The sequence below is a fragment of the Thioalkalivibrio sp. ALJT genome (assembly GCF_000381825.1).
Lineage (GTDB): Bacteria > Pseudomonadota > Gammaproteobacteria > Ectothiorhodospirales > Ectothiorhodospiraceae > Thioalkalivibrio.
Map to the genome: position 1 here is coordinate 1 of NZ_KB907126.1, position 55,439 is coordinate 55,439.

The following is a 55,439-nucleotide window of genomic DNA, read 5'->3' on the forward strand; positions in this document are numbered from 1 at the left end:
GCTCAAAACGCCTTCGCCATTTGGAAACCGTTTGCACCGACACCTGGTGCCGGGCCGCGATGTCTCGCCCGGAAAGGCCCTCGGAACTGTCCAGAATCAGCTCCGCGCGTTGCTTTTCGGCCGCTGGCGTTTTGCGGCGCCGCACCCACTGCTGCAACTCGGCACGCTCAGCATCCGACAGGTCCAGCTTGATCGGTTTGCGACCACGTTGAGCCATAACGCCCCCTCTCAAATGGAGATCAACCCATGGCCTATATTGTATAACGAACTAATGTTAAAGCACACTAGGGAGACGCTGATTTAATCGCACGTCCGCGTTGGTGCCCCCTGTTTTCCGAGGCAAGGCACGTCGTGCAGCGGGTAGTGGTTCTACCCGCAAGCGGCGCAACGCAGGATCGGGCCATATGTATTCAGAATCGGGGGGGGCACCAACCCCACAAGCTATTGAAAGCAGAGGCTCAGCCGCTTTTGCATGTGCACGGCGTTGCGGCTCCCTTGTGCAGAATGACTGCACCGCAGTCACCGCGCCTTGTTCGCACGCAAAAGCGACTCGAGCGCGGACGTGCGATTAAAGCAGCGTCTCCCTAGCGCACCGAGTCGAAAACACGGATCACCTCCCGCATCACTGCGGGAATGTGCGGCAGGGCGGACTCGATCATCACATGGGGGATCCCGTGCAGGGGTTCCGCCACGCTGCCCGCAATGGCTGCCAGCGTGTCTGCATCCCCGCCCATGGACACGGCATTGCGCAAGGCATCCTCAAAATCCTCGGATTCCAATGCGCAAACGATGGCCGGTGGAACCGTCCCGGGCGCGGTCTCGTTGTACTCGTGAACCGAACGGAACCCATCCACGCTCGGGCTGAGATCGTAGCCGTACGCAGATTCCAGTGCCGCCCGAATCCCGGCCGCATCCACGCCTTGCCGAGCAAGCCACACGCCATGCGCCGTCGCCAGCGCACCCTTGAGCCCTTCGGGATGATCGTGACTGACCTCGGTGACCTTCCGGGCCCACTCAAGGCACTCATCAAGCGAATGTGTCAGCCATGCGACAGGCGACACCCGCATCGCGCCTCCGTTGCCGAAACTTCCATAGGGGGCCTGAACGGTTGGCGCCGCGAGCCAGCCAAAGAACTTCTTGCCATATCCACCCAGGTGAGGGGCCGGCCGAACCTTCCGGGCCCACTCCCGCATCGTTTCGGCCGGATCCTTGTCGTGCAACAGGGCGTCGGCTACCGCGACCGTCATGATGCTGTCGTCGGTAACCCCGTTGCGGTCATTGAACAGCGGGAAGTCCTTCGTGGTGATGCGCCGAAACTCCCAGGGAGCCCCCACCATGTCACCAATAATAGCTCCGAGCATTCGGCCATCTCCTGTCACAAGCCTGGTGCAGCGGGGATATCGACTGAGCGGGGCGGGCGAACTCAACCGTGCTGGTCACGCCACAACGCCTCGGGACCGATCACCGACTCCTCGCCGGATCCGCGCCAGCGTCTGATCGGCCTGGTCGATGCCCTCAAGGTGGCGTTCGGCACCAGCCTCGGCGCGGGCTGGCCCTGCCGCTCATCGACAGACAACCCCGCACCTCGGTCACGGCCATGAGATGCGCGTTCGCGTTCGCATCCGCCTTGGGCAGGCGGCCCGTCACCCTGGTGCGTTTCATGTTCCACGGCGACGCCCTCAGGTCATGCGGCGTGTTCAGGGGCAGTGTACGCAAGGAGGCACGCTGTTTGCGCGCGCAAACAGCGTGCCTCCCGGCAGACGCCGGGCATCCAATGGGCACTGCGCAACGCCCCGTCAGGGCGCAACGAGTGCCATGCGCCTTTGCAGCTCGACGGCGTTTTCGGATGCAATTCTGCGAAACGCGGCACTGATGCGGGTGTCATCCGCCACGGTTTGCCAGTACCCGATCGCGGCGTGACAAGTGGTGACCCACACGCCATGCTCACGAGGCAATGGCAGGGCAGGCTCAAACGTTACCCGCGGCAGCTCACCACCCGGGAACGGCGCGTACGCCATCGGGAGCATGTCGTAGATCGGGCACAGGACAAGCCGGCCGCCCTCCGGTCGAAAGGCGAGGTTGCCCAGGTGCATGTCGCTATTGGCGATCAGTCGGCCGAACCAGGTGATGTGACGGATGGCTGCAACGACCTCCGGCGCCAGCAGACGCTTGTCGGCGAGCCCCTTGGCGAGGGTGTCCCATGCCGAAGGCGCGTGGCCGAGCAAGGCCGCGTTCACGGTCTCCAGCGTCACCACCGGGCTGCGGCCGAACAGTCCGTGGCGATCGAAGCGCTCGATCTCCAGAAACGTGCGGCCCTGTTGCCGGAGGATCCGGCTGGGCGGACTCTGCACACCGGGCAGTCCCGCGACCGCCTCCAGTGCCAGATGCTCCGCGACCAGCAGATCGGACCAGCGCTGCACGGTCGCGGACTCGTCCGCACCCGAAAACTTCACGATGACGTGGGGACTACGACTGTCCTGCAGATCCCGAAGGGCGGTGAACTTCGGGAACTCACCCGCGGCACTGGAGCCCGCAAGACCCAGCGAGATGGCCTCCTCCGCCGCCTTCACATACATCCCTTCGATTTCATCCGCCCCGAGAATCGGAGGGGGATCCAGGCGGGCCTTCTGCCAGCCCTTGAATGCGGCATCACCAACGACCAGGTTGCCCGGGAGATCGGACCCCACACGACTCAGAACCCAGAGGATATCGTCGTCACTCCAGGCATCCGGATTGGGTGACACCGCGAGGGTGTCTTGCAAGCGATGCGCCAGCTGGCGCCCGAGGTAGCCCTGGGGGCGCATATCGTACAAAGGGTATGGCAGACCGGCCCACCATCCTTCGGGATTCTCGTCGTCATCCTCCAAAGGCCAATCCGAGCCACCGAAGTCGGCATGGCAGCCCTGCGGCTGGATGGGCGACAGCTCCGTGAGCTCGTGCGGCTGGCCGGCTTCATCAATCACACGGATGGGGATGGGCGCGAAGTCGCCTCGCAGCGCTCTGCGCAGAGCGTAGCGAGTGCGCCGGGCCTGCCCGGCCGCAAGCACGGGCTCGGACGTCTCCTGCAGCAGTCGGTGAAGGGTGGGGACCGACAGCTCGAGCTCGCGGGCAAGATCGGCTGCACGTGCCGGGGCGAGTCTGGCAAGCGCCAAGCCAAGCCGCTGATGCGCTGCCTCTCGCTTGCTCCTCATCCGAACCTGCCTATTGAAATGATTATTGAGAAGATACTACCTGATTAAGGATCTGATATATAACCCTTCGATTTCTCTCCCAAGCATTTAGTGAAACGATCCTATGGACGAACCGGGTTCTATCCCTTTTCGGTGGCCCGGCCCACAAAGGCCTCGAACGCCCTTCGACACTCCGCGGGCTCCTCACGCAATCCCATTGCTACAACCACCGACTGTACGTCACCCGTCGCCATCACCCTGAATCGAACAGCCGTCGGCCCCACCACACTGGCTGAGGAAGCTTAGGGAGACGCTGATTCAATCGCAGCTCCGCGTTGGCGCCCCCCAGTTTTTTGAAGACAAACGTTCCGAGACAAGGCGCGTCGTGCAGCGGGTAGTGGTTCTACCCGCCCGTTTCTGATGGATTCGGGGCGCAACGCAGGCTCGGGCCAAATTCATTCAGAATCGGGGGGGCACCAACCCGACAAGCCATTGAAAGCCGGAGCTCGGCCGCCCGTTGTTGATCAAAAACGGGCGCGCGCACAGCGTTGCGGTTCACCTGTAGCAGAGTGACTGCACGGCCGTCACCGCGCATCAAACGCACGCAAAAGCGACTCGAGCGCGGACGCGCGATTCACTCAGCGTCTCCTTAGCCTCGATATCCGGCGCATGCAGCTTCCGGGCGATACGTGTCGACCATCGGCCGACAACCCGGCAGGGCCGGCAGCGCAATCCCCATCGGAGCAACCTCGCGGCGAGGCGCCTTCTTCCCCCCGGACTGACGCTCAATTAGACTGTTTCCAGCATTGCCAGGCCCCACCCCTGAGCCCGGGTTACAAGGATACCTGCCGGTGTCAGATCACAACGCACCCTCAGCAGAAGACCGCCGCTTCTGGCTTCAGGCCATCATCGACAGCAGCAATGTCGGCACCTGGGAGTGGAACGTGCAGACTGGCGAGGTCCGCCTGAACGAACGCTGGGCGGGCATGCTGGGCTATTGCCTGGAGGATCTGCAGCCGGTCTCGATCGACACCTGGCGGGCGCTCGCGCACCCGGAGGATCTGCTCCGCTGCGAGGCCGCGCTTGAGGCGCACTTCCAGGGCGATACGGAGTTCTACCACTGCGATGCGCGCATGCGACACCGCGACGGCTCATGGATCTGGATTCGCGGAAACGGCCGTGTCGTCACGCGCACTCAAGATGGCCTGGCGGAATGGATCGCGGGGTCGCACAACGAGATCACCGACATCCGCAAAACCCGGGCGGATCTTGCGAACGCACTGGTTGAATCGCAGGCGCTCGCGCGGCAACTGGATCTGGTACAGAGCATTGGCCGGCTCGGGTACTGGAGAGGGAGCCTGGTCACCGGCGAGCTGTACTGGTCGGATGTAATCTACGAAATCTTCGGCGTCGACAAGGCCACCTTCACGCCCAGCGTGGAGGCCTTCAAGGCCGCGGTCCACCCGGATGATCTGCCGGCCGTCGAGGCCAGCGAACGCCGCGCCAGCGAGACCGGCCTGCACGATGTGGTGCACCGGATCATCCGACCGGGCGGCGAGATCCGCTGGGTACACGAACTGGCCGACATGCATCCGCGGGGCGATCAGCGCACCTTGCTCGGGACCGTCCGCGATATCACCGAGCAAAAGGAGCTGGAGCTTCGCCTGCGCCGCCTCTCCAACACCGATGCGCTCACCGGCCTGTACAGCCGCCGCTACTTCATGGAGCAACTGGAAAAGGCCTTTGCGGAGTTCCATGCAGCCGGAACGCCGACCAGCGTGGTCATGCTGGACTTTGACCACTTCAAGTCCATCAACGACCGCTACGGCCACGCCGCCGGCGACCTGGTGCTCCAGCTCGGGACGCGCTGCATCACCGAACACATCCGGACCAGTGACGTCCCGGCGCGTCTGGGCGGGGAGGAGTTCGCCGTACTCCTGCCCGAAGCCGATCAGGTCGTCGCCGCCCGCCTGGCCCTGGACATCACCACCGCCATTGCCGACCTCGATCTGAGCGCAACCGGGGCTCGCCTGAGCACCAGCATCACCTGCGGTGTCGCCACGCTCCGGCCGGATGACGACAGCATTAACGATATTATGAAACGCGCGGATCGCGCCCTTTACCGAGGCAAGGCCGCCGGCCGCAACCAGGTCATCAGCGCCGCCTGAGGCCGGCGCAACCATGCACCGGCCCGGGCACTCACTCCGGGCCGCTCACCCCACGCCGGGCAGCGGCTCTTGCCTGCACACAGGTCGGGGTCTAGCGTCTTGCCTTCATCGAGTGATTTCGGATTCTCCTATGCGTCAGTTCTCCCCCGTCGAGCTTCGCGACTACCTGCAGCAAACCGATACCCCGCCGTTACTGCTGGACGTACGCGAGCCATGGGAGTTCCAGCGCTGCCATATCGAAGGTTCACGACTCTTGCCGATGGGCCAGATCCCGAGCGCGACCGGCGAACTCGATCCGGGCATCGAGACCGTCGTGATCTGCCACCATGGCGTGCGCAGTCGGCAGGTTGCCTGGTTCCTGGAGCGCACCGGATTCACCAACGTGATCAACCTGACCGGCGGCATCGATGCCTGGGCGCGAGACGTAGACCCCGCCATGCCCACCTACTGACGAACACCCGTGCCCCGTACCGACCGTCCCCGGCTCTCGATCATCGTGCCGGCCTGGAACGAGGCTCGCCTGCTGCCGCGAACGCTGGACAACCTGCACGCGGTCGCCCAGGCCACCGCCATCGGGTACGAACTGATCGTCGTCGACAATGCCTCGACCGATGCCACCGCGCGCATCGCCGGCGAACATGACGCCCGCGTGGTGACGGAGATGGAACGCCAGATCAGCCGTGCCCGCAATACCGGCGCCCGCGCAGCCAGCGGCGAATGGCTGCTGTTCGTGGATGCCGACACCTGGCCCGACCGCGAGCTGCTGCAGGCGACTGTCGCGGCCCTGGCCGGTGGCGAGGTCTGCGGCGGAGGCACTATGGTCGCGTTCGACAATCTGCGTCACCCGGTCTATCGCGCCGGCGCACGGTCCTGGAACGCCCTGGCCCGGGCTCTCCGGCTCGGGGCTGGCTGTTACCTGTTCTGCACCCGCCGGGCCTTCGCGGCGACCGGCGGCTTCAGCGAGCGCGTGTACGCCGGCGAGGAAGTCTGGCTGTCGCGCGCCCTGCGCCGCTGGGGCCGGCACCACGGCCAGCGCTTCGTGATCCTGGATGTGCCGGTGTGCACCTCCGGGCGCAAGGCCGAATGGTTCGGCCCGTTCCGCCAGGCGGGGCTACTCGTTCAGGTCCTGCTAATGCCATGGACCCTGCGCTCACGACGCGGTTCCTGGTTCTGGTACACCCGCCCCGACAAGCCGGAGTAGAGAATACGATCCGCGCACACACGCGCAGGCCGGACGGCGTGCCGCCCGCCGCCCGGCTTCGGTATACTGCGCGGTCTTTCGTTACGCGCCCTTTATCAGGACCGACCACCGCCATGAACCCCCGCCTCGACCGGCTGCAGCCTTATCCGTTCGAACGCCTGCGCGCGCTGTTCGCGGATCTCGATCAGCCGCAAGGACTGGAACCCATCGCCCTGTCCATCGGCGAGCCGCGTCACTCCCTGCCGGGGTTTGTGGAGCCGGTGCTGCGTACCTCTATCCAGGGTTACAACCACTACCCGAGCACCCGGGGCGAACCCGCGCTGCGCGAGGCCATCGCCACCTGGCTGCAGCGCCGCTTTCGCCTGGATGCGCTGGATGCAGGGCGGGAGGTTCTGCCCGTCAGCGGCACCCGCGAGGCCCTGTTTGCCGTCGCCCAGGCGGTGGTCTCCGATACCCCCGGCGCGCGCGTGCTGATGCCCAACCCGTTCTACCAGATTTACGAGGGGGCGGCCCTGCTCGCCGGAGCCGAACCCTTGTTTTACGATCTCGCGCCGGAAAACGGCTACCTGCCGGATTTCTCGACCATCGAGGCCGCCACCTGGGATGCCGTGCAACTGGTCTACATCTGCAACCCCGGCAATCCGGCAGGGGCCTGCATGTCCGAGACGGCCATGCAGGAACTCATTCGTCTCGCCGACCGGCACAACTTCATTATCGCGGCCGACGAGTGCTACTCCGAGATCTATCACCCCAACGCCGCGCCGCCGGCCGGGCTGCTGGGGGCCGCGGCGCGAATGGGCAACACCGCCTTCGAACGCTGCGTCGTGTTTCACAGCCTGTCCAAGCGCTCCAACCTGCCGGGCCTGCGCTCCGGATTCGTCGCCGGCGATGGCGCGCTACTGGACCGCTTTGCGCTCTACCGCACCTATCACGGCTGCACCCTGCCCCCGCCCAGCCAGGCCGTCAGCCAGGCGGCCTGGGCCGACGAAAGCCACGTCGAGCACAACCGCGCCCTGTACGCAGAGAAGTTCGCGGCGGTTGTGCCCCGCCTCGAGGGCGTGGTGGACGTCAGCATGCCCGCCGCCGGCTTCTATCTCTGGCCACGGGTGCCGGATGGCGACGACGAGGCCTTCGCCCGCCGCCTGTATGCCGAGGCCGGGGTCACCGTGCTGCCCGGGCGTTATCTGTCGCGCACCGATCCGGCCAGCGGACACAACCCCGGCGCCGGTCATGTACGCATGGCCCTGGTGGCCGAACCTGCCGCCTGTATCGAGGCCGCCGAACGCATCGCCGGCCTGTATGAAACCACTACTAATTAATGCCTTAAAAGGGATTCCTGATGTCCGATATCCAGAACACGATCGAAACCGCCTTTGAACACCGCGCCGAGATCAACCCGCGCAACGTGGAGACCAGCGTACGTGACGCCGTGAACGAGGCCATGGCCATGCTCGACAGCGGCCAGGCCCGCGTCGCCGAGAAGAAGGACGGCGACTGGGTGGTCAATGAATGGCTGAAGAAGGCCGTGCTGCTGTCGTTCCGCATCGCCGAGAACGAGTTCATCAAGGGCGGCTTCACCAACTACTACGACAAGGTCCCGTCCAAGTATGCCGACACCTCCAGCCGCGACTTCCGCGAAGGCGGCGTGCGCGTGGTGCCGCCAGCCACCGCGCGCCGCGGCAGCTACATCGCCCCCAACGTGGTGCTGATGCCCTCCTACGTGAACATCGGCGCCTATGTGGACGAGGGCACCATGGTCGACACCTGGGCCACCGTCGGTTCCTGCGCCCAGATCGGCAAGAACGTGCATCTGTCCGGCGGCGTCGGCATCGGCGGCGTGCTGGAGCCGCTGCAGGCCGCCCCGACCATCATCGAGGACAACTGCTTTATCGGCGCACGCTCCGAGGTGGTCGAGGGCGTGATCGTCGAGGAAGGCGCGGTGATCTCCATGGGCGTGTACCTTGGCCAGTCCACCCGCATCTACGACCGCGAGAACGACGAGATCCTGTACGGTCGCGTGCCGGCCGGCGCGGTGGTGGTGCCAGGCAACCTGCCGTCGAAGGACGGCAAGTACTCGCTGTACTGCGCGGTGATCGTGAAGCGCGTGGACGAGAAGACCAAGGCCAAGGTCGGCCTGAACGCCCTGCTGCGCGATGTCTGAGGTCACGCTCTACGGGATCGCCAACTGCGACACCGTGCGCAAGGCACGCCGGGCGCTGGATGCGGCCGGCGTGAATGTGCGCTTCGTGGACCTGCGCAAAGACGGGCTGGACCCGGTGCGTCTGCAGCGCTGGGTCGAGGTCGCGGGCTGGGAGGCCCTGGTGAACCGTCGCGGCACCACCTGGCGCCAACTCCCGGAGGACGAACGCGCGGGCATGGATGAGGGCCGCGCGTTCGCGCTGATGCAGGCGCACCCGACGCTGATCAAGCGCCCGGTCATCGAGCACGGCGCCAACGGGGAGGCACTCGAGGTCGGCTGGAACGCGACCATAGCCGCCCGCCTCGGGGCGGCCTGAGTCCCCGGCGTACGGCTCACCACCGTGTGCACCCCGCATCGCCGCGAACTGATCGCGGGGTCAGGGGTGTACGCGGTCCGGCCCGGCAGATTCGCCGGACTCGCCTGCTGCCTCCTGTGCAGCAGGCGAGTCCGGAGCCTGTCGTAACCAGGCCTCCCGCAATTCGATCTCGCGCCCGCCCGACTCCGGTGCCGGCACATCCGCATAGGGGTCCGGGTCCAGACGTCCGTCATGCCAGGCCCAGAGGAGATACCCGGCGTTCAACAGCGCCAGGATCAGCACGACCCAGCGCATTCAGGAAGCCTCCCAGTGCGCCAGCTCCCACAGGCCATCCAGCACCAGGTTCGGGAAGATCGCCGACTCCGTGCGCATCAGCGGCGCCAGCCAATAGGCATCCCCTCCGGTCAGCCAGCATGCAGGCTGCGGACGGGCACCGGCACCCGCGTGCGCGATCAGACCATCCAGTGCGGCGACCAGCCCCAGCCCCCAGCCCCGCTCCAGGGCCTCGGTACTGTTCAGGCCTGGAGTGGCATCCAGGCCTTCCGGCCATTGCGTGGCCCCGCGTGGGGCAATGCGATCGGACAGGCGCCCCTGCAGGGTCTCCCAGCCCAGCTGCCGTCCGGGAAACAGATAGCCGCCGGCATGGCCGCCGTCCGCCTGCAACATATCCACAGTCACCGCGGTGCCCGCATCCACGACCACGACCGCCCCGCTGGCATGGGCACGGGCCGCGACCAGCGCACAGTAGCGATCCACCCCCAGCTGGTCCGCTGCATAGGCACTATGCAGGCCATGCGGCCCGTCCGCGGCGACACGTACCATGTGCACCGAGGCCGCCACCCCGCTGGCCGCGAGCGCCGCACGAAACGCCCGTTCACGTGCCTCCGGCCCCACACGGGATACCCATACGGCCCTGATTGCGCCCTCCTGCGCCATGGAACCGAGGGCCCGCGCGCAACCCTCCGTCTGCCGGTTCGCCCCGGAACCCACGACTTGTCCGTCAGCCGCACGCACCTGCCACTTCACACGGCTGCTGCCGATATCCACCAGTGCCACGTCAGACATATTCATCGCTCCGTACCGACACTTCTCCGGAATGCAGGAGGCGCACACCTTCGCCGTCGAACTCGACCCGCAAGCACCCACTGTCCGGGTCGATCCCGCGGGCGCAACCCTGGCGACCCTCGTCCAGCACCCGGACGGCGCGGCCGCGAAGGCTGTCCAGACGCGCAAGCTCCGATTCCAGCGGACGGATACCCTGGCGCAGCAGCCCCGGGTGGATCAGACACTGGCGGGCAATGATCTCTGCGGCGATCGCTACCTGCCCCGGAACCGGGGCCATCATCTGTGCGGCCAGATCCGTGACCGCTCGCCCGAGCGACAGTGCGGCGGCGCCTGTGCGGTTCAGGCCAATCCCGACGACCAGCCACCCGGGACGGCCTGGCTGCGGCTGGCGCTGTTCCACCAGGACCCCCCCCAGCTTTGCCGGCCCGACGACCAGGTCATTGGGCCACTTCAGCCGCACGCGGTCCACACCCAACGCCTCCAGGGCCTGAATCACGCCGACCCCAACGCCCACCGGGTAGGCCGACGGCACCGGCCCTGGCGGCAACGGCCAGGCCAGCGACAGCGCCAGCCCCGCCCCGGGCGGTGACTGCCAGACGCGCCCGCGACGACCCCGGCCCGCTGTCTGCTCCAGCGCCATACAGACCCGCGCCGGGCCACCCACAGCGCCACAGGTATCCAGCAAATAGCGGTTGGTCGAGTCCACCGACTTCACCACCTCCACGCTCGGCGCAATGGCGCCGGTACCGGCCAGCAGGCGCTCCAAATACGCCTTCAGCCGCGCACTTTCCGCCGCCATAATGCACACTGTGGAAGGGTTCTCGCTCATCGGGATCGGTACTGGGCTCGTGCGAGTCAGGGGGGCAGGATTGAACGCAAGGCAACATGGTAAGCATTCCGCCGGTCGCATGCTGCGATTGACCGCGGTGCTCGCAGGAATGCTGCTGGCGATCCCGGCAAGCGCCGAGCTTTACACCTACCGGGATGCATCGGGTGCACGGGTCCTGACGGACGAACGCCCGCAGGGACAGCCCTACGAGACCATCCGCTCGTCCGGTACGGGCACTTCCGCCGCGTCCGGCCCAACTCAGGACAACTGGTCGCGCAGTGAGATGTTCGTGTTCGAGGGCCCCGGAGGCGAGCGCCTGCTCACCAACCAGCGGCAGCAGGACGCGGGCATGGAACTGATCGCGACCTTCGGCCGCCCTACCGCCCGCGTCCAGTGCGGCAACCGCGCGCACCGGGCGCTCGCCAGTGGCGGCGGCGAATTCGCCGAACTCATTCATCACGCGGCGGCCCGGCAGGGCCTGGACCCGACCCTGGTCCAGGCCGTGATCCATGTCGAGTCCTGTTTCGATCCACAGGCGGTTTCAAGCGTTGGCGCCCATGGCCTCATGCAGTTGATGCCGGCCACGGCTGCGGAGCTGGGGGTATCCGACCGCTTTGATCCGGCACAGAACATCGACGGCGGAACGCGCTATCTCGTGGCCATGCTCGAGCGTTTCGACGGCGATCTGGATCTGGCCCTGGCGGCGTACAATGCGGGGCCGGGGGCAGTGGAACGCCACGGTGGCATCCCGCCGTTCCGCGAGACGCAGGCCTACGTCCAGCGGGTTCGCGCGCAATACGGCGGGGGCAACGGACGTCCCGACTGAGCCTGTCCGTATGCCAGGAAAAGCCAGCACCCAGGTTGCGAAACTCCCGGGGGATTCCCTGCGTCAGCGACCCTGCGGCTTCTCCCGGCCACAGTTCCAGCACTGGGTAAACTGGGGTTCAATCACCTCGCCACAGTGCGCACACTTCCAGTCACGGCCGTCATGTTTCGGCTCGCCTTCGAAGTATTCCAGGATGATCGCCCGCGCCTCTTCCGCCTGCTCCTCGTGCACCACCATGATCCGGGCCCAGGTCTCGGTCGGCGGGACTTCCCCGGCGGCACTGTACAGCCCGGCCTGATTGGCGTAGGCCGGGATCCCGGCCTCCCGCAACAGGTTCTCGACAAATCCGGCCATGACCGGATCGGCGGCGGAGTAAACGGTCCTCATGGGCAGGACCGTAGCATGCCGTTGGGCGTGCTGCAGCCACCATGACGCACCGGCACCGGAGTGTTACTGGACGGTGCCCTGATTGGCCGCCTGGAAGTATTCCATCGCCTTCTGGATGGCGAAGAACGGCGCCTCGTCCAGCGCTTCCCGCGTGTGCGGCAGGTTGATGTCCGCATGGTACTTGCGCATCGCCAGTACATGGATGGGCAGCTCACGAGCGAACATCGGGTTCTCGAAATTGAAGTACTGCCCGAGCCCCAGCACCAGCGCCTTGCGCTCTGCGGCGTCCAGATCATCCGGCGTTACATGCACGTCCGGGAGCTGCCCGGCCTGACCGTCCACGCTCACCACCACCTGGCGATCGGCCGGGTTCAAAGCAGGCACGGCATCGCCGTTCACCAGCTCCAGTTCCTCGGACAGATCAAGGTAGCCCTTCGCGAGAATATGACCATGCGGCTGGAATACCTTGCTGGACATGTTCACCGCCCACAGCTCCAGGGCCTCTTTCAGCTCCTGCGCCGCCTGAACCTCGCCCAGTGCGAACAATTGCTGGGCGTAGAGGATGTCCCATACCCAGACCTGCCCGTATTCGGGCAACTCGCCTGCGGCCTCCACCGAAACCTTGCGCAGGTCCGGCTGCGAGGGATCAGGAGCATGCAGTGTCAGGGTAAACTCGGCCAAGGGGCTTCTCCGAAAGGCAACTAAAGGTGCTGCGTGGATATATCCGACAAGTATAACGGCAGGGGCCTCGGCTCCGCAGTTCAGCCACCCGTGCCGGGGCCTTCGGGTACCGCCCAACCACCAGCTCCATTCATAAAACTGACATAATGACGCCATACACTCGCGGACCCACTTCTGCCGTGAGTCGTGCATGCCGGATGCCGACATGAGCCAACCCGAACTGTTCCTGAATCGCGAACTGTCCCTGCTGGAGTTCAACCGCCGGGTGCTCGCCCTCGCCCAGGACCCGAGCTTTCCGCTGCTCGAGCGGCTGCGCTACCTGAGCATTTCCTCCACCAACCTGGACGAATTCTTTGAAGTCCGGGTGGGCTCGCTGCGCCAGCAGGTCGAGCTGAACGTGCAGGCCCCGGGCCCCGACGGCCTCTCGGCCGCCGAACAGCTGCGCCAGATTGCCCCGCGCGCGCACGAACTGGTCGCCGATCAGTACCGCACGCTCAACGACGAGCTGATTCCCGCCCTCGCGGCCGAGGGCATCCATTTTGTGCGCCGCACACACTGGGATGCCGCCCAGCGCGACTGGGTGCGGCAGTACTTCCACGAGCAGCTGCAACCGGTACTCAGCCCGATCGGGCTGGACCCCGCGCATCCGTTCCCGCGCATCCTGAACAAGAGCCTGAACTTCATCGTCACATTACAGGGCAAGGACGCCTTCGGTCGCGAATCCGGCCGCGCCGTTGTCCAGGCCCCGCGCTCCCTGCCGCGCCTCGTACGCCTGCCGCCCGCGGTTGCCGGCGGCGACAACCACTTCGTGCTGCTGTCCTCCATCCTGCACGCCCACGTGGACGAATTGTTCAAGGGCATGAAGGTCACCGGCTGTTATCAATTCCGGCTGACGCGCAACTCCGACCTGTTCGTGCAGGAGGAGGAGATCGACGACCTGCTGAATGCCCTGGAGGGCGAGCTGCCGCAGCGCAACTACGGCGCGGGTGTACGCCTCGAGGTCGCGGACAACTGCCCGCAGGAGGCCGCCGCATTCCTGTTGCAGCAGTTCAACCTGTCACCCGAAGACCTCTATCAGGTCACCGGCCTGGTCAACCTGAACCGGCTGATGGCGGTACACGATCTGGTGGACCGGCCGGATCTCAAGTTCCCGCCGCTGGTACCTGCATTGCCGCGCCACGACGCGACCGGCTCCGGCATCTTCGCCTGCATTCGCGAGCAGGAGCTGCTGCTGCACCACCCGTATCAGTCATTCATGCCGGTGGTGGAATTCCTGCGCCAGGCCGCGGCCGACCCGCGAGTGCTGGCCATCAAGCAGACGCTCTACCGCACCGGAACCCGATCGCCACTGGTGGAGACCCTGATCGCGGCCGCCCAGGCCGGCAAGGAAGTCACCGTGGTCATCGAGCTGCGTGCCCGCTTCGACGAGGCGGACAACATCGAACTGGCCAACCGCATGCAGGATGCCGGGGTCCACGTCACTTACGGCGTGGTGGGGTACAAGACCCATGCCAAGCTGGCGCTGGTCGTGCGCCGCGATGGCGATCACATTACCCGCTACGCCCATCTGGGCACGGGCAACTACCATTCCGGTACCGCCAAGGCCTACACGGATCTCGGCCTGCTGACCGCAGACCCGGTCCTCACCGAGGATGTCCACCGCGTATTCCAGCAACTGACCGGCCTGGGCAAGGTCTCCCGGCTGCGCGCGCTGCTGCAGGCGCCGTTCCGCCTGCACGACGCAATGGTGGAAAAGATCGACCGCGAGATCGAAAACGCCCGCGCCGGGCGCCCCGCACGCATCGTCGCGCGCATGAATTCGCTCAACGAGGCCCTCATCATCCAGGCCCTGTACCGGGCTTCTCAGGCCGGGGTCCCGATCCAGCTGATCGTGCGCGGGATCTGCAGCCTGCGCCCCGGCGTGCCCGGCATCTCGGAAACCATCGAGGTCCGCTCGGTGCTCGGCCGCTTTCTGGAACACTCGCGCGTGTTCTACTTCGAGAACGCCGGCGAACCCGAGGTCTTCATCTCCAGCGCCGACTGGATGCCGCGCAACTTCTTCCGTCGCGTCGAGGTCGCCTCTCCCGTTCGCGACCCCGAACTGCGCGACCGCGTGGCCGAGGAATCCCTGTTCAACTACCTGCGTGACACCGCCACCGCCTGGTCCCTGCAGCCGGACGGCAGCTACACCCGCATTCGACCCGCCGACGACCAGGCACCCTACTCCGCACAGGAGGCCCTCACAACCGCTCTGGCGGGGTCTACCGCCGGCTGACGCGACACCCATGGCCGGGCGCGGGGGCCCCGGCCCCGCGCTTGACCCTATCCTTCGGACAACCGAACCTGAAAGTCACAAACTCCTTACAGGCACGCGCATCCGGACCCCCTATGAAGATCCTGATACTGGAAGACGAAGCACTCATGGCGGATCTTCTCGAGACACTCGTTCGTGGCCTTTATCCCGATTCCGACATTTTCCAGGCGAGTTCCATCACCGAGGCGCTGCAGCTCTGGGACGAGACGCACCACGATCTGGTGCTGTCGGACCTGTCACTGCCCGACGGCAATGGGCTGGACTTCCTGCGACGGGCGGCCATCGATGGCCGCGTCACGCCCATTGTCATCATTACCGCGCACCCGGACCGTAACAGCGTCCAGCGTGCCGCTCGCTACGGCGTACGGGGTTTTATTTCCAAGCCCTTCGAAGCGGAACTGGTGCAGGACCGCCTGCAACAGATACTGGCCGGGGGAACCGCTACCGAGCCGCTATCCGAACAAAATGGGGACGGCGCGGAGATTCCCGCCCTGGAGGAAGCCCTGCATCTGGCCGAATCCGGGAACCTGAGGCTGCCTACACCGGTCGATCTCGACGCACTGCGGGAACTGAGGGAGCGAGCCGACACACTCCCCCTGTCCGAACTGGAGAAGGCCTGGCAGGACATTCCGTCCCTGGTCACGCGCCTGATCGATGCATCCAACGGCAGTGCACTGCGGCGAACCGACACCCCCAATAGCTCGCTACGCGAGGCCCTGCAGGTTCTGGGCATCCCCACCGCCCTGAATCTGGCAATGGCCATGGCCCTCGATCTCACCACCACACTTCAGGACCCCACCCTCCAGACCCGCGCCCGGCATTACCAGGAACAGAGCGAACGCGTGGCTCACCAGGCTGCGGCCCTGGGTCGCAGCCTGCGGGCGGACGCCAGCCTTTGCTTCACCGCCGGATTGATGCACCGCCTGGGCGAGCTAGCGGTCATCGCCACCGCACAGCGCTGCATCCTTAAGGGCGGCACCCTCGACCCAGCCGCCCTGGATACCGCGCTCGCTGGGGCCTGGCCCGCTCGAATGGCCGTGGCACTGAAGTCGCGTCTGCGCCTTTCTCTCCCGTTGAAGCAGATGATTGGGGCAGCCCACGGCTTCGGTCTGGGCAGCGGCCAAATCTATCTGCCGATCATGCGCACTGCCTTTTTGCTGACCAATGGGGAAGCGGACTCCGCTGAATGCCAGAAACTTCTGAGGCGCCTTGGTCTGTCAGACTATGACACGACTGGCGAGATACCCGGCCAACAGGTCTCGCCCCAGGGAAACGCCAATCAGTGAACAAGCTCGCGTCCGGCACCCAGGGCATCCGGGGCAGGACGCTCCCACAGCGAGTAGCGCATCAACCCCTTCCTTGCAGGACTCGGGGCGCAACACCGGGTCAGTGAATCTGGAGTACCACTCCCGCACGTGACTGAAGACAGAGAGGCAGCCGCGTGATTGAAAGCGGGGCTCGGCCGCCCGTTTTTGATCAAAAACGGGCGCGCGCACAGCGTTGCGGTTCACCTGTAGCAGAATGACTGCACGGCCGTCACCGCGCATTAAACGCACGCAAAAGCGACTCGAGCGCGGACGTGCGATTCAATCAGCGTCTCCTTAAGGGAGAGAGGCTTACTGGAATCCCCTCCCGGCCAGAAGCCCCCGACAATCGCCGCAGACCAAGCGATAATTCCTGTCGACCGTCAGGCGAACTCGAGCTGCAGTGCATGGCGGGCCCATTCCTCGCGCTCGGCATCGAGGTCGGCCCGAGTCAGGGTATGGGCATCCAGCCACCCTGTCGCGAAGCGCAGCGTGAGCCCGTCCACGGTCGCCTCGATACGCTCCAGCGGCACTGGATCCGGCGCCCGCGAGCGATGCAGCAGCACGGCCAGGCGCAACAGCACCGCCATATACCGGAAGGTTCCCGCACGATCCTCTCGCACACCGCTCAGCAGCTTGGGTTTCAGGCTCCGCCGGTGCAGCCGCACCAGCAGCGCAAGCTCCGCCTGCTCCGGCTGCGAAAACCCGGGCAGGTCAGCCCACCTGAGGATGTATTCGCCGTGCTTGTGGTACTTGCTGTGGGCCAGGGCGAGGCCGATCTCGTGCAGCTCGGCGGCCCAGTCCAGGCGCTCGGCGTCGTCCTCGTCCAGCCCCCAGGCGGCGCGTACCGCCGTCACCAGGCGTGCCAGCGTGGCCTGGACGCGCTCGGCCTGGGCCGCGTCCACCGCAAAGCGCCGGCGCAGATGATGAATGGTACGCCCGCGCACGTCCTCGTGCCGGAAGCGCCCCAGCAGGTCATGCACCACGCCCTCGCGCAGCGCCCCGTCGGAGGGATGCAGGCGCTCGATGCCCAGCGCCTCGAACGCCCCCAGCAGCACCGCCAGTCCGCCCGCGATGACCGGCGCCCGCTCCGCCACCAGGCCGGGAAACTCCAGCCCGTCGATCGAGCCCTGCTCGATCAGTGCGTCCCGCAGACGCTCGAGGGCCCTCCGGTCCATGCCCGGCGCCGGGTCCAGGCCCGACTCCTGCACCATGCGATCCAGCGCAAGGATCGTGCCCGAGGCCCCGAGCGCCTGATCCCAGCCCGCCGCCCGGTAGGCGCTGGCAATCGGCTGCAGCTCCTGCTCCGCCCGCAGCCGGGCGGCATCGAAGGCCTTGCGACTCAGCTTGCCGTCGGCAAAGAAGCGTCGGGTAAAGGTCACGCACCCCATCTCCAGGCTCTCGGCCAGAACCGGCTCGAAGCGTTCCCCGATAATGAACTCGGTGCTCCCGCCGCCGATATCCATCACCAGGCGCCGGCCACTGTCATCCGCCAGCGTGTGGGCCACGCCGAGGTAGATCAGTCGTGCCTCCTCGCGCCCGGCGATGATCTCCACCGGATGCCCGAGCGCCTGTTCTGCCGACCGCAGAAAGGCCCGGCTATCGTGCATCTGGCGCAGCGTGTTGGTTCCAACCACCCGCACATGACCACGCGGCAGTTGACGCAACCGCTGGCCGAAACGATCCAGGCACTCCAAAGCACGCTGGCCGACCTCCGGATCCAGCTGTCCCTGATCGTCGAGGCCGCTGGCGAGCCGCACCATCTCCTTGAGCCGGTCGACCTTCAGGACCTCTCCGTCCTGACGCCGCGCCACGATCATGTGGAAGCTGTTGGACCCGAGGTCAACGGCGGCGACGGTCTCGCTTTGCTGTGCATCCTGCATCTCTAGCGCGCCTCCCGTTCACCCAGGCTTTCCAGTATCTTGCGGGGCAGATGCCACACCAGCGTCATCGGTCCGGACAGCGAACCCGCCAGCCCGCAGGCATCACCCTTGCCCATATGCACCAGAGTCCGCCCCCCGGGCGCGCCCAGCAAACAGCTGGCCAGGAGCGACAGGTCGGGCTCGTGGCCCACAAGCACCAGTCCGCCGTTCGCCGGCAGGTTGCGGGCCAGGGCCTCGACCTCCAGCCCGGCGGGTTGCCCCGGAGCCAGCCATTTCTTCTGCCGCACCGGCACATCCAGTGCCTGGGAAAGGGGGATCGCCGTCTGCCGGGCGCGCAGATAGGGGCTGCACAGGAGCTCCACGGAAACCGGCAGTAGATCGCCCAGCGCCTGGGCCATGCGCACCGCGCTGACCTGCCCCTTCTCGGTCAGCGGGCGGTCACGATCGGCCCCGTCCCAGTCACCGGGATTACCGGCCTGGGCGTGCCGCACCAGCACCAGCCGCGGTTCCCGCATGCCGTTCAGGCCGCCCCGGGCCGCAGCAGGAACAGGGAATACCAGTCCTCGGGCGCCGACCACTCGGCCTCGTGTTCCAACCCGGCCGCCGCCAGCAGACGAGCGACCGCCTCGCGGCTGAACTTGCGCGAGATCTCGGTGCGGATGATCTCGCCGGCCGCAATCTCCAGGCGAGCCTCGAGCTCCGAGACCTGTACGACCTGGTCGCGACGCGCCACCAGGTGCATCTCGATCCGCGAATGCTCTTCCACGAAGGGCGCGCGGTGATCGAAACCCTCGGGGTCGAAATCCGCCCCAAGCTCCGTATTCAGGACCGACAGCAGGTTCAGGTTGAACGCCGCGGTGACCCCCGCCGCATCGTTATAGGCCGCTTCCAGCACCGGACGCGGCTTGACCCGGTCCAGACCCAGCAACAGGCGATCCTCCGCATGCATTGTCGCGCGGATCCGGGTCAGCAGGGCGGCGGCCTCTGGGTCCTCGAAGTTGCCCAGACTGCTGCCGAGAAAGGCGAACAGTCGGGGGCCGTCATCGCGCGCGCCCGAGACCTCGCCCAGGTGACCCAGGGCGGCCGCGTAGTCACCGCACAGGCTGTCCACCCGCAGTTGACCGAAGCGCTGCAGGAGTCGCTCGCCCGCCTCGTCCAGGATCTCGCCACATACGTCATTGGCGACGTAATGGGGCGCCGCCACGCGCCGCTCCAGGGCAGCCAGCAGGTATTCGGTCTTGCGCGAGGTGCCGCTGCCCAGCTCGAACAGCGTGCGGGCGCCGGATGCCTCCACGATCGCGTCGGCATGGTGCTCCAGGAGCTCGGCCTCCAGGCGGGTCGGATAGTATTCCGGCGTGTCGCAAATCGCATCGAACAGCTGCGAGCCCCGTGCATCGTAGAAGTACTTGGGCGGCAGCGAACGCGGCGGCTGGAGCATCCCGGCGCGGAACTCGGCCAGCAGTTCGGCGTGGGCATCGCGCTCTTCCACCACGCGACGGCTGTATTGGGGCGAAACGGACACAGCGCTGGCGTTGGCTGACATACGGGCTTCCGTATCTGGAGGGTTTGCGGCACGCTAGCACGAAACTTGTGACGTCCCAACTGTCCCCAGGGAAGCCCGGAACAATGTGCCGACACCTCGCTTATCTGGGTCCCTCGATCACGCTGCGCAGCCTGATCCTGGACCCGCCTCATAATTTGATTGAACAGGCGATCGCGCCCGGCGAACTGGTCTACGCCCGCGTCAACGGCGACGGCTTCGGCTTCGGCTGGTTCGGGGCGACGGGAACGGCGCGCCATTATCGCCGCGCCGACCCGCTCTGGCAGGACCCGAACCTGGAGGACCTGGCCAGCGACATGACCCAGCCCCTGTGGATTGCAGCCATCCGCAGCGCGACGCCGGGCTTCGGCGGCGACACCGTCAACGCCCAGCCCTTCGCCCGGGACGGCCTGCTGTACAGCCACAACGGGCTGATCAATCGGTTTCGACCCGACATCCGACGCCAGATCCAGAACCTCCTCGGCCACGAGGTCGAGTCCACCATCGAAGGCACCACGGACTCGGAACACCTGTTCGCCCTGATCCGGCAATACCTGGCCGATGACGAGAACGCCACCCTGGAGGGCGCCCTGGGCGAAGCGTTTGCGACCATCGCGAGCTGGCTGGGAGAGGACACCGCCTTGCTGAACGTGATCCTGTCCGACGGGCGCCGCATCATCGCCAGCCGCCACGCGATTAATGCGCCCTGCCCCAGCCTCTACTACACCACCGATGACGAGACGTTCCCCGAGGGCAGTACGATCGTGGCCTCGGAACCGCTGACAGACCGCGAACGCTGGCGCCCGGTCCCGCCGGGGCACCTGCTCATTCTCGACCCGGATGAACCGCCGGAACTCCTGGCACTCTAGGGCCCACTGAGTCTTGTGCACAATCCACCGCTCATGAACGCCATCAATCCGCTTGCGCAGCCCGACGCACCCGACCTGCTGGAGTGCCTGTCCATACAGCACGCCCGCCTGAACGCTGCACTGGAGACCACCCCGAAACATCAGTGGCGCAATCAATACCATCCGGATCTCAGCCCCATGGGCTGGCATTACACCCACTGCCACTTCATCGAGGCCATCTGGCTGCAAGAACGCATCCTCGGTAACGCCCCGCGCGCGCGCCGGGACTGGCACGACCTCTATTTTCCGGAGCTGAGCCCCAAGTGGCGGCGCGGCGGCCGGCTGCCGCCAGCAGAAGACCTCCTCGACTGGGGACAGGCCTGCCAGCACCGACATCTGGATTTGCTGCGCCAGATGCCGGATGTGCGCCGCCACCCGCTGCTTGCGAACGACTACCTGACCGGCTTTCTGGCCCAGCACCATGCCATGCATCTGGAGAGCCTCGAACAGGTGCGCTGGTTCGCACGCCTGCAGCGGCCCGCGACACTGGATACACGCGTACCGAACCCGCAGCCACAACGTCCGAACGAATGGATCGACTTCCCCGGGGGCGAGACCTGGATCGGCAGCGAGGCGATCACGGCTTTCGATAACGAACGCGGCACCCACCGGGTCCACCTCGGGCCGCATGCCGTTTGTGCACAACCGGTCACGAATGCCGAGATGCTGGCATTCATCGAGGCCGGCGGGTACCAGCCGGGCCCCCACTGGGACCCGGAAGCGACCGCCTGGCTGCAAGAGACCGGCATCGCGGCGCCTCTCGGCTGGCGCTGCCTGCCCGACGGCACCCGCGTGCAGACGTTGCCAGATGGCACCCGCCCCCTGGATCCGCAGGCCCCCGTGGTCGGGCTCTCCTGGTACGAGGCCAGCGCCTATGCCCGTTGGCGCGGGGCGCGCCTGCCCCACGAGCACGAATGGGAACGGGCCCGCCAGGCCGGCGCACTACACGACACCGGTGAGGTATGGGAATGGTGCGGCAATACCTTCCACCCGTATCCGGGGTTCCGCCCCTACCCATACGAGGAATACTCCAGCCCGTGGTTTGATGGCCAGCACTATGTCCTGCGTGGTGGCAGCGCATGGAGCGACCCGCTCCTCAAGCGGCCCTCCATGCGCAACTTTTTCACCCCGGACAAACGGCACGTGTTCGCCGGCCTGCGCCTGGCGCGCGACCTGTAGCGCATGCCGGCGTAGCGACTGGTAGCATCCACCATAACCCGCGACAACCGGATTCGGCAGGCCTGTGATCCTGCCTCAGGAGATTCCCGATCATGCACCGAAGAAGCCTTTTTCCCGCCCCCGTACCGGCTCGGTGGATCGCCGCGCTGGTGACCCTGTTGCTGGCGTTTCCCGCATTCGCAATGGCGGACGACAGCGGCACCACGCTTATCCTGACCGGCAAGAGCGAACGCCAGGTCGACAACGACCGCATGACTGTCCTGATGCAGACCGAGGCCCGCGCCCCGGAGGCCGCAGCGGCGGCTGCAGATGTCAATCGCACCATGGAGGCCGCACTGGAACGGGCTGCCACGCTGGATGCCGTCGAGGCACGAACCATCGGCTACTCCACGCGTGCCATCCACGACCCCGACGACCGCAGTCGCATCCGCGCATGGCAGGTTCAGCAAAATCTCGAGCTCACCAGCGGTGATTTTGACGGCCTTGGCAAACTCGTCGGTGTCCTGCAGCAGGAGGCGCTCACCGTCAGCCAGATCCGGTTTTCCCTCAGCACCGGCGCACGCCGGGAACACCGCGAGGCCATGATCGAAGAGGCCATGGCGGACCTCAAGGATCAGGCCCGCGTGCTCGCTCGCACGCTGGGTGCCACCCATCTGCAAACCCTCAAGGTCGAGCTGCCGGATGAACGCCACAGCGGTCCGCAGCCCATCATGGCCATGCGCGCCATGGACGAGTCCGCCAGTGCGCCGGCACTGGAGGCCGGGCATTCCACCCTGCGGCTCAGTCTGCGCGGCCGCCTGCGCGCAGTCGGCGCCGAGACCCTGCGCGGCCGGATCCGAGGCCCGAACTACTGATCATCCGCTCACAGCACCTCGGAAAACGCGGCTATCGATACACGCTCGCATGGCCAGCCCGGGTTTTCCGAGACGGGGCACGGCCCGCAGCGGGTACTACCCACCGGGTTTTGATTTGGCCGGGTTCTGACGCATTCCGCTCTTTGCCGCAGGGCCGCGGGCCGCAACGCGCACAGCGGGCTACTGCATTCAGCGCGCGAGTTCCAGCGCCAGTTCGCCGTCACGCACCTCGATGGCCTCGATGCCGGCACGCAGCTGCTGGAAGGGCTCCAGCCCCAGCAGGTCCTCGTCCTTCAGCCCCCCCAGCCAGGCATCCGGCAGGGGGACTCCGGCGACGCTCACGCCCACCAGACGCGCATGCACCTGCCCGTCTCCGGCCTCGAAACGCACGCCGGAACGTACGTTCAGCACGCGCCCGCCCAGCAGCGGGAACTCCTCAGGCACGTCGATCCGAATCCGGGTACTGACCTGCCCCGGAGTCAGGCGAAGCGCCACCCGCTCGGCCAGGTCCGGGTCCTGCGCGATCAGGGCATTCAGTTCGCGCTCGCTGAACCGTATCCTGCGAGCGTCGGCATGTTCTTCATACAGCTCGGGGACCAGCGGCTCGGCCTCGGCATCGAGATCGATGATCGCGTCGCCCGTTTCGGCATCCGGGCGCGGTGCGGCGTCGCGCGGGCCCAGTGCTCGCAGCTTGGCCTCCAGCTCAGTCTGCTCCTGCACATTCAGCGTGACCGGCTCGGGGGCACCCGACTGCAAGTGAATAATGCCCCAGAATCCGACCCATATCAGCGCCAGAATCAGCAGGATCATCAGGTACCGCGGGGGGCGCCCACTGGAACGGTGCGGGGCGGGCGCAGAGGGATCATTGTTCTTGGCCATGCCAGACTCTCGCAATCAAAAAGGCTTCATGGTCGCACAAAGGCCGCCACCACGAACGCCCGGCCGGAGCCGGCTCAGAGGAAGTCGAACAGGGACAGTCGGTTGACCTGGGTATAGGTCTGCTGAGCGGCCTGCAGGGCCACCTGCTGCTGGTTGAAGCGGCTGATCGCCTCGGCATAGTCGAGATCACGGATCTCGGACACGGCGCTGTTCAAATCCACCAGCCGATCCTCGTTCACATCCCGTTGCTGGTCGAACGCCTGCAGACGGGACCCGACCTCGGCACGGATCGAGTTGAAATTGCGCAGCGCGGCGTCCAGATCGGCGAAGGCGGTATTGCTCGCGGTGGCCAGTTTCGCCCGGGTCGTGCCGCTGGCGCCGCCTTCTTCGAGGGCCCCGATGACGGCATCCAGCGTCTCGAATACACTCTTGTCACGGGCCGGGCGCGACTGTACCTCGTCGCCGACCTCCGGCGTGCCGCTGAGCGTGATCGAACGCCCCTCGAAAGCGATCGCCGCGCCGGGGGCGTAAGGCCCCGAGGCGACTGTCGCACCGCCCTCATCCTCAATCACATATCCAAGCTCACCCCCACCCAGGTCCTCGAACGACAGGGTGTAGGTCTGGTCGTTCAGCGCGGCCGAGTCGCTGACCTCGGTCTTCTCGATCACCAGGCGACTGCCCGGCACCTGGTTCGTGACCTCGGCCCCGACCCGGCCGTCGTTCTCCGGGATGGCCATGAACACCCGCTCCCCGTCATCCCCTACCGGGAGCTTGCGGCTGGGCGAGATCGCGACTTCACGAACACTCCCCGCCCCCGTCGCCCCGTCATAACGCACCGATCCCGCCCCATCCTGCTGGAAAGGCTGCTGGAGGGAACGCGTACCACCAAACAGGTATTCGCCATTCGGGTCTCGGGTATTCGCGATATCCAGCAACCCGTCACGCAACTGCCGCAGCTCCCCTGCGATATAGCTGCGAGTCTCGTCGTTCTGGCTGTCGTTGTTGCCGGCCACCACGAGCTCGCGCGCGCGCTGTAACAGCTCCGTGCCGCCCTGCAGCGCCGACTCCTCCTGCTGGAGCCGCGGCTGGGTGTTATCGATATTGCGCTGGTACTGCTGCGTCGTCTGGATGATGCGTTCGAACTGGTTGACCTGGGTCATCCCGCTCGGGTCATCGGACGGTTTCAGAATGCGTTCGCCCCGTCCCATCTGCAGCGAGGTGCGATTCAGCTCGCTCTGACCACGCTGAATCTGGTCGATTCCAGTCTGGAAGATCTGGGTGGTCGAGATGCGCATGGCCGTGTCTCCCGGTGGGCTGGCTAGCGGCGGACTGCGCCGAGCAGTGAATCGAACAGCGAATTACTGACCGAGATGACCTGGGCCGCCGCCTGGTAAGCCTGCTGGTAGCGGATCAGATCCGCCGCCTCTTCATCCAGATTGACGCCGGACACCGCCTCGCGCTGGGCCCGTGCCTGTTCCAGTTGCGCATCCGCGGACTCCTGCGCAACCTGGGCCTGCCGCGTGCGGGTCCCGACCTGCGCCAGCAGGCTGTTGTAACCATCACCGAACGTACGGTTGCCCCCGACCAGGCGCTCGTCCGCAAGGTCGTTCATGGCCAGCATGTTGCGATTGTCCCCGGGGAAGCCCTCATTGCTGCCCACTTCGAAGACATCCCCGTCCGCGGGCGTCCCGCGGATCTCCATCTCCCAGCCGTTGGCGCTGACCGTGGTGACCCCGTCCGGATCCAGCGCGAAAGTCTCGCCGTTGACCTCGAATGCCTGCGCCGCAGCATCGAATGTCACCACCGCATCATCCAGCAGCTGCGGGGCATCGGCATCGACAGCCCGTACCGATGCAATGCGGGCGCTGCCCGTGTTGTCCTCGTCCTGATCGGCGCGGACGGCCGCGGCCGCCGCGATACCCGCGGGATCGGTCATCTCCACCGCGAGATCCCGTGCACCGGCCCGGCTGGGCTGGATCCGCCACTGATCACCATCCACGGCCCCGGCCAGTCCGTCGACGTCAATGATCAGACCATCGACCGGTTCCGCAACACCGTTGCCATCGAGAGTGAGGGTCGTCGTCTCGCCATCCGCCAGCCGTGTCAGCTGGTAGTCAGCACCATCAAAGCCGAGCCGGTAATCCGACGTCGTCAGATCGCGGGTATCACCGAAGCTGACCTCGGGATTGGCGCCCGCGGCATTGCCCGGAAACGCGCGCACCGCTGGCGCACCAATATCAAAGATATCGGCGCCCAGTGCACCGTTCTGGTCCAGGCCCAGGTTGTTCTGCTGATTAAACTCCGCACCGATGCTGATCGCCAGCCGGCCGAGGGTGTTACGGGCCTCGTCGATGACCCCCGTTCGCGTTTCCAGCAGCGCGCCCAGTTCGCCCCCCTGGACAAAGCGCGAGATGTTCACCGGGTCCCCGCTCGTGGCCAGTCCGATATCCGGGGCACGCGGGTCGCCGGTCAGGGGCTCCGCCACCAGCTCGCGATTATCGCCACCCAGCACCAGCGCCTGGCCGTTCCCCACGAACACGTTGACCGCTCCATCGTCCTGTTCGGTCACGCGCACATTGACCTTCTCGGCCAGTTCGTTCAGCACGCGATCGCGTTGGTCGAGGAGGTCATTGGGGGCCCCCTGCGTGGACTTCGCGACGATCTCGCGATTGAGGCCCGCGACCGCTCGGGTCAGCGCATTGGTCTCCTCGACATTGGTGCGGATCTGGCCGTTGAGGATGTCGCCCTGCTCTTCGAGCCGCTGATCGATGGAGCGGAAGCGTTCGGCCAGCGACTCGGACTCGGTCAGGAACACCGTGCGCGCAGCGCTGGAGGCAGGGTCGTTCGCCAGGTCCTGGCCGGCGTCGAAGAAGTCCTGCAGAACCGGGGCAAGCCCGGAACTGGAACTGCCCAGCAGATCGTCGATACGACCGGACAGCGCGGCCCGCAGCTCCGCATTGGATTGCGCCGAGATCGAATTGCGCAGCTGCGTATTCACAAAATCGTCCGAGATGCGGCGAACCGTGTCCACCTGCACACCCTGCCCCTGGAAACTGCCCCCGAGGAACTGCGGTTTCAGATTGGACAGCTCGGTGCGCTGGCGGCTGTAACCTTCGGTCGCGGAGTTGGCGATGTTGTTGCTGGTGGTGCCGATCGCACGCTGGAACGCCAGCAACGCGGAGGTACCAATACCGGATGCACTCATGCGGTACCCCCCCGGCGGCAGGCCGGTTCAGAGATTCGATTGTGGCGCGTGTTGTTCATGCCCTACCCCTCGTGACGGGTAACGGCCGCCGCGGCCGTAACTTGAGTCGCTCCGTCGCTCTGATGCGTGGCGAGCTGGTCCCGTACCCGCAGAACCTTGTCGGCATAGGCCGGGTCCGTCGCGTAACCCGCCGCCTGCAACTCACGGATGTACTGCGCATCATCCCCGGCCTGCAGGGCCCGGTGATAGCGCGGATTGTTGCGAATGAACTCGACATAATCGGCAAACGATTCCGCCGGATCGGCATAGGCACGAAAACGCGCCTGCTCGCGCTGCGCGACACCGTCTCGAAACTCCAGCGTACCCACGGAGACACTGGCCCCGTCCCAGCGGCTATCGGCCTTGATACCGAACAGGTTAAAACTCGGCTGGCCATCGGGCCGGGTCGGCACATGACGGCCCCAGCCCGTCTCCAGCGCACTCTGTGCGAGCAAGATGCCCGGCTCGATGCCCAGTTCCGCCGCCGCATCACGCGCCATCGGCTCCAGGGTCTGCACGAACTCGGCCGGATCCTGTGGCGGCCAGGCCACCGGGGTCGGCGTCGGCGCCTGTTCCACTTCGGGACGGTTCGTTACTTCGGTGGCAGACGCGGGCTGCTGCGGCCCCACCGGCGGCAGCTCCGGTGCGGCGTCGCCCCGGGGGGCACGCAGGGTATCCAGTTCCGCTCGCCGCCGCGGCAGCTCGAGCGCGGCCTGGCGCTCGGGGGCATCCGGGGCCTCGGCATCAACGGGCTGCTGCGCCGAGAGCTGGCGCATCAGGGCGTCGCGCAGGCCGATCCCTTCGCCCTGGCTCATGGCCCTGGCGAATTCCTGGTCCTGCATCTCCAGGTACATCCGGCTCTGGTCGTTATCGAACAGGCCATCGCCCAGCGAGGCCTCCCGCATCTGCTTCAGCATCTGCCCGATCAGCATGGCCTCGAACTCGCGGGCAACCCGCTCCAGCCCCTGCTGATCGCCCGCACGCGCGCCGCGCGCGAGGTCCTGCAGCCCGCCAGGGTCTGCCGCCAGGGCCGCACGGGTCTGCATCCGGGTATCGACGCCCGAGTCGATCATCAGATCACCACCAGCTCCGCGCGCAGCGCACCCGCCTCGCGCAGGGCCTCCAGGATCGCGACCAGATCCCCCGGCGCCGCACCCACGTTGTTCACCGCGCGCACGATCTCGTTCAGCGAGGTGCCCGGATCGAACAGGAACATGGTGTTGTCACCCTCTTCGATCGCGATATCGGTATCCGGCTGGACCGCCGTCTCGCCCTCGGCCAGGGGGGCGGGCTGCACCACCTGTGGTGCCTCGCTGATGGTCACGGTCAGGCTGCCGTGGGAGACCGCAGCCGGAGTGACCTGCACGCTGGACCCGATCACCACAGTCCCGGTGCGCGAGTTGACGATCACCCGTGCCGGCGGCGTGCCCCGTTCGATGGGCAAGTTCTCCAGCTCGGCCACGAATCCGACCCGATGGTCCGGGTTCGACGGCGCACGCACGCGTACGGATGAACCATCCAGGGCCTGGGCCACGCCCTGGCCGAAGGTATCGTTGACCGTCTCCACCAGGCGGTTAGCCGTCGTGAAATCCGGTCGATTAAGATTCAGGGTCACGTACTCGCCCTGAGCAAAGGCGGTGGGGACCTCGCGCTCGACCGTCGCCCCGTTGGGGATGCGCCCGACGCTGGGCACGTTGACCGTAATGCGCGAACCATCCGTCCCTTCCGCACCGAAGCCACCCACGACCAGGTTGCCCTGGGCAATGCTGTAGGTCTGCCCGTCGGCGCCCTTGAGCGGCGTCATCAGCAGCGTACCGCCCCGCAGACTGGTCGCATTACCCATGGAGGACACGGTCACGTCAATGCGCTGCCCGGCCTTGGCGAACGGCGGCAGTTCGGCCGTCACCATCACCGCCGCCACATTGCGCAGCTGCGGATTTCCGGCATCCGGTGTGAGCCCCAGTTGCCCCAGCATGTTGTTCAGGCTCTGTACGGTGAACGGGGTCTGGGTGGTCTGGTCCCCTGTCCCGTCAAGCCCGACCACCAGGCCGTAGCCGATGAGCTGGTTGTCCCGGACGCCGGAAATACTGGCCACGTCCTTGACCCGTTCCATGTAGTTGCGCTCCTGCAGCGCGGCCTGTTGCTGGATGGCGGTCTGGGCCGACACCGAGGCGTTGCCCAGACCGGCCACCAGGAGTACGACCAGAACCAGCAGCAGCGCCCGGCGCCAGTCACCGGACCACCGGGCCCACGGGCCGGAACCGTGTTGCTTGAGGGGGATGGAATCCATGTCGTACCTCGCCGCCGTCATGCCGGATCAGAAGGGCCACATCGGGCTGTTGAAGAAGCGGGTGATCCAGCCGGGGGTATTGCTGTCCGCCAGCACGCCGGACCCGCCGTAGTACACCCGCGCATTCGCGACCTGGGTCGAGAGCACGGTGTTGTTCGTGGTCACGTCCACCGGACGCACGATGCCGCGAAAGCGCACATATTCCTCGCCCTGGTTAATGCCCAGCCACTTCTCGCCCTGGATCACCAGGTTCCCGTTCGGCAGCACCTCGGCCACGGTCACGGTGATCTCGCCGTCCAGCTGATTGCTCTGGGCAGAATCCCCGGAGCCCCCGAAACTGCGCGAGCTGGAATTGCTGGCGCCGAACAACGGGCGCCCGTTGAGGGTGGCATCGCGTCCGAAGGCCGTGAGATTGCCCAGTTCCAGATCGGCATCCTTCGAGGTAGAGGTGGAAGCCGACTTCTGCGCCTGCGTGCTCTCGGCCAGGATCACGGTGAGGATGTCGCCGACATTGCGCGCCTTGTAGTCCTCGAACAGGCCCTGGGAATGGGCCGCCTGATAAATGCCACCGTTGTTCTGCGCCTGCGGAACCGGCTGCGCCGGCATCACCGGGTGGTAGGCAGGGTCGTCCCCCGGCTGGGTGGGCTGAGTGGCCGCGCAGGCCGACAGCAGCAGGGCCATGCCGGCGGCGAGCGCGGGGCGAAGCAGGTGTCGGGGGCGATTCATCCCGTCACCCGATCGTCTGGTTGACGAACTGCAGCGACTGGTCGGCCGCGGAGATCGCCTTGGAGTTGACCTCGTAGGCGCGCTGGGTCTCGATCATGTTGACCAGCTCCTCGGCGATGTTCACGTTCGAGGTCTCGAGCATCCCCTGGATCACGGTGCCGGTGCCATTCAGCCCCGGCAGGGACTGCTGTGCGACCCCCGAGGCCGCGCTCTCGCGAAACAGGTTCTCGCCTACGGCCTGCAGACCGGCCGGGTTCACAAAATCCGCCAGCTGGATGTTCCCGAGCTCCACCGGCGCCGCCTCGCCCGGGATCTGCGCGCTCACCGTGCCATCCTTGCCAATGGTCAGCGACTGGGTATCCTCCGGCACGAACAGGCCCGGCTGCAGGGGGTAGCCGTTGGACATCACGACCTGGCCATCCGAATTCAGCTGGAAACTGCCGTCACGGGTGTAACCCACGTTGCCGTCCGGTAGCAGGATCTGGAAGAAACCGCGGCCCTCGATGGCGATATCCAGCGAGTTGTCCGTCTGCTGCAGATTGCCCTGCTCGAACATCTTCTCGGTGGAGACGGCGCGCACCCCGGTGCCGATCTGCAGGCCCGACGGCAACTGCCGATCCTGAGTGGCCTGGGCACCCGGCTGGCGTACCGTCTGATAGATCAGATCCTCGAATACCGCACGATCTTTCTTGAAGCCCGTGGTATTCACGTTGGCCAGGTTGTTCGAGACCGTCGACATGCGCGTGTGCTGCGCGTCGAGGCCGGTCTTGGCGATCCACAGTGCCTGGTTCATGGTGTTCTCCTGTTTTCTCTCAAGTGCCGCGCGAGGCCCCGGCGATTAACCGAGGCCCAGCAGGCGGTTACTGCTCTGTTCCAGCGAGTTGGCGCTGTCCATCATCTTCACCTGCATCTCGAAGTGACGGGACAGCTCGATCATTCGTGTCAGCGCCTCCACGGTGTTCACGTTGCTGCCCTCCAGCATTCCCGAGACAACCCGGACTGCGGCATCGGCGGGCGCAGCGCCCCCGTCCGCCAGGCGGAACAGGCCGTCATCCCCGCGCTGGAGCGTCTCCGTGTCCGGATTGACCAGGCGGATGCGTTCCACCGCCGCCAGGGCCTCCGGCCCGACGCCCAGAGGTTGCACACTGATCGTGCCGTCGGTACCCACTTCGATCTTCTCCGCCGGCGGGATGGCAATCGGTCCCCCGTCCCCCAGAACCTGATGCCCCTGCGCCGTGCGCAGCAGGCCGAAGGCATCCACGTGCAGGGAGCCGGCGCGGGTGTAGCCTTCTTCGCCATCGGGCCCCTGAACCGCGATAAAGCCCTCGCCATCGATGGCGATATCCAGGTCGCGTCCGGTGCTCTTCATCACGCCCTTGCTGAAATCCACCGCCTCGTTGCCCACCTGGGCGTAGTCACGCGAGGCATGGACCGGACCTCGCACCGGTGCGGTATCCGCCGTGGCCAGCGCTTGGCGGAAACCATCCGTGTTGGCGTTGGCCAGGTTGTGGTTATTGATGGCCTGTGCGTGCATCGTCTCCTTCGCACCGGACATCGCGATGTACAGAAATCGATCCATGCTCAAGCCCTCACCGTTTATTTATCCGATATTTAGCGGATATTGATGATTGTCTGCGTGATCTGGTCAGCCGTGGAGATCGTCTGCGCATTCGCCTGGAAGTTGCGCTGCGCAGTAATCAGGTTCACCAGCTCCTGGGCAATATCCACATTGGCGGCCTCCAGTGCCCCCGCCTGAATGGTCCCCAGGTTGCTGGTGCCAGGGGCCGCCAACACGGGATCACCCGCGGCAAAGGTCTCGGCCCAATTGTTGTTACCCAGCTTTTCCAGTCCCTGCGGATTGGTGAAATTGGCCATCGCGACCTGCCCGAGCACCCTGGATTGCCCATTGGTGAAACGGGCGAACACCACCCCCGAGTCATCGATATCCACGCCGGTCAGGCGTCCGGAGGCGAAACCGTCCTGGCTCAGGTCGTTCACCGCGAAGTCACCGCCAAACTGGGTCGTACCCCCGAAATCGAGCTCGGTGTCCAGACCGGCCGCGCCATTGGGGAAGTCGGGGGTGGTGAGGTTGAACGTGGTAGGTTCCTCCAGCGTTCCGGAATTGTTGAACGACAGGTCGAACGGCCCTGCGTCAAAGGCCACCGGGTCGCCGGCGGCATCGACACCCGCCTCGACCCGGGCGTGGGCCTGCCACTCAAGGTCGGCCGTCTTGACGAAGAAGAGGTTTGCATCCCTGGCCGTTCCGAGAGAGTCGTACACCGTCAAGGCGGTCGAAAAGTTGTAGGTATCCGGATCCGCCGCATCGAAAAGGGCGGGATCAAGGTTTTCTGCGTCCGAACGAAGATTGACCAGGGCCTCGATCTCGCCGGTCGCCTGCGGGTCCGCATCGCCCGTCTGCAACCGAATGTCATTAAGCTGCCCGGTATTGAATTCCGGGTCTGCCGCACTCGCATTCTGCGGCGGATAGCCCTGTAACTGCTGCCCCTGGTTGTTCACCAGAAAGCCGTCACGGTCTACCTGAAACTCGCCGGCCCGCGTGTACACGGTGTTCCCCTGATCATTAAGGACAAAGAAACCCTCGCCGTTGATCGCCAGATCCAGGCCGTTCTCCGTGAACTCGGTCCGCCCCTGCGAGAACTGCTGGGTGACCGCCTGCAGCCGGGTCCCGGACCCGATCGCGGTCTGGCTGATGCCCCCGAAGGTCTGGGCGAAGACATCACCGAACTCCGCACGCGAACGTTTGAAGCCCGTGGTCCCCGCGTTGGACACATTGTGACCGGTCGTCTGCAGGTCGGCCTGGGCCGCATTGAGTCCGCTCAATCCGATATTGAAGGGCATGGGTGATTCCTCCGTTAAGGTTTATGCGCCGCCGACCGGCCGTCAGCCGCCAATACGTCGTACATCCGCAAAGCTGATCTCGCCCAGACCCTGCACGGTCAGTGCCAATCCGGCGTCCGGGTCCATCGCAACACTCTCCACGCGGGCATCGAGAAAGGTATCCACGGCCTCCGCCTGCGTTCCGGAACGCGCCGTGGCCTTGAATTCGTAGACGCCCGGGGGCGCCAGGGTCCCGTCGTCACGCTCGCCATTCCAGGCAAACTCCTGCAGGCCGCTGCCGGCCGCCCCCAGGTTCATGCGGCGGATGCGTTCTCCATTCGGGCTGTAGACATCGATCTGCAACTCCTCCGTGGAACGCTCCAGGTCGACCGCCCCGTTGAGACGCCCGTCAGGACCCAGCTCGCCAAACTCCACGGGGACCAGCACATCCTTGCCCACCAGCGAGGCCGCCTGCAGGGTCTGGTTCTGCCCCAGCGACTGCGCCAGCTTCTCGAACGACTTCGACAACTGCTCAATCCCGGTCACCGTCGAGAACTGGGCCATCTGTCCCAGGAAATCGCCGTTTTCCATAGGGTCCATCGGGTCCTGGTTCTCAAGCTGGGTGGTCATCAGCTTCAGGAAATCCGATTGGCCCAAACGGTCCATCTCGCCTTCCGGCTTCTTGTCAGGACGCGAAAGGCCGAGACGATCCAGCAATTCGGGGGATATCTGTGTCATGGTGAATTCCTCTAGCCCTGGCCGATCTGCAATGTGCGCTGGAGCAGCTGACGCGAGGTCTCCATCACCTCCACGTTCGCTTCGTAATTGCGCGAGGCAGACATCATGTTCGCCATCTCCTCGACCACGCTGATGGCCGGCCGGAAGATATAGCCCTCCTCGTTCGCCTGCGGGTGATGCGGCTCGTAATGCGCATGCGGTGCCGCCTGCGACTCGGTAATACCCGCAACCCGCACGGACGTCGCCGCACCATTGGGGCTGGCCTGGTCCATCACGCTCTGAAACAGCACCTGCTTGGCGCGATAGGCCTCATCCGGGTTGGTGGCCGCCGTGTTCGCATTGGCCAGGTTGGAGGCCACGGTATTCAAGCGCACCGACTGCGCCGACAACGCCGAGGCAGAAGTATTGAAGAGGCTGAAAAGGTTGCTCACGACATCGATCTCCCGTTCCGATCCGGCTTAACGATCGCCACGCAGGGCCTCGCGGATACCGGACACCCGGCGGTTAAGAAATTCGAGACTGCTCTGGTACTGGACGGCGTTCTCCGCAAAGGCCGCTCTCTCCATCTGCGGATCAACCGTGTTGCCATCCAGCGACGGCTGTGACGGGACGCGATAAAGCGCTTCCACGGACCCGTTCATGCCGCCAGCGCCGGGATCCAGGTGGGCCGCCTGGCTGCGCGCCAGGGGCAAGGTGTTGCCGCCACCGGCAGCCGCCTCGAGCACCGCGCGGAAATCGATGTCACGTGCCTTGTAGTTCGGGGTATCGGCGTTGGCGATGTTGGATGCCAGCAGCTCCATGCGCTGAGCGCGTACGTTGACTGCCTGCGGCAGAATCCCCATTGCCTTGTCCAGAGAAAGACTCATCGCTATCTTCCCGGCCGCCTCTGGCGGTCTGTTGTTGCGAATGCGGGGCGCAACGACGGCCCCTTGCAGGAGGATTGATGCAAGGGGTATGCCAGGAACTCAAGGGAAGGAATGCGAGCAAACGCTCCAGACCGGTACGGGACACTCGCCTGGACTGCGATTGCGACTGCGGTGCCATTGCGGCACCGGGCTGCAGATTCAGGATTTGACGCGCAGAACCGAGCCGTATTCGGTGCGAACTGTCTCGAAGGCGTCGCTGTAGGGGCCTGCCGTCTCGGAAGCGCCAAGAAACAGATAACCACCGGGGTTCATCTGCCGCGCAATACCGTCAAGAACCTGTCGCTTGGTGTCAGCGGAAAAATAGATCAACACGTTGCGGCAGAACACCAGGTCGAACTTGCCCAGGGCGGTGTAGCGATCGACCAGGTTGAGCTTCTGGAAGCGACACCGGCGCTGCACCTCCGGAATCACCCTGTGGCCGTCCGCCACCTCCTCGAAAAAGCGCGCCCGGCGCGCCTCGCTCAACCCGCGCACGATGCTCAGACCGTCGTAGACGGCTCGACGCGCATCCTCGAGCACCTGTTCCGACAAATCCGTACCGAGGATGGAGACCGGCACCTTCCGCGGCGGCCGTGACTCCTCCCATTCGGAGACCACCATCGAGATACTGTAGGCCTCCTGGCCGCTGGAGCAGGCCGCCGACCAGACCTTGATGCTGCCCCCGCGAGCCGAGAGTTCCGGCAACAGCACATGGCGCAGGATCTCGAACGGAAAGCCATCCCGAAACCAGGAAGTCTCGTTGGTGGTCATCGCGTCGATGACGCGCGTGCGCAGCCGCGGGTTGGGCGACTGGCGCATCGCCCTCAGCAGTTCCGGAACACTCTCGAAGCTGAACTCTTCCAGCAGCCGCGACAGGCGGCTGGACACCAGGTACTGCCGGCTGTCACCCAGCACCAGGCCGCAGCAGTCCCGCAGGAAACGGGAGAATTCTTCGTAGTCGCGGGAATCGATCACTGGTTCATCCCTGAGCGCAGTCCAACATGCTCTGTCGAGACGGATTCATGTACACGCTCGCGGCACCCCGGGCCTTCCGAGGCCCGAAGCGCTGCGCAGCCGGCAGTGGCTCTACTCGCCCGTTGTTGACGGATGCGGGCCGGAACCCGGGATCGGGCAACCCCGGGAGCCTGTCGGGTCTGGGTGATCGTCGCGAGCGTTGCGGGGGCGCGAGGCCCGTTTTTCGGTCTCGCGAGGCGCAGGGTGAAACCATGTAACGCGAGAGCGAGAAAAGGGACCGCTGTCCCGCACACGCAGCGGTTCCGTCCCCAATCCGACAGGCCTCCGGGTACCAGCCCCGGCGATTCGAGCACGAGTGTGTACATGAACCGTTTGATTCCTTCGTAATGGATGATGACGCGTTCCCGACAAAACCGTGCGCGGCCACAAGCCACTCAGTATACGGGGTCCGGCGCGGTGCGGCACGGGGCCTGCGGCGGCACAAACCGGCCAGCGCACGCCGGTCGGCGCTGACCCGGCGGCAATCCGCCGCCGCTTGCCGGGGCTCATCCGGGGGGCCGGTCCGGATGCCGGGTCTGGTCCAGCACGGCAACCGCCAGTTCGTCCGGGTCGAATTTCGACAGGAACGCGTCGGCACCGACCCGTCGAACCATATCCGTATTGAACTCTCCGCTCAACGAGGAATGCAGCAGGATCTTCAGATCCTGCAGCTCCGGGTTGTCCCGAATCCGCGTCGTCAGCGTATAACCATCCATACGCGGCATTTCGATATCGGAGATGATCAGTTCCACCACATCCCGCACCGGGCCCTCGGCTGCGGTCTGCTCGAGAAACTCCAGCGCCTCCAGTCCATCCTTGAAGGTCTGGTAATCGAAACCCAGGCCCTGGATCGCGCCTTCGATCTGCTTGCGCGCGACCACCGAGTCATCGACGATCACGATCTTGCGTGCCTGCTGACTCGCCGCATCCTCGCGGAGTGATGCCGACACCTCGGTCGGTAACGGGTTGACGATCGACAACACACGTTCAACATCGATGATCTCGACCAGCTTGTTGTCGATTTCCGTGACCGCAACCAGGAACGAATCCGTCCCGGTACCGCGCGGCGGGGATTTCACGTCCTGCCAGTTCACGTTGACGATCCGGTCCACCGCAGACACCAGAAAGCCCTGGATCGCGCGGTTGAATTCGGTGACCACCACCTTTTGACCGGCGCCGGTATCCGCTGCTGCCGCGCCGCGCAGCCCCATCGCCCGCGCCAGGTCGATGATCGGCACTGTGCGGCCGCGCAAGGTCGCGACACCCCGTACCAGGCTCATGGAACCGGGGAGCTGGCGTAGCGGCGGCGACGGGATCACCTCCCGCACCTTGAACACGTTGATCCCGAAGGCTTGCGACCCACCGAGGTGGAACAGCAACAGTTCCATCCGGTTCTGCCCCACCATCTGCGTGCGCTGATTCACATCGTCAATGAATTGACTCATCCTGCCGCTCTCCTTGTCCCGCAGCGCCAACGACGCAGGCAATCCTCGAAACCTCAGTGTGCACCGAGCGCGGCATGCCTGTCACCGCAAGTCCCGTCACGGTCGGCCTGCCCCCGCCCTATCCCGATAACGGCCGCCCCTGCCGGGGCTTGAATCCACGCCATCGCCGGTACTGGCACAACATCTGCATGCCTTGAAACAAGAGGAGAACGTGCAGTGACGGGTTCCCTGCGACAACACCCGCCGGCCACCAGGCCGCTGCAGCTTCGCGACCGGCAGACAGGAACCGGATATGAACACATCAGCCCCAAAGAACGCCGCGCGCGCGCCCTGGACAGCCCTCGGCCTGTGCCTACTGCTGTTACTGTCTGCCTCGGCGAAGGCCGAGATCCACCCGGTGGCGGATATCCGCCTGGCCGCCGAAGCGTTCCTGATGCAGCAGTTGGAGGCCGACGCGGACGCCGATATTCAGATCGAGATCGGGCAGCTCGACAACCGGCTACGACTGGCCTACTGCCATGAGGGTCTGAACGCGAGCTTTCCGCCAGGCGGCCGCCGCGAAGGCAATACCGCCATCCACCTCCAGTGCGCAGGTCCGGTCACGTGGCAGCTCTACGTACCCGCCACGGTAGAACGCCATGCCCGTGTCCTGGTCGCCAACCGCAGCCTGCCGCGCCAGCACGTCCTGACCGCGGGCGACCTGCGCTTCCAGCGCATTGAGACATCGCGTCACGCCGGCAGCTATCATGAAGACAAATCCGAACTGGTGGGACAACAGACCCGCCGCAATATCCGGTCCGGCCAGATCATCGGCACCCAGCATGTAACCCAGCGCGAAATCATCAGCCGCGGTCAGCGTGTCACGATCCTGGCAGAGAACGGCGCCATCGCGATTCGCATGCAGGGAGAGGCGCTGGAAAACGGCACCCTCGGTGACCGCATCCGGGTCAAGAACACCTCTTCCGGGCGCGTGGTGGAAGGCGAGATCCAGGCCTCCGGAGACGTCCGCGTCGCGCTATGAATCATCGTCATGTGACGCCCGTTCCATAATGAACGCCATCGGCACTACAGTTTCAGTGTACGTAGCCGTTAACACCTGCAGCACAGTTACAACGACAGGACTTCACCATGGATATCAAGGGCCTCAACTCGAACAACCTGCGCCCGGACAGCCCGAGTACCTCGGTGAAAGGCCGCGAGCCCACGGACCGAGCCTCCAGCCAGCCCCAGGGCGCGGGCAACGCCCCCGTGGCGGGCGACGACTCGGTCGCCCTCACCAGCGCCGCCAAGGCCATGAACGCCGCCGGCAGCAATACCGCCGCGCCGTTTGATGCCGCGCGCGTGGCCGAACTGCGCGAGGCCATCGCGAACGGCAACTATCCGATCGACAACGAACAACTGGCCGACCGCATGATCGACCTTGAACGCATGCTGCGCTAACTCCATGAATGCCGACACGCGCCAACGCCTGCAACACTCCCTGGAGACCTCGATCCGTCTGGCTCACCAGCTCGAGGATACCCTGCTCCAGGAAACCCGCGCGGTCGAGGGGCGCGAGCCCGAGACCCTGCAAACCGTCGTCGCCAGCAAGCAGGCACTCTTGCAGGAACTCGAGGCCGAGACCCGCCAACAGCAACAAATCGCCGAATCCGAAAACGAGGTCTTCACACCTGCCGGCATGGCACGCCTGCTCTCGCGACTCGACGACACTGCGACCCTGGACGACCACTGGCAGGCCCTGCGCCAGTCCATCGAACGCTGCAACACTCTGAACCAGGGCAACGCCCGCCTGATCGAACGCGATCGCCAACGCGTGGAACTGTCCATGCAGATCCTGCGCGGCGAAGACGTTGGCCCCGCCACCACCTACGACCCCTACGGCCGCACGCGCCCTAACAACCGGGGTGGGCGTCCGATCACTCAGGCCTGATGGATTTCTGCTCGCGACCGCTGGCTTTCCGAGCCACGCCTGAGTACCTTGCGCCCTGACATCCACCTGACGTTATGGACGTATGGACGAAACCGAATACACGGTCGATCACCCTGCGCGCATTGCCGCGATCCTCAAGGATCTGGACCACAAGCTCACCCTGATCAGCGTGCGGCTCACCGAAGACGGCCCGCTGTTCGGGTCGGCACTGGTCCGCCTGGACCCGACGGCCAGGGAGATCTTTCTCGACGAATTGACCCCTTCCCGGGCCCACGAGCATGTGCAAACGGGGCAGGCATTGCGCGTGTTCGCAGCCCTGCGCGGGATTGCCGTGCGTTTTTCCAGCACCGTCACACGAATCGAGCAGGAAGCACAGGGCGCACTCTATGTATGCCCCTATCCGGAATCGCTGTACTACCTGCAACGAAGAGAGACGTTTCGTGCGCATATCCCGATGGCCGAGCGCCCCGCGGTCGAACTGTCCAGCCAGGGCTGGTCACAACCGGTCATTGGTGAGCTCACGGACCTGTCCGCCTGCGGTATGTGCATCGAACTGCCGACCACGACCCTGGACACGCTCAAGGCCGGGAGCCCCACCAGCTTCTCCAACCTGTTGCTACCGGAAGTCCGCGAACGGCTGTCCGGCCAACTCCAACTGGCCAACCGCCGTCGGAGTGTTCGCGATGGCTACGAATCCGCCGGCTTCGAGATTGTCGGATCGGACCAGTGGCTGGAACGCCAGATCAACATCGCCCTGCTCTACTATCAGCGTGAAGCACGGCGCCGTTCCATGGAATGAACCACACCGTGGCGCCGATCAATCATATGCCGCGCACAAAAAAGGCCGCTTGAGCGGCCTTTCCGGTTCCTGCGATTTTGGTCGGGACGGCAGGATTTGAACCTGCGACCCTCTGCACCCCATGCAGATGCGCTACCAGGCTGCGCCACGCCCCGAAGCCGCGAATCATAGCGGATTATCGCCCTTCACGAAAGCTCCGACGGCAATTTTCCGACCTTTCCCGGGAAGCACGTGATCCATGTGCACACTCGCCGCGCGTCCGTGACTGCAGGAAACCCGACGCCTCCCAACGCATACGGGATCCGGCGGTTTCAGACCCGCAGCACCTTCAGGATCGATTCGAGTTCGGAGATCGTGTCCTGGATCACCTGCCGGGCGTGCTGCCGATCGTCCTTGGCCTCGTCACCAGAGAGCTTCTGGCGGGCACCGTTGATGGTGTAGCCCTCTTCATACAGCAGCGTGCGAATCTGACGGATCAGGATCACATCCTGGCGCTGGTAATACCGCCGATTGCCGCGCCGCTTGACCGGCTCCAGCATCGGGAACTCCTGCTCCCAGTAGCGCAGCACGTGCGGCTTAACCTGGCACAGTTCGGCGACTTCGCCAATCGTGAAGTACCGCTTGCCCGGGATTGCCGGGAGTTCCTGATGGTTACTCGCCTCCAGCATAGCTTTCTACCCGCTCGCGCAGCTTTTGGCCGGGGCGGAAGGTCACCACGCGCCGGGCCGAAACCGGGATCTCTTCCCCCGTCTTGGGATTGCGGCCGGGCCGCTGATTCTTGTCGCGCAGGATGAAGTTTCCGAAGCCGGAGAGCTTCACGCCCTCGCCCGCTTCCAGCGACTGGCGCATCTCCTCGAAAAACATCTCGACGAATTCCTTGGCCTCGCGCTTGTTGAGACCGAGTTCTTCATTCAGCGCGGCGGCCAGATCCGCCTTGGTTACAGCTGCCATTGGCTATTGCCTCAGGGTTGCGTTGAAGCGGGCCTGAAGATGCTGCACCACCGCCGCGGTGACACTGGCCACATCCTGTTCATCTAGGGTGCGATCAAAAGCCCGTAAAATCAAGCCCAAAGCAAGGCTTTTTTCTTCCGGATTCAGGCCCTTGCCACGGTACACATCGAACAGACGAACGTCCTGCAGCAGCTCCAGCTCGAGCTCGTCGATCGCCGCCAGCACTGCACCGGCCGGGACCGAATCCGGCACCACCAGTGCCAGATCGCGGCGAATGGACGGATACGCCGACAAGGCCCGGAACTGCGCCACCGGCGCCCGCGCCACAACGGTCGCGTCGAGGTCGAACAGATACACCGCCCCCACATCGAAGCGCTCGCACAACCTCGGATGTAACCGCCCAACCCAGCCGACCGGCTTGCCATCCAGCCGCACGCGGGCCGATTGTCCGTCATGCAGGGCAGGATGTCCCTCCGCAGAAAAGTCCAGCGTTCCCTCTGCTTGCGCACATAACGTCTCGACCACGCCCTTGGCATCAAAGAAATCGTACCGGCGGCGTTCCCCTTCCCAAATCTCCGGACGGGTATAACCTCCCAGAAGTCCCGCCAGCCGCGGTTCCTGGCGCAGGCCAGATGCATCCGGAACAAAGCGCAAACCCTGTTCAAACAGTCGCAGATCGCTTTGCTGCCGCGCCTGATTATAGGCCGCGGTGGTCACCAGTCCGGGCCACAGGCCCGGGCGCATCACCGCCAGATCCGCCGAGATCGGATTGGCCAGGGCCAGCGGCTCCACCTCGGGATAGAAGGCCTGCGCGACCTCGCGCGCAATAAAGCTGAAGCTGATCACCTCGTGGAACCCGCGCCGCGCCAGCCCCGAACGCAGGGACCGCAGGCCGTCGGTCGTGCCCGCCGGACCCACCGGCTGCGGCAGCGTCTGGGGCAGCCGGTCATAGCCATGTACCCGCGCCAGCTCTTCAATCAGGTCCTCCTCGCGCGCCAGATCGAAGCGGGCCCGCGGCGCATGCACCGTCCAGCCCTCGGCACTGCCCTGAATCCGGCAATCCAACGCCGCGAGGATGCGTTCCACCTCGTCCTGCGCCAGCGCCACACCGAGCAGGCGCTCGATCCGTTCGGGGCGCAGCGCAATGGCCTGCTCCGCATGGGTCGTCGGGGCCTCGCCGCACTGGACGACCGGCCCGCACTGGCCACCGCAGATCTGCAGAAGCAGGCTCGTCGCACGCTCCATCGCCGCAGGCACCAGCGTCGGATCGACGCCGCGCTCGAAGCGATGCGAGGCATCGGTATGCAGGCCGTGGGCGCGGGCCCGGCCGGCCAACGCCCGCGGAGTGAAATGGGCACATTCCAGCACCACCCGCGTCGTGGCATCGTCCACCGCACTGGCGGCCCCGCCCATCACGCCGGCCAGGGCCTGTGGCTCGGCGTCGTTCGCAATCACCAGGTCCTGCGGCGCAAGCGTCACGGTCTGATCGCCACCCAGCAGCGTCAGGCGCTCCCCTTCACGCCCCCGGCGCACTCGAATGCGATCCCCGACCCGTTCCGCATCAAAGGCATGCAGGGGCTGCCCCAGTTCCAGCATCACGTAATTGGTGACATCGACAATCGCGCTCAACGGACGCACACCGGCGCGCCGCAGCCGCTCGCGCATCCACAACGGCGTGGCCGCCCTGGCATCGAGGCCCTCCAGCACGCGCGCGGCATACAGCGGACAGGCCTCGGCATCCTCGACTTCCACCGCAACCTGCGCAGCGCCTGCGACCGGTGCGGCCTCCACCCCAGCGGCCTGCAGCGGCCGGTCCAGGAGCGCCGAGCACTCGCGGGCAATCCCGCGCATACCGAGGCAGTCAGCGCGGTTCGGGGTCAGATCAACCTCGAGGATGGTGTCATCCAAACCTAGCGCGGCGCGCAGATCCGCACCGGCTTCGAGCTCCGGAGGCAATGCCATCAACCCCTCGGCGTCTTCGGCAAGTCCGAGCTCCCGAGCCGAACACAGCATCCCCGCAGAGGCGACGCCGCGCAGTTTCGATTTCTTGATCTTGAAGTTGTCGGGCAGCACCGCGCCGACCACCGCGACCGGTGCACGCATCCCCTCGTGTACGTTGGGGGCCCCGCAGACGATCGTCAGCGGTTCGTCGCCCCCCGCATCGACCCGGCAGACACGCAGGCGATCGGCGTCCGGATGGGGTTCCACCGCAAGCACGTGCCCCACCCGCACACCGGTAAACGCCGGGGCCGCCGCCTCCATCGCATCCAGTTCCAGACCCGCCATGGTCAGGCGGTGGCCCAGTTGTTCCGGGGTCTCATCAAACTGCAGCCATTCCTGCAGCCATTGCACACTGATACGCATTAGCCTGTCTGCCCGAATTGCCCGATAAACCGGATGTCGTTGTCAAAGAACAAGCGCAGATCATTCACGCCGTGGCGCAGCATCGCCATGCGCTCGACACCCAGGCCAAACGCAAAACCGGTGTACTGCTCCGGGTCGATGTCGACATGGCCCAGTACGTTCGGGTGCACCATGCCGCAGCCCATCACCTCCAGCCAGCCGGTATGACTGCACACTCGACACCCCTCACCGCCACAGTGCACACACCGGATGTCGACCTCGGCGGAGGGTTCGGTAAACGGGAAGTACGACGGCCGGAAACGCGTGGCCAGATCGTCACGGCCGAAGAAACTCTGCAGGAAGGCACTCAGCACACCACGCAGATCCGCGAAGGTGATGTCGGTATCCACGCACAGACCTTCCACCTGGTGGAACATCGGGCTGTGCGTCAGATCGGAATCGCAGCGGTAGACCCGCCCCGGCGCAATCACCCGCAGCGGCGGTTTCTGCTGTTCCATGGTCCGGATCTGCACCGGAGAGGTATGCGTGCGCAGTACCCGGTGGGCATCAAAGTAGAACGTGTCGTGCATCGCCCGCGCCGGGTGATGCTCGGGGATATTCAGGGCTTCGAAGTTATGGAAGTCATCCTCCACCTCCGGCCCCTGCGCCACCTGAAAGCCCAGCCCCGCGAAGAATGACTCGATCCGCTCCAGCGTCTGCGTGATCGGGTGCAGGGCCCCGTCCCACTGCGGCCGCCCGGGCAGCGTCACGTCGATACGTTCACGCGCCAGCTGCTCCGTCAACGCGTTCTGCGCCAGCGCATCCTTGCGGACGTCGATCAGAGCGGCCACCTCGGTCTTGGCCTCGTTGACCCGTTGCCCGGCAGCCGGGCGTTCCTCCGCCGACAGCTTCCCGAGCTCCTTCAACTGGGCCGTAATCGCGCCCTTCTTGCCGAGGTAGTGAACCCGAACCTCATCCAGCGCCTTCAGGTCCGTGGCGGCCTCGATGCGGTCGCGGGCCTCGGCGACAAGCTGTTGCAGTTGCTCCACGTGCGTTCCCCGAAAATGGCGGATGGCGGCGACCCGCCATCCTGGTATTCCGTGTTCCCGAAACAAAAAAGGGAGGGCGTCGACCCTCCCCTTTTCGGGACCCGCCAGGTGTGGCCCGGCGAGTAATCCTTGCAGGACCTCGTCAGGCCGGCAGTGCGGCCTTGGCCTTCTCGGCGATCTTGCCGAAGGCGGTCAGGTCGTGCACGGCCAGATCGGCGAGACTCTTGCGGTCGATCTCGATCTCGGCCTTCTTCAGACCCGCCATCAGGCGGCTGTAGGACAGATCGAACTGGCGGGCCGCCGCATTGATGCGGACGATCCACAGCGCCCGGAACTGGCGCTTCTTCTGGCGACGGTCACGGTAGGCGTACTGGCCGGCCTTGATGACGGCCTGGTTGGCAACGCGGAAGACGTTCTTCCGGGCGCCGTAATAGCCCTTGGCCTGCTTCAGGACCTTCTTGTGACGGGCGTGAGCGGTTACACCGCGCTTGACTCGTGGCATGTCTTTCTTCCTCGGTCAGATCAACGGTACGGCAGCATTTTGCGCACGGAGGCAACATCAACCTCGTGCACCATGGCCGGACTGCGCAGTTGACGCTTACGCTTGGTGGATTTCTTGGTCAGGATGTGGCTGCGGTGCGACTGAAACCGCTTGAACTTCCCGGACCCGGTACGGGCGAAGCGCTTGGCCGCACCCCGATTGGTCTTGATCTTCGGCATTACTCTCTCCGGCATTTGGAGTCGTACCCAATTCGGGCCGACCGTTTATGGGAGGACCGGCAGGTATGCGGAGACCTGCGCGATCCTTGTTGCCTGACCGGCCTACTTCTTCTTGCCGGTCAGCACCATGATCATCTGGCGACCTTCCATCTTCGGGCGCTGCTCAATGACCGCGATATCGGCCATATCCTGCTCGATCTTGTCCAGCAGTTCGCCGCCCAGCTCCTGGTGGCGCATCTCGCGACCACGGAAGCGGATGGTCACCTTGCCCTTGTCACCGGCCTCGATGAAGCGGCGCAGGTTGCGAAGCTTGACCTGGTAGTCGCCCTCGTCCGTACCCGGACGGAACTTCACTTCCTTGATCTGGATCTGCTTCTGCTTCTTCTTGGCTTCCTGCGCCTTCTTCGCCTGCTCGAACTTGTACTTGCCGTAGTCCATGATCCGGGCTACGGGGGGCTCGGCATTGGGCGAGATCTCGACCAGGTCCAGACCGTTCTCCGCGGCCATTTCCAGGGCCTCTGCCGTCCTGCAGACACCGCGGTTCTCGCCCTCGGCGTCGATCAATCGAATCTGCGGACACGTAATCTGGTCGTTCAGACGGACCGTTTTCGCTGCGCTAATAGCCTTTTCTCCAGTTCAAGTCAGTGATGACGACCGGCAACCTCCTCCCGGAGGCGCTCGCCGAAGTCCTCAACGCTCATCACACCAAGGTCTTCACCGCTTCGCGTGCGCACCGCCACCTGGCCGTTTTCCATTTCCTTGTCTCCAAGGACCAGCAGATACGGCACGCGCTTGAGCGTGTGCTCGCGAATCTTAAAGCCGATCTTCTCGTTTCTCAAGTCTGCCTCGACGCGGAAACCCTTGTCACGCAGCGCCTTGGTCACTTCCTCGGCGTAGGCATCCTGGCGCTCGGTGATGGTCAGCACCTCGGCCTGCACCGGGGTCAACCAGGTCGGGAAGTGCCCGGCGTAGTGTTCGATCAGCACGCCGAAGAAGCGCTCCACCGAACCCAGCAGCGCACGGTGGATCATGATCGGGCGCCGCCGCTCGTTATCTTCGGCCACGTATTCCATGTCGAAGCGCTCGGGCAGGTTAAAGTCCAGCTGCACCGTGGAGCACTGCCATTCGCGGCCGATCGCGTCGTGGATCTTGATGTCGATCTTCGGGCCGTAGAAGGCGCCGCCGCCCTCGTCCACCGAATACTCCAGCCCCTTCTTCTCGATGGCGGAGCGCAGTGACGCGGTCGCGTGCTCCCAGATCGCGTCGGAGCCGACCGCATCTTCCGGTTTGGTCGAGAGGTTCACGTCGAACTTCTCGAAGCCGAAGGTCTGCAGGACCGCCAGCGTCAGGTCGATGACGGCCATCACCTCGGCCTCGATCTGGTCCTCGCGGCAGAAAATATGGGCGTCGTCCTGGGTGAAGCCGCGCACGCGCATCAGGCCGTGCAACGCCCCGGACATCTCGCGGCGATACACCGTGCCCATCTCCGCCCAGCGCAGCGGCAGGTCGCGGTAGGAGTGCAGCCGGTCCTTGTACATCAGCACATGGAACGGGCAGTTCATCGGCTTGAGCTGGAAGGCCTGGTGTTCGTCCTCCATCGGCTCGTACATGGATTCCGAATAGAAATCCGCGTGGCCGGAGGTCTTCCACAGGTCCAGGTTCGCGATATGCGGCGACACGACGAAGTCGTAGCCGGCCTTCTCGTGCATGTCGTACCAGTACTTCTCGATCTCGCGGCGGATGCGCGCGCCCTTCGGGTGCCAGAACACCAGGCCGCCGCCGGCCTCGTCCTGGATCGAGAACAGGTCCAGCTCCTGGCCGATCTTGCGGTGATCGCGGCGCTCGGCTTCCTTCAGGCGTTCCAGGTACTCCTTCAGCTGGTCCTTGTTCGCCCAGGCGGTGCCGTAGATGCGCTGCAGCATCTCGTTGTCGGAGTCGCCACGCCAGTAGGCACCGGCCACCTTGGTCAGCTTGAAGGCCTTCAGCTTGCCGGTGGACGGGATATGCGGGCCGCGGCAGAGATCAACAAAGTCGCCCTGCTTGTACAGCGAGATGTTCTCGCCCTGCGGGATCGACGCGATGATCTCCGCCTTGTACGCCTCGCCCATGTCGCGGAAGTACTTCACCGCCTCGTCGCGGTCCATCAGCGAGCGCTCCACCGGCAGGTCCTGCTTGGCCAGCTCCTTCATGCGCTTCTCGATCTTTGCCAGATCCTCCGGCGTGAAGCCGCGGTCATAGGCAAAGTCGTAGTAGAAACCGTTCTCGATGGTCGGCCCGATGGTGACCTGCGCGTCGGGAAAGAGCTGCTTGACCGCCTGCGCCATCAAATGCGCGGTCGAATGCCGGATGATCTCCACCCCCTCCGGGTCGCGGTCTGTGACGATCGCGAGCTCGGCGTCATCGTCGATCTCGTGGCGGGCATCCACCAGCTGGCCGTTCACCTTGCCGGCCAGGGTCGCCTTGGCGAGGCCCGGACCGATGTCCTTGGCGACATCCAGCACGGTGACCGGGTGATCGAACTCGCGGCGGCTGCCGTCGGGGAGGGTTACTGCGGGCATTGCGAGGCTCCTTCGCCGACCCATACGCGGGGTCGAACGTCGCGTTTGAAAAAACGTTTAAAAAAAGGATTGCCGGAAACGACAACGGCGCGCAGCGTAGCACACGCCCCGCGCCGTCGGCAGGTTTCCCGGCCCGCTGCCGGGATTCCTGGAGGCCGACTTACATGTTGCCTTCGATGAACAGGTAGGTCCGGTTCACGTTCGGGCGGTGCCAGTCATCGTAGTGACGCAGATGCTTGAACTCGTCCAGGTCCGCGAGTCGGTCCACCACCTCGCTCAGGGATTCCCAGTCTTCGATCCCCGCGCGTACTTCGCGCACCAGCAGCTCGAGGTAATCGCCGGTGTCCTGGCGTGCCTCGGCCATGTCCGTCGCGCGACCATGCCCTGGCACCACGATCTCAGGGTCAATGGACTCCAGGTGCCGGAAGGCCTCCAGCTTTTTCACCGGGTTGCTGAACGGGTGGATGCCCAGCATGCGCTCGGTGTAGACGATGTCACCGGTGAAGACGACGTCCTCGCCCGGCAGGTGGACCATGATGTCACCCGGGAAATGGGCATCCCCGGCATAGATCAGTTCGAAGTCCACGCCGCCGACTGTCAGGGTGTGGTCCTCGGCATCAATGGGGTTCGGTGCCGGAACCGGCTCGGTCCCCTCCATCGCCCCCTCACCCACGGCGTTGGCCAGCGAGGCAATCTGCCCCTCGCCCCGCTCGGCCTGGGTACTCGCCGTCCGCTGCAGCGCCACCAGCTCCGCACCCTGATCAAGGAAGTACCCGTTCCCCAGCCAGCGATGGTCCTGCGAGCCCACGGAGATCACGTGCGTGATCGGCTGGTCGGTCACGCCGGCAATCGCCTTTTCCATGCGCTGGGCCACCTTGTAGCTCGGCCCCGAATCGATCAGCACCACGCCCTCGTCCGTGACCACAAAGCCGGTGTTGTTGGTGAACCCCACATTGACCGGCGAGCGGTTCTCGAGCGAGCCGTAGAAGTAATAGACCCGGTCGGTCAGCTGGATCGGCTCCAGCACCTTTTCGATTGGGCGATCCAGCGGCGCGTCCTCCGCCTGCACCGCTATGCCGAGCCCCATGAGACTCAGCGCGAGAAGCGCCGCCTGACCCTGACGCAGAAAAACATTCAATGCCATCTGATGGTTACCCCCTGGACCTGGTCACGCACTTGGCGAGCGGCCAAATCAATCCCGAAAGTCTTCAGACGTAAAACCCATGGCTCTTGTTCCACAATAAAGCGTGGGGAATAGCGAAATCGAATGCACCCCTTCAGATACGAGACCCGAATCACCCCCTGCGGGCCTGCCCGCGCCAAGTGCGAACCGCGGTCACGCCCCAGCGCGCCAGAAGCGGAAACACACCCGTGGCGACCAGGGAGAGCAGCAGCACCGGCGACAGCAGCCCGTCCAGCCTCTGCAACTGCCCCAGCTGCGTACCGGCATTGGCGAAAACGGCCGTGGCCGGCAGCATCCCCACCAGCGACACCCAGAAATAAGTCCAGGTCCGGATTGGCAGGAGTCCCATCCCGGCATTCACCAACAGGAACGGGAACACCGGAATCATCCGCAACGCGAAAAGATAGAACGCCCCCTCGCGGACAAAGCCTTCATTGATCCGCCGCAGCTGCCGCCCGTACCGCCGTTGCACCGCGTCGCGCGCCAGCGCGCGGGCCGCCAGGAAGGTCAGCGTTGCACCCAGCGTGGAGGCGAGGGAAGACAGCAAGGTCCCCCAGACCACCCCGAACAGGGCACCGCCCGCCAGGGTCATCACCACGATGCCCGGCACGGAAAACGCGGCGACCACTGCATACACCACAAAAAACAACGCGGCCGTGGACAGGGGCCGCGCATCCCGCCACACCTCCATCTCCCCGCGTGCGGCCCTCAGGCTCTCGACGTCCAGCCCCGCCCCCGCTCCGGCCAGCAGCCAGACGCCGACCAGAGCCGTCAGCGCGGCCAGCAGCCCCCAGTAGTAACGGTTCAAGCGCGGTTCCTCGCGTGCATCACCCCGAAAACCATGCGCGGCAAACCCGTACACTGCAAGGATGAACACATCGCAACCGCATCCGTACGACGCACTCAAGCCCGGCGTCATCCTCGACGCGGTCGAAACCACCGGCCTGCGCTGCGACGGGCGCCTGCTGGCACTGAACAGCTACGAGAACCGGGTCTACCAGGTCGGCATCGAAGACGCCACGCCGGTGATCGCCAAGTTCTACCGGCCCGGGCGCTGGTCGCCGGATGCCATCCGGGAGGAACATGCCTTCAGCCAGGAACTCGCCGCGCGCGAGGTCCCGGTCGTGGCCCCGCTTGCGGACGACCGGGGCGAAACGCTGCACGAACACGCGAGCTTCCTGTTCGCCGTCTACCCGCGCTGCGGTGGGCGCGCGCCGGATCTGGAGCAGCGCGACACGCTGGTCCGCATTGGCCGTTTCATCGCGCGTATCCACGAGGTCGGGCGCGCCGCCCGTTTTCGCGAGCGCCCGGTACTGGATCCCGTTCCGCGTGGGGAGGAGGCGCGCCAGGCCGTGCTCGCCTCCGGCTATCTGCCACTGGAACTCGAGTCCGTCTACCGCGACCTCAGCGCCGACCTGCTCGAACGCATCCAGCACACACTCGACAGCATTGGCCCAGTCCCGCAACTGCGCCTGCACGGAGACACCCACCCCGGCAACATCCTGTGGACCGACGCCGGGCCGCATTTCGTGGATCTGGACGATGCCTGCACCGGCCCTGCAATGCAGGATCTGTGGATGTTCCTGTCCGGCGAGCCCTCGGAAATGGCCTGGCAGATGCAGGCCCTGCTGGAAGGCTACGAGACCTTCGTGCCGCTGGATCGGCGCGAGCTTGGCCTGATCGCCCCGCTGCGCACCCTGCGCATCCTGCGGCATGCCGCCTGGCTGGCCCGCCGCGCCGACGACCCCGCCTTCATCGACGGCTTCCCGGTCTTCTACACCCCGCGCTACTGGGAAGACCACATCCTCACCCTGCGCGAGCAGGCCGCGGCCCTCGACGAACCCGCGCTCGAGCTGGGTTACTGAACCACCGGCCCCGGCCTCATCGCAGATTCCGGATCAGCTCCAGCACCGAGTCGCGGGTGTCATCCAGGGCCGTCAGCAGCGCCTCCTCCGCCTCGCGGGCCGATTCGTCGTCCCCGTGCAGGTGCCGCGCATGCTGCGCCCAGGTGGTATGCAGGTGGCGCCCATGCGCCGGCAGTGGCTCCGGCAAGACGGAGGTCAGGTCCCGCACGCTGGCTGCGCGGCCCCAGCCCCGAATCCAGGTTTCCGCATCGCCAATCCCGGCTGGCGCATCGCTCTCGACCGGGTGGAAATAACGCCGGTAAAGAACCACCTGCTGGAGTTCGTTGACCTCGCGCGTCAGTTCGAAGGACGCCTGGCGCCAGTTGCGGTGCAGTTCCGATGTCTCGTTGCGCCAAGTGTTGTAGCCGAGGGAGGAGATCGCGATCATCAGCGAGATCATGGCGACGCTGTGCCGACGCAGTTGGGCCCGTATCCGGTGCCTCCGAGGAACCCGGAGGACATCAGCCCTCGGAGCTCGACGCCAGACTCCGGCTACCAGATGCCTGAACCAGCTTTTCAGCTTGCCGCCCATTGACGCTCGCCTCACTGAAACCAGGGAAACACTGATCAATGTTTCCCCAAGGCTTTCTGTTTCAGTAACTAGCGTCTTTCACCGGCCTTTCCCATGCCCGGGCGTCCGGGTCTGCGGTGCCGGCGTCCAGTCCCTCTGCCTCAGGCGGAAACGCCTTCCGGCCGCGTCCCCACAATGGCGCCCAGGCCACGGTAGTGTTCCAGGAGCTGGCGGCCACTGGCGACCAGTTCATCGGTGACCTCCAGTCCGAAGTCACCGGCCACCCGCCGGATCTGTTCGGTGCCCGTCGCCGGCGCCTCGATCACGCGCCACAGCAGGCGGGCACCGAGCGGATTCAGCTCGGCGAAGCGCACGCGCTCCTCGCCCGAGCGGTAGGCCAGCAGATAGGTCGGGACCTCGCCCGGCTGTTCCGGCTGGAACTCCGTCCCGATGCGATGCACCGGGTACTCGTAGGCGAGCAGACGTGCGGTGGTGGAGAACACCGGGACCCCGGTCATCAGGTCGCCTGTGCAGTCGAGGTCCGCGGGGCACCTATCCTCGGCGTAGACCAGCTCCGTCTCGACCCGCTCGTAATGGGCCAGCTCCGCCAGAAACGGCGGGTCGCCGGGCTGCGCCATGCGTTCCTCCGCCAGGTAGCGCACGAACTCCGCCGCCAGCTGCGGGAAGTACGGCGTCTCGCAGCCATGATCGCGGTAGAAATCGCGCACCAGTTGCTCCCAGGCGGCGGTCTCCAGCAACCCGCGCAGGACCGGAAACCCCCTGGCCAGCAGGTTCGCCACGTTATTGAAGAACAGCCGTCGGTAGATCCCCAGTCGCCGGCTCTCGATCCCCTCCGGCGCCGGGTAGCGTTCGGGGTCGCGCAGGTGCCGCGCGAACGCCTCCTGGATCTGCTGGAAGTCAGTCTCAGGCATGCAGGATACGATCCTCATCGCCGGCCCGCGCCCGGAGCTGCAGATCGCGGATGCGGTCGGTTTCCGCCAGCAGCTCCTCCAGCGGCGGGAAATTGAAATCACGTTCGAGCAGCGTCGGCACCGGGCCGATACGCGCGTAGGTCTCGCCCAGCAGATCCCAGACATCATTGCAGATCGGCTGGCCATGGGTATCGACGCGCAGATCCGGGGCCTCCACCTCGTGCCCCGCGATATGCAGATAGCGCACCCGCTCCAGCGGCATCGCGTCGAGGAAATCGGTCGGCGCATACCCATGGTTGATGCTGTTGACGACCACGTTATTTACGTCCAGCAGCAGGTCGCAGTCGGCCTCCTCCAGCACCGCGCGAACAAACGTGATCTCGTCGAGTTCAGCCCCCACCGGGGTGTAATACGAAACATTCTCCAGCGCCATCCGGCGCCCGAGGATGTCCTGCACCTGACGTACGCGGTCGGCCACATAGTGCACCGCCGCCTCGGTAAACGGGATCGGCATCAGGTCATACAGATGCCCGTGGCCATCGCCACAAGCAGAAAGGTGTTCGCTGTAGTCCTCGATCCCGTGGGTGTCCAGGAAGCTCCGCAGGTCCTGCAGGAAGTTTCGATCCAGCGGGCGCGGCCCGCCAATGTCCAGCGACAGCCCGTGGCAGACAAAGGGCTGGGCCTCGGTGTATTCGCGAAAGATGCGCCCCAGGCGTCCGCCCAGATGCATCCAGTTCTCTGGCGCCGCCTCGAAGAAGCCCAGGCGTTCCGTCGCCTCCGGGGCCTCGGCCAGCGGGCCCAGAAGGGCCCGCCGCAAACCGAGCCCGGCACCGCTGACGCGGGCCGGGTTGACGGGCTTGATACCCCTAGCCGCCACAGGTTCCCTCGCCGCAGGCGCCTTCGGAATCCTTGTCATCGCCGGATCCGCCGCAGGTGCCTTCGCCACAGCTGCCTTCGCCACAGCTGCCTTCGCTGTCCTTGGGTTCGCCGGCACCACCGCAGGTGCCTTCGCCGCAGGTGCCTTCGCCGCAGGCTCCTTCAGCCAGCATCAGCGGCGACTGGCCACCCTGCTGATAGCCGTGGTTCAGGTCGGCCGATGCGAACACCGGGCTGGTGGCCATGGCCATGCCGATCGCCGCGCTGCCGACGGCCCCGGCGAGGGTCTTGGTGGAAAACAGATCGTTCTTCATGATGTCGCTCCTCATTTTGCGATTATGGACCCTTTGGCTAAGACTCCTGGGGTCCGTTCAGTCATGGCTGCTCGTGCAGCTCTTGGTATTACCCCCTGTTCATCATCCTCCGACGGATGTAGTAGTCGACGCTGACATAGCGCCCCGCCCCCCAGAAGAACAGAACCAGCAGCATCACGAAGAAGGTCGCCGCCATCTCGATCCCGTTATTCACGATGGCGAAGCTCCCGGTCTCGGTCAGCCAGTTGTAGTTGCCATGTTCCTGCAGGATGGCCTTGGCCCGGTCCAGGCGCATCTGTGCCTCTTCGATCCCGGAACAGTTGAACAGACACATCATCGGGTCGGAGATGCGCTGCCAGCCGTGCTCGAGATGTACCGTGACTGCCGCCACGACCATTGTGATCATCAGCGGGATGGAGAACCACCGCGTCGCCAGCCCAAGCAGCAGCGCGATCGCGCCCAGCACCTCGGCATAGGCCGACAAGAGCACCATCAGATACGGAAAAGGCAGGCCGAGACCCCAGTCGGGATTCCCGTACCACATCACCACGTTCGAACTCGGCAAAAAACCATCCAGCTTGTTGGTCCCCGCCATCCAGAACACCGGGGCGAGGTAGAGCCGTAAAAGCAAGGGCGCCAGGAAGTCCGCGCCTCGCGTCCAGTCCAGCCAGCCCTGTATCCGTACTGCCAATGCTCCCGTTGCGCTCATGGTGCTAATCTCCATTTCGTCTGCGACTGAAGGAAAGCCTAGACCGACAGCCGTACAAGCACGCGGGGTCAGGCGCCAGCGTTTATGTTCGAGCGTCCAGATCCCACTCATGACCCCGATCCCCGGCAACCGGTTGCACAAAGGTCCAAGGTGAACCCCAATCACAAGAAAAAAGGACGTTCGATGGATATCAGCCCCCACGAAGACGTACTGTCGACGGTACTGGCGGCCTACAACCTGCGGGCGCGCATCGACACCAATCCACGGCTGTGCGGGGAGTGGCAGCTCAGCACTGCGGGTTCGGGGAATGCCAGCTTTCACCTGGTCGGCGAGGGCGGCTGCTATCTGCACATGGAGGACATGACACCGGTCTGGATGGAAGCCGGCGACCTGCTATTGCTGCCCCACGATGACTGGCACCTGATGGCCAGCCGCGACACCGTGCCCGATCGGGAAAACCACCTGACGCTGGTCGAAGGTACAGATCCGCCGGACACCCCGGTCACGCAGCTACTGTGCGGGCACTTCGAGTTCGATTCCGGCCGGCGCAACCCGATCCTGGCCGCCCTTCCCGGTCACATCATCATCCGCCGGCGCGAGTCCGGCGAGCGCCTGGCGCACCTGGCGGACCTGATGAACATCGAACTCGCGGAGCGCTCCTCGGGCTACCGCCCGGTGCTGGACCGTCTGGCGGATACCCTGTTCGTGATGGCCGTGCGCCACCACATCTGCTCACAACGCGAACACTCGGAGGGATCCCTGATCGCGGCCCTGGCGGATGATCGCATCCGCCGCGCGCTGGATGCCCTGCATGCCCGGCCCGAGGCGAGCTGGACCCTGGAAGGCCTCGCCAGCGAGGCGGCCATGTCGCGCAGCAGCTTCGCCGAGCGGTTCCACACCCTGGTCGGGCAGACCCCCATCGACTATCTGACACAGTGGCGCATGGTCCTGGCCGAGCGGCTGCTGCGCGATGGCCGCGAATCGGTCGCCAGCGTGATGGACGCGGTGGGCTATACCTCGGAGGCGGCCTTTCGCAAGGCCTTCAAGCGGGTACATGGTTTCGGGCCAGGACGCCTCCGGCAACTGCTGCGCCGCCTGGGGTCCGGCCCGACCTGACGACAGCGGTCAGAAGGTATTGGCGACGCTGGCCACACCCGGTGCTCGCGAGCGGACCAGGCGTTCAACGACATTCTTGAGATCCAGCGTAGAACGCGGGCAGCCGACACAGGCCCCCTTCAAGCGGACGCGCACGGTACGTCCATCGAGTTCCACAAACTCGATATCACCCCCGTCCTGCATCAGGATGCGACGTGCCTCCTCGATCGCGGCCCGTACCGCATCCTCGTCGATCGGCCCGTCCGCCGGTACGTCCGCGGCCTCGCGTGCGGCAAACGTCTGGGCCCGATCCAGGCGCAGGGCAAGCTCCGGATCGAGTTCCTCGATCGCGTCCAGCTCATCTTCGCTGTAGAAGTGGTCGGGGTCATCGCGCAGCAGATGCGACACGTCCACCATCACCTGTGCATTGTCGGGTCCAGCCATGCTCGCGCCTCCGGGTACTCGGCTTTTGGCCAGTATAGCAACGCCCCGCTGCAGCCCGGCGCGAAGCCGCACCCGCCAGCCGGGATCCGCGACCTCGCGCGCCGGGGGCCAGCGTAGCCGCACCCGGAGCCGGCGCAGATCCTCCGCATCCATACGCCCGGCATGCAGCCACAGCCGCCAGACCCGACCGGAGTCCCGCACCCGTACCACCAGCACC

General features: G+C 65.4%; 59 protein-coding genes and 1 tRNA gene (1 of these 60 running past the window's edge). 18 read left to right on the top strand and 42 right to left on the bottom strand.

Features of this window, described 5'->3' with window-relative positions; translation table 11 throughout:
* From G332_RS12775 to yjjJ, 3 genes are all read right to left on the bottom strand, one after another.
* On the bottom strand, positions 1-217 hold a 217-nt coding region (locus G332_RS12775; protein ID WP_019626425.1), incomplete at its 3' end, for a helix-turn-helix domain-containing protein.
* 367 nt (positions 218-584) lie between these two features.
* Positions 585-1,361: an ADP-ribosylglycohydrolase family protein gene (locus G332_RS0107745; RefSeq protein ID WP_026340701.1), complete on the bottom strand. Its 777-nt coding sequence runs from the start codon at positions 1,359-1,361 to the stop codon at positions 585-587.
* Between the two features lie 435 nt (positions 1,362-1,796).
* Positions 1,797-3,191 (bottom strand): type II toxin-antitoxin system HipA family toxin YjjJ, encoded by a 1,395-nt coding sequence (yjjJ, locus tag G332_RS12780; RefSeq protein WP_026340702.1) that lies wholly within the window; start codon positions 3,189-3,191, stop codon positions 1,797-1,799.
* 830 nt (positions 3,192-4,021) lie between these two features.
* On the opposite strand from yjjJ, the gene G332_RS0107755 reads away from it, so the two are divergent.
* The 6 genes from G332_RS0107755 to G332_RS0107780 all read left to right on the top strand — a co-directional run bounded on the left by G332_RS0107755 (position 4,022) and on the right by G332_RS0107780 (position 9,055).
* Positions 4,022-5,338 carry a sensor domain-containing diguanylate cyclase gene (locus tag G332_RS0107755; RefSeq protein WP_019626429.1) on the top strand — a complete coding sequence of 439 codons (1,317 nt, stop codon included), beginning with the start codon at positions 4,022-4,024 and terminating at the stop codon, positions 5,336-5,338.
* A gap of 130 nt (positions 5,339-5,468) precedes the next feature.
* Positions 5,469-5,789, top strand: a complete 321-nt coding sequence (locus tag G332_RS0107760) for a rhodanese-like domain-containing protein (RefSeq protein ID WP_019626430.1) — start codon at positions 5,469-5,471, stop codon at positions 5,787-5,789.
* Between the two features lie 9 nt (positions 5,790-5,798).
* Positions 5,799-6,539 (top strand): glycosyltransferase, encoded by a 741-nt coding sequence (locus tag G332_RS0107765; protein ID WP_019626431.1) that lies wholly within the window; start codon positions 5,799-5,801, stop codon positions 6,537-6,539.
* Between the two features lie 113 nt (positions 6,540-6,652).
* Positions 6,653-7,858 carry a succinyldiaminopimelate transaminase gene (dapC, locus tag G332_RS0107770; RefSeq protein ID WP_019626432.1) on the top strand — a complete coding sequence of 402 codons (1,206 nt, stop codon included), beginning with the start codon at positions 6,653-6,655 and terminating at the stop codon, positions 7,856-7,858.
* Positions 7,859-7,878: 20 nt separating this feature from the next.
* The gene (dapD, locus tag G332_RS0107775; protein ID WP_019626433.1) at positions 7,879-8,700 is read left to right on the top strand and encodes a 2,3,4,5-tetrahydropyridine-2,6-dicarboxylate N-succinyltransferase; all 822 of its coding nucleotides are present in this window, start codon (positions 7,879-7,881) and stop codon (positions 8,698-8,700) included.
* Positions 8,693-9,055, top strand: a complete 363-nt coding sequence (locus G332_RS0107780; RefSeq protein WP_019626434.1) for an arsenate reductase — start codon at positions 8,693-8,695, stop codon at positions 9,053-9,055. Before dapD ends, G332_RS0107780 begins: the two co-directional genes overlap by 8 nt.
* A 60-nt stretch (positions 9,056-9,115) precedes the next feature.
* On the opposite strand, the gene G332_RS0107785 is transcribed toward G332_RS0107780, so the two are convergent.
* From G332_RS0107785 to G332_RS0107795, 3 genes are read right to left on the bottom strand one after another with little or no spacing between them, the layout of a single operon-like run.
* Positions 9,116-9,349, bottom strand: a complete 234-nt coding sequence (locus tag G332_RS0107785) for a hypothetical protein (protein WP_019626435.1) — start codon at positions 9,347-9,349, stop codon at positions 9,116-9,118.
* Complete coding sequence (locus tag G332_RS0107790; protein WP_019626436.1) at positions 9,350-10,120, bottom strand: type III pantothenate kinase; 771 nt, start codon at positions 10,118-10,120, stop codon at positions 9,350-9,352.
* Positions 10,113-10,919 carry a biotin--[acetyl-CoA-carboxylase] ligase gene (locus G332_RS0107795; protein ID WP_019626437.1) on the bottom strand — a complete coding sequence of 269 codons (807 nt, stop codon included), beginning with the start codon at positions 10,917-10,919 and terminating at the stop codon, positions 10,113-10,115. The genes G332_RS0107790 and G332_RS0107795 overlap by 8 nt, the downstream gene beginning before the upstream one ends.
* 109 nt (positions 10,920-11,028) lie before the next feature.
* Here G332_RS0107795 and G332_RS0107800 point away from each other — a divergent pair, with 109 nt between their 5' ends.
* Entirely contained in the window at positions 11,029-11,775 is a 747-nt protein-coding gene (locus G332_RS0107800; RefSeq protein ID WP_019626438.1) for a transglycosylase SLT domain-containing protein, read from the top strand.
* A gap of 63 nt (positions 11,776-11,838) precedes the next feature.
* Here the strand turns inward: G332_RS0107800 and G332_RS0107805 are convergent, their stop codons facing one another.
* Positions 11,839-12,162, bottom strand: coding sequence for a DUF2007 domain-containing protein (locus G332_RS0107805; protein WP_081619783.1), 324 nt, complete (start codon positions 12,160-12,162; stop codon positions 11,839-11,841).
* A 63-nt stretch (positions 12,163-12,225) separates the two neighbouring features.
* A complete protein-coding gene (locus tag G332_RS0107810) occupies positions 12,226-12,843 on the bottom strand; it encodes a hypothetical protein (protein ID WP_019626440.1) in 618 nt (205 codons plus the stop codon).
* A gap of 190 nt (positions 12,844-13,033) precedes the next feature.
* Here G332_RS0107810 and ppk1 point away from each other — a divergent pair, with 190 nt between their 5' ends.
* Together ppk1 and G332_RS0107820 are read left to right on the top strand one after the other, a co-directional pair.
* Positions 13,034-15,118 carry a polyphosphate kinase 1 gene (gene ppk1, locus G332_RS0107815; RefSeq protein WP_019626441.1) on the top strand — a complete coding sequence of 695 codons (2,085 nt, stop codon included), beginning with the start codon at positions 13,034-13,036 and terminating at the stop codon, positions 15,116-15,118.
* A gap of 113 nt (positions 15,119-15,231) precedes the next feature.
* Entirely contained in the window at positions 15,232-16,443 is a 1,212-nt protein-coding gene (locus G332_RS0107820; RefSeq protein ID WP_019626442.1) for a response regulator, read from the top strand.
* A gap of 401 nt (positions 16,444-16,844) precedes the next feature.
* Here the strand turns inward: G332_RS0107820 and ppx are convergent, their stop codons facing one another.
* From ppx to egtD, 3 genes are read right to left on the bottom strand one after another with little or no spacing between them, the layout of a single operon-like run.
* Positions 16,845-18,344, bottom strand: coding sequence for an exopolyphosphatase (gene ppx / locus G332_RS0107825; protein WP_019626443.1), 1,500 nt, complete (start codon positions 18,342-18,344; stop codon positions 16,845-16,847).
* Positions 18,345-18,346: 2 nt separating this feature from the next.
* The gene (locus tag G332_RS0107830) at positions 18,347-18,859 is read right to left on the bottom strand and encodes a histidine phosphatase family protein (protein WP_019626444.1); all 513 of its coding nucleotides are present in this window, start codon (positions 18,857-18,859) and stop codon (positions 18,347-18,349) included.
* Between the two features lie 5 nt (positions 18,860-18,864).
* Positions 18,865-19,887 carry an L-histidine N(alpha)-methyltransferase gene (gene egtD / locus G332_RS0107835; protein WP_019626445.1) on the bottom strand — a complete coding sequence of 341 codons (1,023 nt, stop codon included), beginning with the start codon at positions 19,885-19,887 and terminating at the stop codon, positions 18,865-18,867.
* A gap of 83 nt (positions 19,888-19,970) precedes the next feature.
* Between egtD and egtC the strand changes: the two genes are divergently transcribed.
* From egtC to G332_RS0107850, 3 genes are all read left to right on the top strand, one after another.
* On the top strand, positions 19,971-20,753 hold the full coding sequence (gene egtC / locus G332_RS0107840) for an ergothioneine biosynthesis protein EgtC (protein WP_019626446.1): 783 nt from the start codon (positions 19,971-19,973) through the stop codon (positions 20,751-20,753).
* A 33-nt stretch (positions 20,754-20,786) separates the two neighbouring features.
* Complete coding sequence (locus G332_RS0107845; RefSeq protein WP_019626447.1) at positions 20,787-21,971, top strand: SUMF1/EgtB/PvdO family nonheme iron enzyme; 1,185 nt, start codon at positions 20,787-20,789, stop codon at positions 21,969-21,971.
* 92 nt (positions 21,972-22,063) lie between these two features.
* The gene (locus G332_RS0107850; protein WP_019626448.1) at positions 22,064-22,825 is read left to right on the top strand and encodes an SIMPL domain-containing protein; all 762 of its coding nucleotides are present in this window, start codon (positions 22,064-22,066) and stop codon (positions 22,823-22,825) included.
* Positions 22,826-23,014: 189 nt separating this feature from the next.
* Here G332_RS0107850 and G332_RS0107855 read toward each other — a convergent pair whose 3' ends face one another.
* The 14 genes from G332_RS0107855 to G332_RS0107920 all read right to left on the bottom strand — a co-directional run bounded on the left by G332_RS0107855 (position 23,015) and on the right by G332_RS0107920 (position 36,904).
* Complete coding sequence (locus G332_RS0107855) at positions 23,015-23,704, bottom strand: hypothetical protein (protein ID WP_019626449.1); 690 nt, start codon at positions 23,702-23,704, stop codon at positions 23,015-23,017.
* Positions 23,705-23,778: 74 nt separating this feature from the next.
* Positions 23,779-24,999 (bottom strand): flagellar hook-associated protein FlgL, encoded by a 1,221-nt coding sequence (flgL, locus tag G332_RS0107860; RefSeq protein ID WP_019626450.1) that lies wholly within the window; start codon positions 24,997-24,999, stop codon positions 23,779-23,781.
* Between the two features lie 23 nt (positions 25,000-25,022).
* Positions 25,023-26,909, bottom strand: a complete 1,887-nt coding sequence (flgK, locus tag G332_RS0107865) for a flagellar hook-associated protein FlgK (RefSeq protein WP_026340703.1) — start codon at positions 26,907-26,909, stop codon at positions 25,023-25,025.
* A gap of 62 nt (positions 26,910-26,971) precedes the next feature.
* Positions 26,972-28,021 (bottom strand): flagellar assembly peptidoglycan hydrolase FlgJ, encoded by a 1,050-nt coding sequence (gene flgJ, locus G332_RS0107870; protein WP_019626452.1) that lies wholly within the window; start codon positions 28,019-28,021, stop codon positions 26,972-26,974.
* A complete protein-coding gene (locus tag G332_RS0107875) occupies positions 28,021-29,238 on the bottom strand; it encodes a flagellar basal body P-ring protein FlgI (RefSeq protein ID WP_019626453.1) in 1,218 nt (405 codons plus the stop codon). The genes flgJ and G332_RS0107875 overlap by 1 nt, the downstream gene beginning before the upstream one ends.
* Before the next feature lie 27 nt (positions 29,239-29,265).
* Positions 29,266-29,964, bottom strand: a complete 699-nt coding sequence (gene flgH, locus G332_RS0107880) for a flagellar basal body L-ring protein FlgH (protein ID WP_019626454.1) — start codon at positions 29,962-29,964, stop codon at positions 29,266-29,268.
* Positions 29,965-29,968: 4 nt separating this feature from the next.
* The gene (gene flgG / locus G332_RS0107885) at positions 29,969-30,757 is read right to left on the bottom strand and encodes a flagellar basal-body rod protein FlgG (protein ID WP_019626455.1); all 789 of its coding nucleotides are present in this window, start codon (positions 30,755-30,757) and stop codon (positions 29,969-29,971) included.
* Positions 30,758-30,802: 45 nt separating this feature from the next.
* On the bottom strand, positions 30,803-31,543 hold the full coding sequence (gene flgF / locus G332_RS0107890; protein ID WP_019626456.1) for a flagellar basal-body rod protein FlgF: 741 nt from the start codon (positions 31,541-31,543) through the stop codon (positions 30,803-30,805).
* A gap of 32 nt (positions 31,544-31,575) precedes the next feature.
* Positions 31,576-32,823, bottom strand: a complete 1,248-nt coding sequence (flgE, locus tag G332_RS0107895; RefSeq protein WP_019626457.1) for a flagellar hook protein FlgE — start codon at positions 32,821-32,823, stop codon at positions 31,576-31,578.
* Positions 32,824-32,865: 42 nt separating this feature from the next.
* The gene (locus G332_RS0107900) at positions 32,866-33,540 is read right to left on the bottom strand and encodes a flagellar hook assembly protein FlgD (protein ID WP_019626458.1); all 675 of its coding nucleotides are present in this window, start codon (positions 33,538-33,540) and stop codon (positions 32,866-32,868) included.
* A gap of 11 nt (positions 33,541-33,551) precedes the next feature.
* Complete coding sequence (gene flgC, locus G332_RS0107905; protein WP_019626459.1) at positions 33,552-33,971, bottom strand: flagellar basal body rod protein FlgC; 420 nt, start codon at positions 33,969-33,971, stop codon at positions 33,552-33,554.
* A gap of 27 nt (positions 33,972-33,998) precedes the next feature.
* Positions 33,999-34,406, bottom strand: coding sequence for a flagellar basal body rod protein FlgB (gene flgB / locus G332_RS0107910; protein WP_019626460.1), 408 nt, complete (start codon positions 34,404-34,406; stop codon positions 33,999-34,001).
* A gap of 198 nt (positions 34,407-34,604) precedes the next feature.
* A complete protein-coding gene (locus G332_RS0107915) occupies positions 34,605-35,420 on the bottom strand; it encodes a protein-glutamate O-methyltransferase CheR (RefSeq protein WP_019626461.1) in 816 nt (271 codons plus the stop codon).
* A gap of 545 nt (positions 35,421-35,965) precedes the next feature.
* Positions 35,966-36,904, bottom strand: coding sequence for a chemotaxis protein (locus G332_RS0107920; RefSeq protein WP_019626462.1), 939 nt, complete (start codon positions 36,902-36,904; stop codon positions 35,966-35,968).
* Positions 36,905-37,196: 292 nt separating this feature from the next.
* Here G332_RS0107920 and flgA point away from each other — a divergent pair, with 292 nt between their 5' ends.
* The 4 genes from flgA (at position 37,197) to G332_RS0107940 (ending at position 39,633) form a co-directional block, all read left to right on the top strand.
* Entirely contained in the window at positions 37,197-37,925 is a 729-nt protein-coding gene (gene flgA, locus G332_RS0107925) for a flagellar basal body P-ring formation chaperone FlgA (protein ID WP_019626463.1), read from the top strand.
* A gap of 107 nt (positions 37,926-38,032) precedes the next feature.
* The gene (gene flgM / locus G332_RS0107930; protein ID WP_019626464.1) at positions 38,033-38,344 is read left to right on the top strand and encodes a flagellar biosynthesis anti-sigma factor FlgM; all 312 of its coding nucleotides are present in this window, start codon (positions 38,033-38,035) and stop codon (positions 38,342-38,344) included.
* Between the two features lie 4 nt (positions 38,345-38,348).
* Positions 38,349-38,834 (top strand): flagella synthesis protein FlgN, encoded by a 486-nt coding sequence (locus G332_RS0107935; protein ID WP_019626465.1) that lies wholly within the window; start codon positions 38,349-38,351, stop codon positions 38,832-38,834.
* Positions 38,835-38,916: 82 nt separating this feature from the next.
* Complete coding sequence (locus G332_RS0107940; RefSeq protein WP_019626466.1) at positions 38,917-39,633, top strand: flagellar brake protein; 717 nt, start codon at positions 38,917-38,919, stop codon at positions 39,631-39,633.
* Positions 39,634-39,711: 78 nt separating this feature from the next.
* Here G332_RS0107940 and G332_RS0107945 read toward each other — a convergent pair.
* From G332_RS0107945 to G332_RS0107995, 11 genes are all read right to left on the bottom strand, one after another.
* A tRNA-Pro gene (locus tag G332_RS0107945) sits at positions 39,712-39,788 on the bottom strand.
* A gap of 156 nt (positions 39,789-39,944) precedes the next feature.
* Positions 39,945-40,301 (bottom strand): MerR family transcriptional regulator, encoded by a 357-nt coding sequence (locus tag G332_RS0107950; protein WP_019626467.1) that lies wholly within the window; start codon positions 40,299-40,301, stop codon positions 39,945-39,947.
* Positions 40,285-40,584: an integration host factor subunit alpha gene (locus G332_RS0107955; RefSeq protein WP_018873335.1), complete on the bottom strand. Its 300-nt coding sequence runs from the start codon at positions 40,582-40,584 to the stop codon at positions 40,285-40,287. Before G332_RS0107955 ends, G332_RS0107950 begins: the two co-directional genes overlap by 17 nt.
* A 3-nt stretch (positions 40,585-40,587) precedes the next feature.
* Entirely contained in the window at positions 40,588-42,948 is a 2,361-nt protein-coding gene (pheT, locus tag G332_RS0107960; protein WP_019626468.1) for a phenylalanine--tRNA ligase subunit beta, read from the bottom strand.
* Positions 42,948-43,976 (bottom strand): phenylalanine--tRNA ligase subunit alpha, encoded by a 1,029-nt coding sequence (gene pheS, locus G332_RS0107965; protein WP_019626469.1) that lies wholly within the window; start codon positions 43,974-43,976, stop codon positions 42,948-42,950. Before pheS ends, pheT begins: the two co-directional genes overlap by 1 nt.
* 142 nt (positions 43,977-44,118) lie before the next feature.
* Positions 44,119-44,478 (bottom strand): 50S ribosomal protein L20, encoded by a 360-nt coding sequence (gene rplT, locus G332_RS0107970; RefSeq protein WP_019626470.1) that lies wholly within the window; start codon positions 44,476-44,478, stop codon positions 44,119-44,121.
* Between the two features lie 20 nt (positions 44,479-44,498).
* The gene (gene rpmI, locus G332_RS0107975; protein ID WP_019626471.1) at positions 44,499-44,696 is read right to left on the bottom strand and encodes a 50S ribosomal protein L35; all 198 of its coding nucleotides are present in this window, start codon (positions 44,694-44,696) and stop codon (positions 44,499-44,501) included.
* 102 nt (positions 44,697-44,798) lie between these two features.
* Positions 44,799-45,317 (bottom strand): translation initiation factor IF-3, encoded by a 519-nt coding sequence (gene infC / locus G332_RS0107980; protein ID WP_081619784.1) that lies wholly within the window; start codon positions 45,315-45,317, stop codon positions 44,799-44,801.
* 20 nt (positions 45,318-45,337) lie between these two features.
* A complete protein-coding gene (gene thrS / locus G332_RS0107985; RefSeq protein WP_019626473.1) occupies positions 45,338-47,254 on the bottom strand; it encodes a threonine--tRNA ligase in 1,917 nt (638 codons plus the stop codon).
* 160 nt (positions 47,255-47,414) lie between these two features.
* Positions 47,415-48,398 (bottom strand): MBL fold metallo-hydrolase, encoded by a 984-nt coding sequence (locus G332_RS0107990; RefSeq protein WP_019626474.1) that lies wholly within the window; start codon positions 48,396-48,398, stop codon positions 47,415-47,417.
* Positions 48,399-48,549: 151 nt separating this feature from the next.
* Entirely contained in the window at positions 48,550-49,245 is a 696-nt protein-coding gene (locus G332_RS0107995; RefSeq protein ID WP_026340707.1) for a TVP38/TMEM64 family protein, read from the bottom strand.
* A 61-nt stretch (positions 49,246-49,306) separates the two neighbouring features.
* Between G332_RS0107995 and G332_RS12790 the strand changes: the two genes are divergently transcribed.
* On the top strand, positions 49,307-50,302 hold the full coding sequence (locus G332_RS12790) for a serine/threonine protein kinase (RefSeq protein WP_019626476.1): 996 nt from the start codon (positions 49,307-49,309) through the stop codon (positions 50,300-50,302).
* A gap of 16 nt (positions 50,303-50,318) precedes the next feature.
* Here the strand turns inward: G332_RS12790 and G332_RS0108015 are convergent, their stop codons facing one another.
* The 5 genes from G332_RS0108015 to G332_RS0108035 form a co-directional block, all read right to left on the bottom strand.
* On the bottom strand, positions 50,319-50,741 hold the full coding sequence (locus G332_RS0108015) for a hypothetical protein (protein ID WP_019626477.1): 423 nt from the start codon (positions 50,739-50,741) through the stop codon (positions 50,319-50,321).
* 272 nt (positions 50,742-51,013) lie between these two features.
* The gene (locus tag G332_RS0108020) at positions 51,014-51,784 is read right to left on the bottom strand and encodes a DUF2063 domain-containing protein (protein WP_019626478.1); all 771 of its coding nucleotides are present in this window, start codon (positions 51,782-51,784) and stop codon (positions 51,014-51,016) included.
* Positions 51,777-52,661 carry a DUF692 domain-containing protein gene (locus G332_RS0108025; protein WP_019626479.1) on the bottom strand — a complete coding sequence of 295 codons (885 nt, stop codon included), beginning with the start codon at positions 52,659-52,661 and terminating at the stop codon, positions 51,777-51,779. Before G332_RS0108025 ends, G332_RS0108020 begins: the two co-directional genes overlap by 8 nt.
* On the bottom strand, positions 52,651-52,974 hold the full coding sequence (locus G332_RS0108030; protein WP_019626480.1) for a hypothetical protein: 324 nt from the start codon (positions 52,972-52,974) through the stop codon (positions 52,651-52,653). The genes G332_RS0108025 and G332_RS0108030 overlap by 11 nt, the downstream gene beginning before the upstream one ends.
* A gap of 88 nt (positions 52,975-53,062) precedes the next feature.
* The gene (locus tag G332_RS0108035; protein ID WP_026340710.1) at positions 53,063-53,698 is read right to left on the bottom strand and encodes a DoxX family protein; all 636 of its coding nucleotides are present in this window, start codon (positions 53,696-53,698) and stop codon (positions 53,063-53,065) included.
* Positions 53,699-53,866: 168 nt separating this feature from the next.
* On the opposite strand from G332_RS0108035, the gene G332_RS0108040 reads away from it, so the two are divergent.
* The gene (locus G332_RS0108040) at positions 53,867-54,799 is read left to right on the top strand and encodes an AraC family transcriptional regulator (RefSeq protein WP_019626482.1); all 933 of its coding nucleotides are present in this window, start codon (positions 53,867-53,869) and stop codon (positions 54,797-54,799) included.
* Positions 54,800-54,808: 9 nt separating this feature from the next.
* Here G332_RS0108040 and G332_RS0108045 read toward each other — a convergent pair whose 3' ends face one another.
* A protein-coding gene (locus tag G332_RS0108045) for a NifU family protein (RefSeq protein WP_026340711.1) crosses the window boundary here: on the bottom strand, positions 54,809-55,439 show its 3' portion. 326 nt of this gene lie beyond the right edge of the window; the window shows 631 of its 957 coding nt (coding positions 327-957); its start codon lies beyond the right edge, outside the window; it ends in the stop codon at positions 54,809-54,811.

Excerpts from the sequence above, each read along its gene's own strand:
- G332_RS0107745 (WP_026340701.1), bottom strand. The coding sequence starts at position 1,361 with ATGCTCGGAGCTATTATTGGTGACATGGTGGGGGCTCCCTGGGAGTTT.
- yjjJ (WP_026340702.1), bottom strand. The coding sequence starts at position 3,191 with ATGAGGAGCAAGCGAGAGGCAGCGCATCAGCGGCTTGGCTTGGCGCTT.
- G332_RS0107760 (WP_019626430.1), top strand. The coding sequence starts at position 5,469 with ATGCGTCAGTTCTCCCCCGTCGAGCTTCGCGACTACCTGCAGCAAACC.
- dapC (WP_019626432.1), top strand. The coding sequence starts at position 6,653 with ATGAACCCCCGCCTCGACCGGCTGCAGCCTTATCCGTTCGAACGCCTG.
- dapD (WP_019626433.1), top strand. The coding sequence starts at position 7,879 with ATGTCCGATATCCAGAACACGATCGAAACCGCCTTTGAACACCGCGCC.
- G332_RS0107780 (WP_019626434.1), top strand. The coding sequence starts at position 8,693 with ATGTCTGAGGTCACGCTCTACGGGATCGCCAACTGCGACACCGTGCGC.
- G332_RS0107785 (WP_019626435.1), bottom strand. The coding sequence starts at position 9,349 with ATGCGCTGGGTCGTGCTGATCCTGGCGCTGTTGAACGCCGGGTATCTC.
- G332_RS0107790 (WP_019626436.1), bottom strand. The coding sequence starts at position 10,120 with ATGTCTGACGTGGCACTGGTGGATATCGGCAGCAGCCGTGTGAAGTGG.
- G332_RS0107795 (WP_019626437.1), bottom strand. The coding sequence starts at position 10,919 with ATGGCGGCGGAAAGTGCGCGGCTGAAGGCGTATTTGGAGCGCCTGCTG.
- G332_RS0107800 (WP_019626438.1), top strand. The coding sequence starts at position 11,029 with ATGCTGCGATTGACCGCGGTGCTCGCAGGAATGCTGCTGGCGATCCCG.
- G332_RS0107805 (WP_081619783.1), bottom strand. The coding sequence starts at position 12,162 with ATGAGGACCGTTTACTCCGCCGCCGATCCGGTCATGGCCGGATTTGTC.
- ppk1 (WP_019626441.1), top strand. The coding sequence starts at position 13,034 with ATGCCGGATGCCGACATGAGCCAACCCGAACTGTTCCTGAATCGCGAA.
- G332_RS0107820 (WP_019626442.1), top strand. The coding sequence starts at position 15,232 with ATGAAGATCCTGATACTGGAAGACGAAGCACTCATGGCGGATCTTCTC.
- ppx (WP_019626443.1), bottom strand. The coding sequence starts at position 18,344 with ATGCAGGATGCACAGCAAAGCGAGACCGTCGCCGCCGTTGACCTCGGG.
- G332_RS0107830 (WP_019626444.1), bottom strand. The coding sequence starts at position 18,859 with ATGCGGGAACCGCGGCTGGTGCTGGTGCGGCACGCCCAGGCCGGTAAT.
- egtD (WP_019626445.1), bottom strand. The coding sequence starts at position 19,887 with ATGTCAGCCAACGCCAGCGCTGTGTCCGTTTCGCCCCAATACAGCCGT.
- egtC (WP_019626446.1), top strand. The coding sequence starts at position 19,971 with ATGTGCCGACACCTCGCTTATCTGGGTCCCTCGATCACGCTGCGCAGC.
- G332_RS0107845 (WP_019626447.1), top strand. The coding sequence starts at position 20,787 with ATGAACGCCATCAATCCGCTTGCGCAGCCCGACGCACCCGACCTGCTG.
- G332_RS0107850 (WP_019626448.1), top strand. The coding sequence starts at position 22,064 with ATGCACCGAAGAAGCCTTTTTCCCGCCCCCGTACCGGCTCGGTGGATC.
- G332_RS0107855 (WP_019626449.1), bottom strand. The coding sequence starts at position 23,704 with ATGGCCAAGAACAATGATCCCTCTGCGCCCGCCCCGCACCGTTCCAGT.
- flgL (WP_019626450.1), bottom strand. The coding sequence starts at position 24,999 with ATGCGCATCTCGACCACCCAGATCTTCCAGACTGGAATCGACCAGATT.
- flgK (WP_026340703.1), bottom strand. The coding sequence starts at position 26,909 with ATGAGTGCATCCGGTATTGGTACCTCCGCGTTGCTGGCGTTCCAGCGT.
- flgJ (WP_019626452.1), bottom strand. The coding sequence starts at position 28,021 with ATGATCGACTCGGGCGTCGATACCCGGATGCAGACCCGTGCGGCCCTG.
- G332_RS0107875 (WP_019626453.1), bottom strand. The coding sequence starts at position 29,238 with ATGGATTCCATCCCCCTCAAGCAACACGGTTCCGGCCCGTGGGCCCGG.
- flgH (WP_019626454.1), bottom strand. The coding sequence starts at position 29,964 with ATGAATCGCCCCCGACACCTGCTTCGCCCCGCGCTCGCCGCCGGCATG.
- flgG (WP_019626455.1), bottom strand. The coding sequence starts at position 30,757 with ATGAACCAGGCACTGTGGATCGCCAAGACCGGCCTCGACGCGCAGCAC.
- flgF (WP_019626456.1), bottom strand. The coding sequence starts at position 31,543 with ATGGATCGATTTCTGTACATCGCGATGTCCGGTGCGAAGGAGACGATG.
- flgE (WP_019626457.1), bottom strand. The coding sequence starts at position 32,823 with ATGCCCTTCAATATCGGATTGAGCGGACTCAATGCGGCCCAGGCCGAC.
- G332_RS0107900 (WP_019626458.1), bottom strand. The coding sequence starts at position 33,540 with ATGACACAGATATCCCCCGAATTGCTGGATCGTCTCGGCCTTTCGCGT.
- flgB (WP_019626460.1), bottom strand. The coding sequence starts at position 34,406 with ATGAGTCTTTCTCTGGACAAGGCAATGGGGATTCTGCCGCAGGCAGTC.
- G332_RS0107920 (WP_019626462.1), bottom strand. The coding sequence starts at position 36,904 with ATGAGTCAATTCATTGACGATGTGAATCAGCGCACGCAGATGGTGGGG.
- flgA (WP_019626463.1), top strand. The coding sequence starts at position 37,197 with ATGAACACATCAGCCCCAAAGAACGCCGCGCGCGCGCCCTGGACAGCC.
- flgM (WP_019626464.1), top strand. The coding sequence starts at position 38,033 with ATGGATATCAAGGGCCTCAACTCGAACAACCTGCGCCCGGACAGCCCG.
- G332_RS0107935 (WP_019626465.1), top strand. The coding sequence starts at position 38,349 with ATGAATGCCGACACGCGCCAACGCCTGCAACACTCCCTGGAGACCTCG.
- G332_RS0107940 (WP_019626466.1), top strand. The coding sequence starts at position 38,917 with ATGGACGAAACCGAATACACGGTCGATCACCCTGCGCGCATTGCCGCG.
- G332_RS0107950 (WP_019626467.1), bottom strand. The coding sequence starts at position 40,301 with ATGCTGGAGGCGAGTAACCATCAGGAACTCCCGGCAATCCCGGGCAAG.
- G332_RS0107955 (WP_018873335.1), bottom strand. The coding sequence starts at position 40,584 with ATGGCAGCTGTAACCAAGGCGGATCTGGCCGCCGCGCTGAATGAAGAA.
- pheT (WP_019626468.1), bottom strand. The coding sequence starts at position 42,948 with ATGCGTATCAGTGTGCAATGGCTGCAGGAATGGCTGCAGTTTGATGAG.
- rplT (WP_019626470.1), bottom strand. The coding sequence starts at position 44,478 with ATGCCACGAGTCAAGCGCGGTGTAACCGCTCACGCCCGTCACAAGAAG.
- rpmI (WP_019626471.1), bottom strand. The coding sequence starts at position 44,696 with ATGCCGAAGATCAAGACCAATCGGGGTGCGGCCAAGCGCTTCGCCCGT.
- thrS (WP_019626473.1), bottom strand. The coding sequence starts at position 47,254 with ATGCCCGCAGTAACCCTCCCCGACGGCAGCCGCCGCGAGTTCGATCAC.
- G332_RS0107990 (WP_019626474.1), bottom strand. The coding sequence starts at position 48,398 with ATGGCATTGAATGTTTTTCTGCGTCAGGGTCAGGCGGCGCTTCTCGCG.
- G332_RS12790 (WP_019626476.1), top strand. The coding sequence starts at position 49,307 with ATGAACACATCGCAACCGCATCCGTACGACGCACTCAAGCCCGGCGTC.
- G332_RS0108015 (WP_019626477.1), bottom strand. The coding sequence starts at position 50,741 with ATGATCTCGCTGATGATCGCGATCTCCTCCCTCGGCTACAACACTTGG.
- G332_RS0108020 (WP_019626478.1), bottom strand. The coding sequence starts at position 51,784 with ATGCCTGAGACTGACTTCCAGCAGATCCAGGAGGCGTTCGCGCGGCAC.
- G332_RS0108030 (WP_019626480.1), bottom strand. The coding sequence starts at position 52,974 with ATGAAGAACGATCTGTTTTCCACCAAGACCCTCGCCGGGGCCGTCGGC.
- G332_RS0108035 (WP_026340710.1), bottom strand. The coding sequence starts at position 53,698 with ATGGAGATTAGCACCATGAGCGCAACGGGAGCATTGGCAGTACGGATA.
- G332_RS0108040 (WP_019626482.1), top strand. The coding sequence starts at position 53,867 with ATGGATATCAGCCCCCACGAAGACGTACTGTCGACGGTACTGGCGGCC.